We start from the raw sequence: 57409 nt of genomic DNA, 5'->3' as shown, positions 1-57409 counted from the left end.
TGCTGCGCTTCCTGCAGCAGCGGACCATCCAGCGCCTCGGGGGTCGCAAGGAGATCCCGGTGGATGTGCGGGTCGTGTGCGCGACCAACCGGGATCTCGTGGAGCGGATGGGCGAGGGGGTGTTCCGGGACGACCTCTACTACCGCATCGCCGAGGTCCAGCTGCGCTTGCCGCCGTTGCGCGAGCGGCCCGGGGATCCGGCGCTGATTGCCCATGCGCTGCTCAAGGGGATGACGCGGCGGCGCCGCGACCGCGGCCGCAAGTTGAGCAAAGATGCGCTGGCTGTCATCGCTGCCTACCCGTGGCCCGGGAACGTGCGCGAGCTGGAGAACGCCATTCGCCGTGCAGTCATTCTGACGGAAACGGGGCCGATCCGTGCTGAGGATCTGGGGGTGCCCTTGCCCCGCTCGACGAAACCCCAGGAAGAGCTGCCACGCCTGCGTGAGGTGCGCGAAGAGGCCGAGCGCCGGGTGATCGCCGAGGCCATGGGTCGCTGCAACGGAAACATCTCGCGGGCTTCGGTAGGGTTGGGGGTGACCCGGCCGACTCTTTATGAACTCCTCGATAAGCACGGGATGCGCTGACCCGGTGGTGGGTCCAGCGGGCGGTCTCGGGCTGACCTGATATCCTGTAAGCAATGATGGACCGACAATGGGAGTCGGCCGATGCTCAACCGCCGTTTCCTGTTTCCGGCGCTGACGCTGCTCACCGGAGCGCTTCCCGGCGCGGTGCTGGCCCTCACCCCGGAGCGGGTCGATCAATGGCAGGAGGCAACTCGCGCCCTTCAGGCGCAGGCTGTGGAGGAGGAGCTAGCCGATTGGCACCCGACCCGGGAGTTACGCGGTGTCGGCGAGAGCGAGCAGGCCTTCCGCAGCACGGCCGATGAGCTGCAGAAGCCGGTGGCGGCGCTTAAGTCCAACGGTTACGAGGAGGTGGCCGCCTGGGCGGAGGACGGCGCGCGCATCTATCGGGCGCTCATCGCCCTGGAAACCGGTGACCCGCGGGAGCTGCAGGCCCAGCTGGAACAGGCCATCGAGCAGATCGAGGAGAACCCGCACCTCGGCGATGTCGCCAAGGCAGAGATCATCGCGGACATTCAGGCGCAACGGGAGCGTATCACGGAGTTTCTCGGCTCGGTTCCCGATGCCGATCGGCGGGCCGTAGCGGCACGGCAACGGGAGCTGATGGAACTGCTCCGCCCTTGAGCGATCCGGGGGCCGGCAGCTCAGGGCCGCTGCGCTGTGCTATCCCCGCCCGACCATCCAGAGGCAGACATGAGAACGCTGTTAATCGCCTTGTTGCTCCTCATCGCTGTCGGTGCCAGCGCCGTCTACGCTGTGGGCCATATCCCCGCGAGCTCGGCCTGGAGCACCGCCGAACGCCACCTGCCCATGCCCGCTGCATGGAGCAGCGCTGAGGTGGAGGGCAGCGTACGATCCGGACGCATCCAGCAGCTGGAGGTGCCGCGGGTCTGGGGTATGGATGCAGGGACGCTCGATCTGGCCTGGGAGGTCCGCGGTGGATCGCTGGCCACCGGCCGGTTGAGTGTCGATCTGGACGGCAGCCTGGATGATGCGCGCTTCCAGGGTGTCGCCACCCGCTCGGCCCGCGGCTGGCAGGTCTCCGAGGGTACCGGCGAGGTCCCCATGGACCGGCTGCGCCAGATGGCAAGCGAGCGCGGTGTGGAGCTGCCGCCGGTCAGCGGCAACGTGACCTACGAGGTAGATCAACTCTCGTTGGGCAACGACGGCGAAATCCGCTCGGTGGAGGGTCGGATCACCGGTCAGGATCTGAGCGTCACCCAAGACGGCCAGACGCTGGATCTGGGTGGTGCCACGACCACGGTCAGCGGATCGGGCAACCGCGCCCGTGGCGAACTCAGCGACCAGGGCGGGGCCGTTGGGCTGTCGGGCCAGTGGCAGGTGAGCCGGGACGGCAGCTATCAGCTCGACGCCGTGGTGACCCCACGTGAGGGGGCCGATCCAGCGCTCCGCGACTGGCTCAGCCAGCACGCCGAGCCGGCGGATGAGGGGTTCCGCATCCAGGAGGCGGGGCGGCGCTGAGGCCCGGCTAGCCCGCCTGCCGGGCCTCTACCAGGGCCACCAGGGAACCGACGGTTGCGAAAGCCTCCGCGGTGATATCCGTCTCCTCGAACTCGATCTCCAGTTCGCGCTGGAGGGCATCGATGACGAGCACCACCGCCATGGAATCCAGCTCGGGCAGTGCGCCCAGCAGAGGGGTGTCCGCGTCCATGGCGCGCGTTCTTCCACCGAGCTCGAGGGTCTGTTCCAGTACCGCCAATACCCGCTGCTCGGTCGTCATGATGTCTCTCCATCCCTGGGCTGTATGTTGGGTACGCCACCTGCGGCGCCAGCGGCCTGCGCGGCACTCAGGTTGCGAAGGCAGTGCTCGACCTGGCGGAAACATCGCTCGTACGCTGCTCGCGGCTGGCCGTATGGATCGGCGATATCAGTGGGTGTGTTGCCGAACGGATCGAGGCCGCTCAACAGGTACATCTTGGCCCGATGCTCCGGAAAACGCCGGCGCAGCGCACGCAGATGGGCCAGTTCCATGGCCAGGACCAGATCGGCGCGCTCCATCTGCTCGGCGGTGACGGTCCTGGAGCGCCACCCCCCCAGGTCGAGCCCGTGTTCGGCGGCGATTGCCACCATAACCGGATCGGCAGGGCGCTCACCGCGTGCCAGTAGGCCGGCGGACTCCGTGGTCACCTCCAGATGCTCGCCACGATGCTCCATCAGGCGCTGAGCGACAGCGCTGCGGTTGATGTTGCCATGGCAGATGAAGAGCACCCGGCGCGCCTGGCTGGCCAGGCGCAAAACCTGCAGACCCCGCCGAGGGCGTAGTTGCTGATACCGTTGCCAGGCCTCGCCTCCGTGCTCGGCGAGCATGGTGGCGAACCAACCTAGGGTGCGCCCGAGGTCGACCGCCGCCGGGCGGGGGTCGCGCCAGTAAAAGGCGTCGATGTGGTGGTGCGGATGCAGGCACAGTAGTGCGCTCCGGACGATCTCACCGCCGCTGGGCCATCGGATGAGCGGGCTCGGGTCGCGACGGGAAAGCGCCAGCAGATACCAGTAGCAATCGGGCTGGAGCTTGCGCGCAAAGTGCCCGGGGCGGGCGGTGAACGGTGGCGGCCGTCTCCCGTGGACCAAGAGCTGGTAGAGCAACCAGGGGAAGTCGGCGCCCGCCGCCACGGCCAAGGGGAGCGACCCCCAGAAGCGCCCGTTGACCTCCATCAGGTAGGGCGTACCTGTCGCACCCTCGCGCTTGAACTCCACCATCAATACGCCGTGCCAGCCGAGGGCGCGGACGAGCTGTTGGGCGTACCCCACCAACTCCGGTTCTGGTGTCTCCGAGCGGCGCAGCGAGCTGCCGCCCCCGGTCAGGGGGACCTCGTGCAGGCGCTGGTGCTGGAAGGCGTGTACGACCTCACCGCGATCGACCAGGAGCTCGATCCCCACGCCCTGGCCTGCGCAGTGCTCTTGGATCAGTACAGGGGCGCGCTGCAGGAAACGCCCCCCCAGCTCGAGGAGTTCGGATCGGTGGTGGGCGTAGGCGACGCTCATCTTCGCCCGTTGACCGCCTGGGCTCTCCGCAATCGAGCGGATGGGCTTCAGGACGCAGGGCAGACGCATGGCCTCCGCGCAGTCAGCTAGGCCCTGAGCGTCAGCGACGGTAACCGTCTGCGGCGTCGGAATGCCCAACTCCTGAGCGAGCGCGATGGTGCGCTCCTTGTCGGTAGCCATCTCCAGCGCAGACTGTTCCGGGATCGCCAAGCGTGTGTAGGGCGTGAACCGTGACCGGTTGCGTGCGACCGGGTGCGTGGTCAGCTCGGTGACCGGGATGAGCAGTTCATAGCCGTTTTCGGCCACATGGCCGACCAGTCGCTCCAGAAAACCGGCTGGATCGGTAAGCGGGTCTGGGTAGGTGATGAAACCCGCGGCGTAGCGGGAGTAGCGCGAAATCGCAGCAGGATCGGCTGCGCCTACAGTTACCGAGACGCCCTGACGACCCAGGGAACGCACGATGGACAGTGTGGATTGCTCCTCACCATCCAGGACCAGTGCTCGCTCAGGGGGCATTGACATTCGGCTAGGTTACGGGGAAAGCGAGGGCAAGTTAAGAGGGCAAAAGCCACAGGGCCTGCTAGCCTGATGGTAATCATGACCATATCAGTCTGCGTCCTCGCCCATAACGAAGAACGGTTGATCGAGCGCACGCTCGGCGCCCTGGAAGAGGCGTGTGGGGACCGCGCCTTCAGGGCCCACGTGATCGTCAACGGCTCAGCGGACCGTTCCGCCGCCATCGTCCACCGGCTGGCCCGGGAGGACCGGCGAATTGTCGGCCACGAACTCGAAATCGCTGACAAGGCCAACGCGTGGAATTATTACATCCATGAACTCGCGCTGGACGCACCGGCCCACTGCTTCCTGGACGGCGATATCCGCCCGGGCCGGGGCAGCATTCAGCATCTCATCGAAGCACTGGAGAACAACCCGCAGGCCTACGCGGCAGCAGCCCTGCCTGGGTCCGGGCGGAGTAAGGAGCCGTGGTCCGCCGAGCTGGTGAAGAACCACTACCTGAGCGGGAATCTGTACGCCTTGAGCGACCACGCAGTGGCGCTGATGCGCCGGCGTGGCATTCGGCTGCCGGTCGGTGCCAAGGGTGAGGATGGGCTGCTGAGCTATCTCTTCCTCACCGATCTGCAGGGCGGCAAAGACGACACACACACTCAGCGCATCGTCAATCCGGAAGACGCCCGATTCTATTTTGACTCCCTCTCTTTGTCCCCGGCGGATATACGGCTTTACTGGCGTCGGCTTCTACGCTACAGCGAGCGCAGTTTCCAGAACCAGTTGCTGTACGCGCTTCTCAAAGAGTGTGGTGTTGCAGCGCTCCCTTCGTACATCCGTGAGATCTACACCGAAGATCGTATAAGAGATTTGCGCCCGCGGAATCGGTTGCTCTATTTTGTATCCGATCGCTTGGTGCTGAATAAAATCAGAAAAGGCTCGCTCTTCCCGCAGGCAGAAGAGAAAAAAAGGCAGGAAGCATGAAAAGAGCGCTGATACGGGAGCTTCAAAAAAGGCCGCAGCTGGCCGCTAAGACGAAGCGACTCCTGACCGCCGTTGGCTACGACTATCAGCACTGGTCCCGGGCGGCGATGTACCCGCAAGCCTTTGCGTTGATCGAAGAGTTGGGTCCGCAGCAGCTCGATGTTCTTGAGATATCCGCGGGCGAGCGGTTTCGGAAAATTCCTTTTCGCGCTTACACAGAAGCTAATTACCCGGATTACGACGTCTGCGATCGACCTCTGGATCAGAAATTTGACCTCATCATCGCAGACCAGGTATTCGAGCACCTGCTCTGGCCCTATCGGGCGGGCCGGAACGTGTACGAGATGCTGAAACCAGGCGGCTACTTCTTTAACGCCACGCCGTTTCTCGTCCTCGTCCACGAGATCCCCTACGACTGCACGCGGTGGACCGAGACCGGGATGCGCTATTTCCTAGCGGAATGCGGGTTCCCGCTGGAGACGACGCGGACGTACTCCTGGGGAAACCGGGCCTGCGTCAAGGCAAACTTCACACCTTGGGCGCGGCGGGGTTGGTTCGGCAGCTTGAAGAATGAGCGGCGCTACCCGGTAACAGTCTGGGCCTTGGCCCAGAAACCCCAAGAGGTGTCTCAATGAGGCTCAGGAGGCCTCAGCTGAACCGGACTTACGTATCCGGGCATTGGATGCTTGCAGATAGTCCGAAGAACCCAGTAGAACACTACTATAAGTTGATCCCGAAAACCCTGGACATGCTAGCGGAAAGCCGATTGGTTTTTTTTTACGAAGACCCCGCCCTGCTGCGTTTCGTGGAAAAAAATGCACAGGATAAGAATGTTGACCTTGTTCCGGTGAAACGGTCCATCGGAGAGCTCCCTGCGCGTGATCTAAGCGAGGGCTTCGCTGCAAGTTGCGAACGGATGGGGCTGGATGCCTTTCCTGAGCCCGAGCATAAAAATAAAGAAAAAGGTGTGATTCACTACTGGCGGGACTGGAAGCGAGGCGGTCCGGCGTTTTACAAAGACCTTCTTTCGATTTGGCTAAGCAAAGTGTCTCTGGTTTGTGAGGCCATCGATCAATTAGGCGATCGGGGTCAGTGTGGTTATTTTGCATGGGCCGATGTTTCAGTGGCGCGTGTCTCAAAAAAAAGACGCAACTGGGATTTCCCCCGGGTTAGGCTTCCTGATGATAAAGTGTCCTGCTACAAGAGTGATATGCAGTACTTTGGTGGCGCGCTTCCGGTGAGTGCGTCGTTTCTGGGGGGTGGGGAAGCGGTTTGGCAAGAGCTGGAGGAAAGGTTTCTTATGAAAGCTCGTGGTTCTCTTGCCGCGGCCTACGCCCATGATGAGGAGACGATCCTAAGTGCCGTTTATAGAGGAGATCCGGAAATTTTTAACGTTTTTGGCGGCGCGCCAAATAAAAAAGCCTTCAGGATAATTTTTAACCTGTCGAGTGCCGAAAAATGTTTTCCTTAATCTTACAAAAAGGCTCAGGATTAGTGCATGGGGACAGGTTGCACGGAGTTTTCTTTTCCCAGGTGTGATGTTGAATGAGCAAAAATCTTTGTACCAAGGAAGCAAAAACCGTAACAAGTAAACGCAGGACCTAAAAATCATGCCGACAGTCCCGCCCGGCTGGGTTTGTTATTGTTTAGAGCTAACTCAGGGCCCTGGAGAAGCGGGAAGCTCTTCCCGCCTCTGCTCTTTACGAAATGAGTAGTATTCACATTATTAATCCGTTGGCCAATCCAAATGGTGGGGCCGAGAACCGTGTTATGGAGCTATATAATATTCTCCATAAAAAGACGTCAGTCCAAGTATGGGCTCCGCCCGGTGCGGTCCCTAACGCTGAAATAGCGTCTAAGGTGCCAGTGCGACGTATATATCCTAGGCTTTTTCGATTCCCCAAGAATGGTACCGTGGTTTTAGCAGGTAGCGGCCCTTGGTGGATAGGGAAATGGATAAAGTTTTGGAAACCAAAAAGAGTAATACTTATATGTCAGCTTCCAAACATCCGGCAGACACTCAAAAGAATTAACGAGCTCGAAAAGGTGTATGGTCTTGAAAGATATCTTGAAATCGTTTATGCAGCGAGATGGATAAGAGATGCTGTAGGGCGCCCAGGGAGGGTTCTGATTTCTCCGATAGATATAGAGAGGTTTCGCCCCTGTGCAGCCTCGCTCCAGCGGAATAAAGATGATTTTACAGTGGGGCGGATGAGTCGCGATATCTACTATAAACACCACCCGGATGATAAAAAACTTTATTCCCTATTGGCCGAACTCGGTATAAAGGTAAGAATTATGGGCGGGGAATGTCTGGGTCTTGAGAAGCATCCTAATATAGAAGTTATAAGAGAAGGCGAGGAGGCACCAGAGGAGTTTCTTAAGTCGCTCGACGTTTTTTTCTATCGTACGGATACCAGGTTTTGGGTAGAGCCGCACGGCAGGGTTGTTACGGAGGCATTAGCGTCTGGTCTTCCGGTCGTCTGCGGGAATCAAGGTGGGTTTACTGAGTGGGTGGTACCGGATCAAAATGGTTACATTACATCGGGCAACCCGGAGGTAGTGGATGCAATAAAAAAGTTGCGTACAGAAAGCAGCGCCTATAAACGCCTAGCAAAAGGTGCGCGTACAACTGCGGAAGACGCATTCTCAATAGCGCGCATTGATGAAATGGTCTGGTATTTGGCGCGCGGCAAAGTATAGCTATCCCTGTGCGTCTATTGTTGTCCAGCACGCGCGTTTAAATGGTGCCCTAAAAAGGTATATATATTACAAATGAAACAGGCAATGCGTAAGAGGGTGGAGTTTATTGGGCCTATGGGGGCGGGTAAAAGCGTTATATGTTCTGATTTAATAAAAGGAAATAGCTATTCGCTGGAGTGTGCGAAGAGCGCAAAAAGAAAAATTATCCTTGACGAGGTTAAGAAAAAGTCGCGGGCCTATTGTTACCTGACAAAGGGGCTGTTGCGGAGAGGTCATTTTTTTAATGTTTTAATAGATAAAAATATTACCGAAATAGCGCGGAGCGCTATGGAAGAAAATGCCAAGTGGCGTGATTTTATAGAGCTAGTCATGTCTCAGGGGTTCTCTAATGAGGCGCCTTGCTTTGAGAAGGTAAGACGTGCGGAAAGGTTTATACGGGATGTTACCGATCTTGCGCTTCTTAATGAGAAGGCAGGCCCGGGGAGAGTCATCGTACATGACGAGTCTATTGCGCAGCGCGGCGTTGGGCTTAGCCTTGGCTTCGAGGCACCACTTGAGTTCTCTAAGGCGTACTTTGAGAGCGCTCCGTTACCGGATGTCATTGTGCACGTGGATTGTTCGAATGAAGAGCTTATGGAGGCCAGAATTAGGAACCGGGACCGGAGTGATATGGCGCGTCACCTTGGAACGATCAAAAAAGCGTGTGAGATAAGTCGGTTGGGGGTTAAGATAATGCGGGGTCGAGGAGTTATGGTCATTGAGTGTGACGGAGAACGAGAGATAAGCGAAAACGCTGATGATATCGAGATGCAGGTTAAAAGGGTAAAGCAAGGCTAGGGGGCGAGTGGGCTACTGCTGGGCTGTTCGTTCGGATAAAATACGCAGACAGGTGGGTACCCGAGAAGCCGCTTGGTACCAACTAGTACGAATTCGGTCCTGAGAAAATCGCAAGGCGCTGATCTCCCGACTTCCACAGCTGAGTGCCGCTAAACCCCCGGGTTCGTGTTTGTAACGCTCTGATCCGGCTGGAAGGGGGCCAGCTCTTTTGCGCGCTCTACTGGAGTGGCTGCTCTCGCGTCTGGGTGGTCAACGCCCGGCGCTGGGCGCACTGGAACCCGCCGGCGTTCCGGCATAGCCGGTTATTCAGAATCGACTATTCAGGGCCGGATGAAATCACGCACGGAAAATGGGTACGATTATGCGTATACTGGGGGAATGTCGTCCGTGTAGGATAAAACGCATAACTCAGAATGCAGTGAACAGAAAAAAAATTACCTTTTGCAGAAAAACTCATTGCTATAAAATCGCATGGGCGCGCAGTGCGCATATGCAGGATAACGAGACAGAAGCGAGCGTCCGAGAGCAAAAAACGGTTTGGCAGGGGTTGGGTCACTACTACCGCCCGTGGGCGCTTGCTCGTTTGTTTGCATTGAATGTGAGTAGAGCACAAAAGTTGGAGCGGCAAGCAAAACCCGTCGAGTGTCTTGAGATACCGAAAATACTTGATCGAAGAATTCACTCTTCGATATGCAGCGTGGAGTATAAGCCATGGTACGAGACGTTTAAAAAAGACCTTTTTGAGCGTTTTTGGGCAAGATTGTCGCGCGAGGCCCAGCAGCGTCTTTCTGTGTGTCTAGAGGGCGTGGCTCTTCCGGTAACCCGGGCGCACGGCGATCTAAAGGTTGACAACATATATGTGGATGCGAAAGGTCGCTTAAAAATTATCGACTGGGAGTGTTCGAGAAATAGCGGGAGCTGCGTTACGGATATCGTTAACCTATTTAAGTCAATAGACCGTCGTTCAGGAGGGGGGCGCATAACGGGCGGGCCCTTCAACCCAACGTATACGGCATGGGCGAGATCCTTCTGCATGCCTGCTGTGTGTTCAAAGTATTCGGTAAGCCAATTATCCCTTCTTGGATCTATTGACGCCATTTGCCGTGATGACGAGTTTTGCGATACCGGGAAAAGGACCGATCTTTTTGTGAAATCGCTTGATGCTACGGAAAGATAACAAGGGAGGCGTACCCAAAATCACCTGAAAGGTTTTTGGGTAAGAAAAAATACAGGGAGTCGACTTGAGACACGGCTTATCCCGTCCGTGTGATCTTCCATGCGGCATAGGCTAAACATTTGAGGCTTTCCGTAAAAACAACGAGCGCTGGTATGTCGCGGTCCGCCCGAAATAATGGGTAGCGTATAAGTTCAAAGCCTGTTAGGCATGCGCGTGCGCCGGACGTCGCGCGCTTGTAGAATCTTTTTTTTGCATGCGCGACTAGGGTGGCAGGGTTATGGCATCTGGAGCACAGTAGATCATAATGTTCATCCTTCAGCCTTTGGATCCCGTTCAGGCGCGATTCGCCGCTAAAAAGAGTCCCGGCATCGGTTCTCTGCAAGCTGCCCGGGAGAGAGCGTTCGATATAAAGTGGAGCTTTTAGGCGCAAAAAGTTTCGGCCCAGTAAGGACCAATATAGAAATGGAAAAAAATCCTCGCCTTGAGGTGTTTCTGTATAGCGTGCACGCTCAAAAAGAGAGCTTTTTATAGCTGCGCTTGCAGGGTGGAAGGGGAAGTCTTTCGTGCAAAGCGTTGTAAAAAGGTTGTTTATGGCGTGCACAGGCGGTCGAGTTTCTAAATAAAATGGGCTCGGGAAAGAATGGTAATTGGCGCTATCCGTGACAACCACGTCTGCCCAAGGGTGAGTAAGGAACGTATCAATCTGGTATTGGAGCTTTCGTGGATGCCAGCAGTCGTCCGCGTCGATGAAAGCGAATATATCCGGCTGGAAAGCGCAACCCAGGTTGATCGCGGTGTTACGGGCAGCGCCAGGGCCGGAGTTTGATTGGTAGATGTATTTTATTTGAGGGTTTTCTAAATAGGGGGCGATGAGCTCTCGCGTGTGGTCTGTACTACCATCGTCGACCACGGTCAAGATCCAATTCTTGTTCGTCTGTTTGATAACAGATTCGACTGAACAAGATATGGTTGATTCTGCGTTATATACAGGAAGTACGATCTGGGTAAGCACGTTTTTAGCGCCTTTTTGTTTTGGCTTTTTGTTGTTTGTTTAGTTCTTTCAGCAATGCCCGGGAGGTCAGGAGGTAATCGAGGGTCTTATGTCGGTGTGCGCCTATAAAATGTATGACCTTACCGGTTTGGTCAGTTCGTGGCTCCATAAAGTTCTGGTACTCCGGCCAAGGTAAAGCGCTCGCTGCGTCCATTCCACCAAGAAGTAAATTAGACATAACCTGCTCACTTCCCCATTGCCTCCAACGATCCCACCCCACGAGTTCCCGCATCGCCTCGGACAAGGAGTAGGTATGGTAGAAACTCAGGCTGCCTTCTGGATACCCGCAAAAACCAGAGCACGCACGCAAATAACCCTTTGGGGCACAGGGAAGTCGATCCGGTAAATGGTCCAGAAGGCTTTCGCAGTAGGGTTGGATATGGCTGGTTTTCCAGCCTCTCTTCTGGTGCCAGGACCGAGATGTCTCAGCCATGTGATGTAGAGAAACGGGTGCCGGCCACTTTCTGTTCCCGATGGCGAAAGGCTTTTGGTCTCGGAGGAAGGAGAAGACCTCGCCTGGTTGTTGCGCGACGATGATGTCGGAATCCATCTGAATGACATAATGGCTGCCCGTCAATTCAACAACCCGTAGAAGGCGTTCCCAAGTCCCTCCCCGCGGGCACGGGCCAAGTTTAACGGCATCCGGAGACGAGAACCGGATATTCGGGATGTGGGTCTGGAGTAGATCGACATGTTCTCGGTCCAGCGTGCCGTCGCTTATAACCTCCACCGAAAAAGAGGAGGTGAACCGCAAAAAAGATTTAATCGCGATAAGATACTCGAGGAATGAACTGGAGCCGATCATTGAAAGTATTAGCGTGTCGCTAGTCCGAGCACAATGTAATGGTGGGGTATGTAATATTTGTTTCTTATACTGCGTGAATAATGCCCGATTAAATAGTGTTCTCGATTTGTGGGCTGCATGAGTCAAATAATTGGGCAAGGCCATAAATGGTTCCTTCCTTCTGAAAATGGGAAAGTGAAAATGATATTTCGCATCCTAATAAGAGCGGACCGCTGGCGATGCGAGTTGCTAAAGGGTGGGCCGGAATAAGAGTCGACGGGCGGCGCGTTTGCAGACGGAAGGAGTTAAACGGCGCGCCCATTTCCAAGCGATGTTGGTGGGAGTCTTGTCCGGAGGTGTAGAACCGCGCCAAGGGGTTCGTTGTAAGTAATAACTGTAGAGATGTTTCATCGGGGGGTCGGACAGGTAAAGCCACGGTTTGTTGGCTCCGTTGAAATGGTAAACAACTGGTGGTTCCGAGGGGGCGTTTGGTTTTTCGTTGTCGAGAGCTTTTAGGTAGGCGCCGAATGCGTTCCATTTAGCTGACAAGAAAAAGATATGACCTTTGAGTGCGGCGTTCAGGGCGTCCTGATCGGGGTCGCGCAATATCGCCTGATTGTTTTTGATAAAGGATATGCACTTGATCTCACAACCGAGGGATCGCCACGCAGGCAGGTTGAAGAGTAAGACGCCGGAGTTTACGTAGCGGTCGCCAGGAGTAAGATTAGGTAAGTGCGTGCGGTCGTAATAGGGAACGGGTACCCCGGCAACGGGGTAGTCGAGAATGTCGGTATCCCAGAGGGGGCGTAAGGACCCATCGACGACGAGATCGCTATCTAGATAGAGGACTCTTTCGGTTTCTGGGCTGAAGATGTGGTCTAAGAGCAGGCGGGTATAGACGTCGATGCTGTAGGACCCCTTGATGTTGTAATCGCCCTGTGTGGGTAGATCGTGCGCTGAAAGGTGGTCCAGGCAAGCTTCGTGAATGGTGTCGAGGGTAATGAAGGTTAAGGAGGACTTCCTATTTAAAGAAAGGACCTCATGGAGCTTCCTCTGGGTCGCTTCTTTAATATTTCCGGCAATCGTGATCTCCAGGTGGTCGTTAGCATTGTTAATAACGATGGATGCGAGGGTGACCGCCAGATGCTGGGCGTAGTCGTTGTTCGCACACAGAAGTATTTTTATAGGGTTGGCGTTCAGTTCGGGATCGTCACTCATGTTTAACTCAAAGATTTTGGAGGTGGTTTGGCCGTTAACTCGGGTGGGTCGGGTGAAGGTCTGGGTACTTGATGGCTGGGTGAGGCTAATCGATCAGACAGGAGTAGCGTGATCTGCTGATCAGGATATCGCGCGCCTTTGCATAGTGGTTGGTGGCTTCGGATAGCGGCTGTTCGTCGTTGAGCGGTGATTTTGGTGACGGGGCGGTTACGATGTGCCCGCAGCCGATGCGCCCTGATGGGTCGCCACGAGAGGGCTTCGCTGTCATCGGCCCGTTCAGGTATTCGGGCTCCAGTGGGGTTGTCAAATACAGCGTTTCGGTCAGAAAAGAAAGGGCCTCGGATGTGTTTATGGTCAGGCATTCCGCGTCCATGAAGAGATACCGCCCATGCAATCGCCTGGATAAGTCCTTTAGCCCTTCTAGACGGTCCAGGTAGTAAGCGAAGGCGCCCTCTTCGGTGGCCCACTGGTGTTCGGGCGATACTCGCTGATAGAGGTCGATGATGCTGGGGACCGTCTCGCCAGGGGGGCGCAAGCAAAAAATGTAAGTATCGCGCGAACGGGCGAGAATGGACGGGTCGATCCGATGGTCGTTATGCAGAATTTTGTCTAGCAGGTAGTGGGCACGGTGTTTAGGCGTGTGGCCGTGGTAGTAGAAGTAGTGCAGCTTCTGGCGGAGGAGGCTACGCCAGCTGTGGTAGCCCATCTGTAGTTCGTAATACCCCTCGATGTCCGGGTGGGAGCCGAGGATGTGGCCGAAGAGGCTTGTATACGCGCGCATGTGGCTGAGCAGGAAGATGCGCCGATAGGGGCGGAGCAGAGCCGGCAACGCGCGGATAAAGTGATACGGCCTTGTCATGGGCTAGTTGTGGTCTGCGTAGGTAGGATGCGGCACGCCGCGAGGTATGCGGTGTAGGCTGCCCACCGGAGATTTCCATGAAGGGCGAGCCCCTGGCACGCATACCGGTAGGCTTGTTGCCGTTGTCCTGTGGTGTGGAGGAGTTCGGCGGCGCGCTTGTAGACATAGCCGAGCCCCAGGCGGCAGGCCTCCCGGACCGAAGGGCGCTGAGCGGTCATTAGCCCCTTTTGGTACACGATCATCTGGTACTGCGCCTTTTGCAGGGCAGAGATTACGGTTGACATGTTGTCGGCGCGTTTGGGGTCCGGGATATTGTGGCGGGCTATCCAACGCGGGCTGTAGAGCAGATGCTCCGCCTGGTCGAGCGTGCGCAGGTAGAGGTCGCGGTCGCACTCGTAGCGGATGCCCTCATCCATCCCGCCTAGCTTCAGGTAAAAGGGGCGGCGAAGGATCGAGCAGTTTAAATGCGCGAATCCCCCGCTACACAAGAGCTCCTCAGGGGTCAGGAACGCGGGGCGCGCGGGGCCTGGCTCTTCGGGGGACGTGTCGGTGTACCGCGGGATCAGATCTTCCAGCCACACGCGCCCGGGCTTGCGTCGCCCGTCGCTGTAGAAGGCAGCCTGGTTCGTGTAATAGGCGTCAACCTCGTGTTCTGCTTGCTCGAGTTCCGCAGCCGTTTGAGTTAAATGAGAAGGATCGGTCCATTCGTCGTCGTCGTCGAGGAAAGCGAGATAATCGCCTGCTGCTTCAAGGGCGGCCGTGTTCATGGAGTAGCTTTGACCGTGTCCTTGCGGACGGCGTGGCTGTCGAAGCAGATAGGCCCGGGGATGCTTATCGACCAGTGCCCGGATCTGCGCGGCTGCCTCGGGGGTGGATCCATCATCGACCACGAGGATCTCGAAGTCACCAAAATCCTGCCGGCATGCCGACTGGAAAGCTGCGGCAAAAAGCTGAGGTCGGTCTCGGGTTGGGAGGATCACCGAAAAGAACATGCCTGCTCCTGTCTTTGCGGAGGCGGCGGAAGGGCAGCGCCACCAGAGTCTTCGGCCAGCCCCCATAGGATGCTCTTGAGTCGGCGAGTGGACCTTTCCCAAGTGTAAAGCCTGGTCACAGTCTCTCGCGCGTTCTCCGCGATGCGCCGTGCCTGCTCAGGGGCATGGTGGAGCTGCGTAACGGCATCGCTATACCCGTCCTCAGTGTAGGCCAGAATCACGTTTTCGCGATCATGCGCTTCGAGGCCCTCGAGCGCGCGGTCGCTGGCAACCACCGGCACCCCCGCTGCCCAGGCCTGCAGGATCTTGTTTTTGATTCCAGAGCCGGAGTGTAGGGGGGCGACGAAGACCTCGGCTGTTGCCAGATACGGCCGGATATCCTCCACCGCGCCGGTGACATGGACGAAGCCGTTTGCAAGCGCCTGAACCGCTGGCGTCGGGTCGCGGCCGACGAGTGTCAGGTGGGCGTGGGGGATTACGGTCCGCAGGCGCGGCACAACCCGCAGCGCCAGATAGCGTGCGGCGCGCATATTGGGTTCGAAGTCCATCGCCCCTTCGAAGACGATGTGCCCGGACTGTGGTGCGCGGTTATTGGGCGTAAAGAAGTGGGTATCAACGCCATTGGCGAGGGTGTGTGCGGGCACAACCGGGCAGGAGTGCTGAAAGGAGCGGCGATCCGCGTCGGTGACGAAAACAGCGGCGGAGGCCCGCGGTGCGTGGCGGGCCTCAAGCTGCAGTTGCAGGCGGTGCCGGCGGTAGAGCCGCAACCACTCCCGGGGACGTCGCTCCAGGGCGAGCAGGCGTCGCAGGGCCAAGGGGTCGTGATCGCATTCATCCAAAAGGAGGGGAGTGCGTAGCGCGGGAAAGGACGGCAACAAGCGGACGCCGCCGGCCCAGATTAAGTCGTAGTGATTTCGGGTATCGGCCTCGGCCAGGAATTCGTACAACGCCCGGCTTGTCGGCACAAGAGACTCGGCTCGTGTGAGCTCACGCACCCGCTGCCACCAGGGGGAAGGCCGGCAGGGGTCAACGGGCAGTCGATGGATGTGATCGAAGATCGCATCCAGTGCGGGCGGGATGGGGCGGTCATCGCCAAGATGGACCAGGTCGATGGCACAGTCCCGCTGAAGGCCGTTGGCGTAGTGGAAGATCCGCAGGCTCTGGCCATCCACCAGCGGGTAGGGAAGGCTGGTCAGGACGATGAGCAGGCGCAGCTGGCGATTCATGCGCGCGCACCTCGCGAGGCGTGGGCAGTGGTCCCGGTGGGCGTGGCCTGCGGTCCATCACTTTCAGGTTGGCGGGCCGGATGTGCCGCCGGCTGCGCCTCCATGTACTCCCGCCGCAGGACGATGGCCAGTGCGAGCATGCAGAAAAACAGAGTGAAGTAGGCGAGGCTCAGGAAGGCGCCTGACACCAGGAATCCGATCAGCCCGACTGCGACGCCCCAGGACCACTCGCTGATCCATTGGGTCTCCGGTGCCTTTCGGGCCTGCCGGAAGATGCGCCACAGGCTGGCCAGCACGAAACCGATCAGGCTCAGATAGAGAAAGAGCCCGAGGAATCCCAGGTTCCCGAGGACCTGGAAGTAGATGCTGTGCTCCGCTAGCCGCGAGCGGGGGGGGCCTTCCCGGTAGCTGTTCCACAAATCGTAGGGCAACTGCATGGTCCCGAAGCCAGAACCTGTCAGAGGGGCGTCCATGGCGATGTTCCAGGAGACCTCCCAGGCGTCCAGGCGGCCTCCGGCGGAGGCGTCCTCCTCCCAGTGGACCAGGGTCTCCCACTCGTGTTGGATCCGGTCCGGGACAGTAACCCCAACGACGCCGATGGCCAGTACCGCAGCCCCTACGAGCAAGCCCTTATAGCGCAGGCGCAGGAAGATCAGCAGCCCCACGATTGCCATCCCCACCCAGGCGCCACGGGAAAAGGTGCCGATAATCGCGATGCCATGGAGCCAGAACCCCCCGTAGAGGGCACGCCCAAGCCACCGGTGCCAACGGTCGAGCAGGGCCTGGCCAATAGGCACCACGAAGTCACCGCGATAGACCTCCCGCGCCAGCACCAGCATCAGCGGCCAGGTCATGACCAGGGCCAGCCCAATGTCCGTACTCCCGCTGATAAAGCTGCCGGAGGGGCCGAGGACCATGCCGCCAAAACCGGTCCGCACCGTAAAGAGCCCGCCTTTGATCCCCCAATAACCAATGGAGAGTGCGGTGATCGCGAGCAAGGACGAGGTCTTGACCTTGCCGTCGATCAGGATGAGCGTGACGACCGCCAGGATCAGGATTCGGGCGTATCGGTCCCAGTTTTGCTGCGAGACCTCGGGCTGCCAGGCGAAGAGGTAGGTCGCTGCTGCCATGTGCAGGATCAATAGCCCGAGAAAGACCGTCTCTCTGGTCAGCGGTGGCGCACGCCTTTCGCGGGCGAAAAGCATCGCGAAAAGGGTCGTCAGGGCGACTAGTTGAGCGACAGGAGCCTGGGCCAAGGCACCCCAAACCTGTCGGTGAGGGTTCATCAGGCCGACCCAGTACCAGACCGCGACGCCGACCCAAGCCCGGTAGAGGATCAGCGGCAACGATCCGAAGATCATGGTCCCGAAGAGGAGGTCGCGAAGCGGCAGCATGTGAGCAGGCCTTTGGTCCTTGGCAGCGTAGGCGGCTTAGCCTGTATCTGCCATGATCGGTTTAGAGCGTGGCGACGAACTACATTATGGGTGCGTCGGTCCACTCTTTCCTGTCCCAGTCTGGATAGGGATCAAGCTCAGGGAGCACCTTCATGCGCGATTTGCTTGGCAAACTGTCCATCCTCATCCAGGGGCGGGAGCGCTGGATTGCGGCAGGACTCTTGGTGTTGATGATCGGCAACGGGGCCCTGCAGCTGGTGGGGGTGGCATCGGTGATGCCCTTCCTGGCCGTGCTGGGCGATCCGCAGACCATTCAGCAGAGCGAGGCCCTGGCAACCGCCTTTGACGGCCTCGGTTTCGAGTCGACGCAGGCCTTCCTCTACCTGCTCGGTATCCTGGCGTTCCTGGCGATCACCCTTGGCAACGCCTTCGAGGCGGCGACGAAGTGGGTCACCACGCGTTATACCCACATGCTGCAGTACCGGGTTTCGCAGTGGCTGATGAGCGGCTATCTGCGCCGCCCCTACGTCTTCTTCGTGAACCGCAACTCCGGCGATCTGGCCAAGACCGTGCTTGAGGAAAGCCGTCAGACCGTTGAGGGGGCGGTGATGCCGTGCCTGCGGCTGGTCAGCCAGGGGCTGGTCGTCGTCTTGCTCCTTGGTTTCCTGCTTCTGCTCTACCCGGTGCTGACCCTCTTTGTGGCGGTGACTTTCGCAGCGGTTTACGGCGGGATCTACTTTCTCGCGCGCCACTGGCTCAGCCGCATCGGTGGCACCCGGGTTCGGGCCAACCAGCAGCGTTTTGTGGCCGTGAACGAGGCCTTCGCGGGGGCCAAGGAGATCCGGCTGCTCGGCCGCGAGGGGGTGTATCTGGACCGTTACCAGGACGCGGCCCAGCAGTATGCCCGGACCCAGGCCAATGCCAGCATCCTCAGCGCCATGCCCATCTACGCGATCGAGGCCTTCGCCTTCGGCGGCATCGTCCTCCTGGTCCTGTTCCTGATGGGGCAGGGTGGGTTGGGGCAGACGCTACCCATCATTGGGGCCTATGCGCTCGCCGCCAAGCGCCTCGTGCCAGCCTTCCAGGCGATTTTCAATGCGATAGCTCGGTTACGATTCACCAAACCCGCCCTGGACCACCTGGTGCAGGACCTCCGGGACGACGACGACTGGATCGCGTTGCCGGATCCCCAGGAATCCGTCGATCCCCTCACGCCCCGTCGCGAGATCGCCATACAGCACGTGACCTACCGGTACCCGAACGCGGATGAGCCCGCCCTTCAGGACTTGGACCTGCGCATCCCCGCCTACAGCCGGGTGGGGCTGGTCGGGCCTTCGGGAGCGGGGAAGAGTACGCTCGTCGATGTCCTGCTAGGCTTGCTGGAGCCGGAACAGGGGAGGATGAAGGTGGATGGTGAGCCCATCACAGCGGCGAATATGCGCAGCTGGCAGGCCGCTATCGGCTACGTGCCGCAGCACATCTTCCTGGCGGATACCACCGTCCGCGGCAACATCGCCCTCGGGATCCCGGAGTCTCGCATTGATCAGATTGCGGTCGAGCGAGCGGCCCGCATGGCCAATCTCGACGCCTTCGTCCGTGAAGAGCTCCCGAACGGTTACGATACGGTGATCGGGGAGCGCGGCTTGCGCCTCTCCGGCGGGCAGCGCCAGCGGATTGGGATCGCCCGGGCGCTCTATCACGACCCGTCGCTGCTGGTTCTGGATGAGGCGACCAGCGCTCTCGACAACGCCACGGAGCGGGTCGTCATGGATGCCATCTACAACCTCGGGCAGACCAAGACGGTCATCCTGATCGCGCATCGGCTCTCTACCGTCCAGCCGTGTGACCGGATCTTCGTCCTCTCCCGGGGCAGGTTGGTCGAGGAGGGGACCTGGGAAGAGCTCTACGAGGGCGGGGCGGAATTCCGGAAGCTTGCGGCGGGGGCCTGACCGTGACGCAGGGGGGGTGGCGTGTTGGTGCGGTGCCCTTTGAGCAGGCGGCCACGGATTGGGATTGGCTTTTTGGTCGGGCCGGGGGCAATCCCTTCCTCTCACGAGCCTGGCAGGAGTCGTTGTACCGGGCCTTGAACCCGGCTAGTGGCAGGTTTCAGCCCTGGCTGATTACCCGCGATGGCGAGGCACGTGCCGCACTCTGCCTGGGTGGTCCGCGCCGGGCTTGGGATCACGGCGTGCCGCTGCGCCGGTATGCCCTTAATGAGACAGGGTGTGCCGCACTGGATCGCGTCGGCCTTGAGCACAACGGCCTGTTGGCGGAAGGCGGCGACCAGGTGCCGGCGTTCCGCGCTCTGCTCGAGCATCTCCTGCAGCGGCGGGACTGGGACGAATTGCTGGTTGGCTGGGTCCGAGCCGACCGTTGGGAGACCCTGCGTCGGGCCCTGGTGGGGCTCCCGCTCACCCCCCGGGTTGAGGAGTGCAAACCATACTTCTACGTGGAACTCTCCGGCATCGCCGATCTGGCCGACTACTTGAGCGGGCTGAGCGCCAACACGCGCTATCAGATCCGGCGTGCGATGCGGCTATACGGCGGGCCTGAGGCCCTGCATCAGGAAGCGGCGCCGGATGCCGAGCAGGCGATCGAGTGGTTCGAGCAGCTGGTTCGCCTCCACCAGCGGCATTGGCAGACGCGGCGCGGTTTCCAGGGGGCGTTTGCCCATCCCCGGGTGCTCGATTTCCACCGGCGTTTGGTTCGTGCGGCGGTGCCGAGGGGCGTCGTGGAGATGTTTCGGGTGCGCGCCCCGGCGCATGAGGTCGGCTATCTGTATAACCTTCGCGGCGGAGGTTCGGTCTGCAATTACCAGGGCGGCCTGAACTACAGCGACGACCAGCGGTTGAAGCCCGGGCTGGTCTGCCATGCGCTTGCGGTGGCCCATGCCGCCCGGCAGGGGTGGGATCGGTACGATCTGCTGGTCGGCGATAGCCAGTACAAGCGGAGCCTGGCAAGCGCCCGGGGGGAGATGCTTCGGGTCCGCATTCAGCGGCCGCGCTGGCGGTTGGGCGTCGTGCGCGCTGTGGACCGTCTGCTGGAAAGCTCAGAGGAGCGAGCATGAGTGAAGCCGTCGACAAGCGGGGTAGCCTAATCGGACGAGTGGTCCTGCGGCTGGCGCCCAGGAACCGCATCGGGGATCGGGTGGTGGCGCTCCTCCGATTCCTGCGGACCCATCGGCGCTGGCCATCTTCGGCGATGCGTTTGCCGGATTACCTCTTCCGGCTCAAAACCAGCGATACGCTGCTCGACCCCCTGCGCATGCTGGTTACCGACAAGGCGTGGGTCAAACTCTACGTGCGGGCGCAGGTCGGGGAGTCCTACAACGTGCCGACCGTGGCGTTGCTTGATTCGCCAGAAGCAGTGCGGCAGGCGCAGCTGCCCGAGCGTTGCTGCATCAAGCCCACCCACCTCTCCGGCGAGGTGGCCTTCCACACGACGGAGACTCCGGTGGATCGTGAGCGCTTGGTCGATTGGCTCGATCACAACCACTACGACACGATGCGTGAGATCAACCACCGCTACCTGCAGCCGCGGGTGATCGTCGAGCCGATCCTCTTCGAGGATACCAATATCGCTGATTACAAGGTCTTCTGCTATCGGGGCGAGCCCCGCCTGATCCAGGTGGATCTGGATCGGCATGTCCGCCACACGCGGGCGCTCTACACGCCGGAGTGGGAAGACCTGTGCGCCTCCATGCTCTATCCGCCGGCCGATCGGTCGGTGCCGCGGCCCGAAAACCTGCAGGAGATGCTCGATCTGGCCGCTGCCTTGGCTGCGCCGTTTGAGTTCATCCGTGTCGATCTCTACACGGATGGGCAGCACTGCTTCGTCGGTGAGCTGACCAATTGTCCGGAAAGCGCAGATGTGCCATTCATCCCGCCGGAGGCGGAGGGGCCGGTCTCCGACCGGCTGTTCGCATGAGCGTTCCGGTGGCGCCTTCTCGGGTCGAGCAGGCAGCGCTCGCCGCAGCGCGGCTCCCTTTGCGGCTCCTGGCGCCAGGGGGCAGCGGGGCATTGAGCATCCTGATCTACCACCGGGTCCTGCCCGAGCGGGATCCGCTGCGGCCTGGGGAGCCCGACCAGGCCGAGTTCGCCGAGCAGATGGCCTGGGTCCAGGCGCTGTTCCGGGTCCTGCCTTTGTCCGAGGCCGTGGCCGCGTTGCGGCGCGGTCGGTTGCCGCCGCGGGCTGCCTGTATCACCTTTGACGACGGTTACGCCGACAATCTCCACTGCGCCCTCCCGGTTCTCCACGCCCTAGGCCTTCCGGCCACCTGCTTCGTCGCCGCGGAGTACCTGGATGGGGGGGTCATGTTCAATGACCGGATCATCGAGGTCGTGCGAGCCTTGCCGAAAGGGCAAACGGACTTGAGTGCCTGGGGGGTTGGCGTCTGGCGAATCGCTGGCGACGAGGATCGGCACCGGCTGGCTGAGGCGATCATCCGTACTGTCAAGCACCTGGACGGGGCGGAGCGGGAAGAAGGGGTCGCTCGGCTGGTGCGTGAGAGCGGGGTGTCGCTGCCATGCGATCTGATGATGACCACCGGCGGGGTTCGTCGGTTGGCCGCCGGCGGTTTTGAGATCGGGGCGCACACCCGCACCCATCCCATCTTAAGCCGTGTCGATGACGCCACCGCTCGCGCGGAGATCGGGGGCAGCCGCGAGGTCCTCGAGGACGTGATCGGTGAGCCGGTGCGGCTGTTTGCCTATCCAAACGGGCGGCCGGGGCACGATTACACCGCGCGTGATGTGCAGCTCGTGAAGGCTTGCGGCTTTCAGGCCGCGGTATCGACGGCGTGGGGGGCGGCGCGACGGTGCGCCGATCCTTGGCAACTCCCTCGGTTTACGCCGTGGGATCGACATGCCCGCGGCTTTGCGGCGCGGATGTTTCGTAACCTCTGCATCCGTCGGCCGAAAACGGTCACCGCCTGACGAACCGCGGGGGTTACTCCGCCGCCTCCAGGGCGCCCCAGACCGATTGGGAGCGTTGGGCGCCATGGTAATCCCGGTCCAGTCCGGGGAGTTCAATGGGCCAGGATAGGTCTGCCTCTCGTTCCAATGCCCCGGCACGGGGTGTCAGATCCAGCTGCTCTAAGCTGCCGTCCGCATTGACCAGTTTATCCCGGGCTGCGGCCAAGTTGGCTGTGAAGTTGTAGGGGGCCTCGATGCCATCCAAGCTCAAGGGTTCTGCGGAGAAGATCGCATTGCCCTGCACGATCTGCTCGTAGTCCGTATCCGGCTCGGCAATCCGCAGCCCGAATCCCTCGGTGACAAAAGTGTTGTTGAGGACGTAGAGGTCTTTGGGCACGTCATTATGACGCAGGAAGATCGCGCCATCCCCTCCCAGCCCGGAAGCCCTGTGTCGATTGACGAAGAGGTTGTTATAGAGGGCGACGTTGCCCTCTCCCTGGAATAGGCGCTCGTGCGGATTCTCAAAGAAGAGGTTGCCGTGTATCAGGTACTGGTCGTGCTGCCCCGGCCCGGAGGGCGGGAAGTGTCCCACCAGGAGGTTGGGGCGGGCGCCACTGCCGCGCTCGCCGCCCTCGGCCTTGTCGAAGGTGTTGCCGCGGATGATGGTGCGTTGAGGTTCTGTTGGCATACCGGGCACCATGGTGCGTTCTCCCTGGTGCTTGATCTGTGTGCCATAGCCGAGGGTCTCGGCAATCCGGTTGCCCTCGATGACGCCGGCGATAAAGGGCGCGCCCCCGGGTTGGCCCAGGTACATCCCCGTTCCAACGCGGCGGATGTCGTTGTTGCGGATGACCCAGTTCCATGCGGTGGAGCGGGTGGTGATGCCGGAGTTGCCGCGAATCGCGTCATAGCCGTGGATGGAAAGGCCTTCGAGCGTGATGTCATGGGCGTAGTCGCCCGTGGCCTCCGCCACGACGGCGGAGATGTTCCGCCCCCGGCCATCGAGCTCCAGGTTTTTAAGTACGATATGGGCCGAATTCTCGAAGCGGACTGTGTTTCGCCCTGATTCACCGAGCAGCACAGCGGCTTCCTGTCCCTCGCCTTTTTCCGGGCCGCGGATCACGATCGGTCGCTGCTCTGTTCCTCTCAGGCCGCGCAGATCGAGGCCGCCGGAGTAGGTGCCCGGTTCGAGCTCGAGCTCGTCGCCGGGGCGTAGTTCGGCCACCTTCTCGGCGAGGGGCTTCGCATGGGCCATCTGGGCGAGTAGACCCGTGGTCAGAGCGAGCAGCATGAGTGGGTAAAGAGCTAATGTGCGGGCAGTTCGGTTCAGGTCGCTCACGGTTCGGACTCCACCTTCCATCTGGCCCCGGCCCCAATTATGTACGTTCAGGTGTCGCACGGCGCTCGCAGTCGTACAACGGGCTTGCCTCGATCAGGTGTGCTCAGGTGGATCCCGGGGGCAGCGCCACCGAAGACAACGTGCCAGCGTCCAAACTGAAGGAAGGTGAGGCTCCCGGTGACCCGGGCCCCCAGCCGCTGGTGGGCGCGCAGGGAGTGGGTGTTGAATGCCGAGATGCGGCTTTGGCACCAGGATGCGTTCTGCTCGCGGAGATAGGCGTTGGCGGCATCCCAAAGGGCTGCGAAGGTCAGTGTGTGCCTCGCATGAGGCAGGATAACGATATCCAGATCGAGCCACGCTTGCCCGGGGGGAGTCGGTTGCAGCACGCAGGGATGCGTGTGCTCCTCGTGGGGGCCGGGGTGCAGCCAGAGGAAACCGCTAGCCTCGTCGTTCTGGTAAGCGACGAAACAGACTGCACCGGCCTGGGCGCGCGCGCGCACCGCTTCCGCCGAGCGCCCACAATGGGTCAGGATCGTGGCGTCGGCAGGGGTTCGCTCGACACGGATGGTATGGCTAAAGTTGTCCGGCAGGAGCTGATTCCGGCCTACCGGCTGTGCCAGCAGGTAGTACCGATGCGCCTCCATGCGCGGAGAAACCCTTCGTAGGAGACCGTTAAGAAGGATCAGCGCAGCGTTCAGCGGACCCATTTTTTTCACCAAGGACTGATCCGTCCGTGAGCAGCCGGTTATCGTGGTTCTCCATTTGGCAGGTGTCTGGGTTGCTTTTGTCAGTCTCTGCTCTATCATGCCATCGCTCCGACTCCTCGGCGAGAAGGTTGTCACGTGGCTGACCCGCGGTGTCGCGACCCACTAAGCCATCGTGCTTGTCTATTGGGCGCCTGGTTGAGCCTGGCGGTGGTGGCCTACGCCACTTTGCTGCCGTTTGAGTTCGGTGACACCAGTCTGGAACGGGCCTGGGAGATCTACACCGGCATCGGTTTCCGGGGGATCACCGGAGGTAATCAGGGCCAATGGGTGGCCAATGTTCTGCTCTATATCCCGTTGGGGTTCTTCTGGGCGGCTTGGCTTACGCACGCTGTCCGGAACCGGGTGGGGCAGGTTTTCATGGGTCTGCTCGCGGTTTTGGTTGCGTTGGTGACCACCATGACCATCGAGTTCCTGCAGATCTGGCTGCCTGTTCGTTACCCCGCCATTGCCGATATGAGTGGAAATTTCCTCGGTGGCGTCATCGGGGTGGTCAGTTGGTTCGCCCTGCGAACCTGGCTCGGTCGCTGGCTTGAGCAGGTACGTCACGGCGGACCCGCGGCGTTGGTGGTCTTCCTTTCTGCATACGTTGTCGCTTACGTTGGACTGATACTGCTGCCCTTTGATCTGGTGGTCAGTCCTTGGGCGCTTGCCGAGCGCCTGGTATCCAGCGATTTTAGCCTATGGGCGCAGAGTGCGGGCTGCCTCGCGGATCCTTCCTGTATAGGGTTTCGGGGTGCCGAGCTGGTGGCCAGCATCCCGCTGGGCCTGTTGCTGGCCGTGCTGATCCCGCGCACTCGACAGGAGCCTTGGCAGGCCGGCATGGCGTTAGCGCTCGCGGTGGCCATGGGTCTGGAGCTACTCAATCTTTTCGTGGCCTCCGGGGTCGTTGAGGGGCGTTCGGCACTGATGCGCGCCTTCGGCATCACCCTGGGGATCTTCGTCGGGCGGAGCATGTTGACCGACGCCAGCCGCCTTTTGGCCGTGTTGCGGCAATGGGGGCCATTGATCGTGGCGGGTGCCGGACTGCCCTATGTCCTTCTTCTTGTAGTGGGAAGCCACGAGTTCCGCCCCTACCAATGGGATGTGGACCAAGCCTTGGAGACCCTTCAGGGAACCAGGTTGCTCCCTTTCTATTACCACTACAACGTTGCCGAAGTTGCGGCCTTACGCAGCGTGCTCCTCCATCTGCTGCTCTATGCACCATTGGGGGTGTTCGCCTGGCTCCTGGCCTTGCGGGTTCGGGCGACGCGTCACCAGATTGCAGCCTGGGCGGCCGGGGTCGCGGTGAGTCTCGCCGCGTTGGTGGAGTTCGGCAAGCTGTTTACGGAGGGGGGGCGCCCCGACTCCAGTTCGTTAGTGCTCGCCGGCCTTGCTGCGGCGGGGGCCGTGATCCTGCTCGATTGGTTCGCCTTCGCTCTCACGCGCAGGGGCGCGCCGGCCCCGCGCTAATACAGAGGAGCGGGATGGCTTGGAGGTCGCTCGGCGAGGGGCGTCATCACTCCTTCAGCTGTCGGTGGGCAATACAGACGAACTCGTAGAACACCGGCATGCGCTCCGCCGCGGTGTTCAGAAGCTGGCGCGTCTGTCCCTGATACTCACGATCGCCGCAGTGTTCCAAAGCGAAAAGGCGCGGCAGGATGCGGATCTCATCCCTTGAGAGATAAGCCCTTAGCTTTTGGTAGTCGCGGTTGCTGGCGTGGGCCAGGGCCCCGGCCATCGCCGCCGCGTAGGGTAGTGGAAAGGTTCGGCTGTAGATGTGGCGTAACCGCTTCAGGTCGCCGTGTGTGTTTTCGCCCTCATCCTCGCGCAGCTGGAACTCTGGGGTGATGCGGATATCCCGGACCAGGGCTGTGCGTTGTTGCGGTACCAGTTCAACCGAGGCCGAAGTCTGTGGTTCCTGCGATGGGCTCTGCGCCGAGTCCCCTGTGTAGACGACGGAGACCACATCGTGACCCCGTCCGCGGCGCAGCCTGTACCGGAAATAGCGCTGGAAGGTGTCAACGGGTGTGGCCATGGCCTGAACCCTCCTTGTTCAACGGAATCAGTCTCTCCCTCGGCAAGGGATGGCTGAGGAAGTGCACCGGACTGGCCGTCAGCCCGTAGGCCCCCGACTGGAAGACGGCGATCAGATCCCCCGGTTCGGCGGTGGGGAGTTCCACCTGCTCGGCGAGGCGGTCCAGGGGGGTGCACAGTGGGCCAACTACGGTAGCGGTCTCTTGGGCTGGTGCGTCCATCCGGTTGGCCACCGCCACTGGGAAGTTGCGTCGCACGACCTGGCCGAGGTTGCCGGAGGCTGCCAGGTGGTGGTGCATGCCCCCGTCGGTAACCAGATAGACCTGTCCGCGCGAGATCTTGCGGTCGATCACCCGGGTGATATAGACGCCGGCCTCACCCACCAGGTAACGGCCCAGCTCCAGGGCGATCCGGGCTCCCCGAAGGCTCTCCGCGCGCTGGGCCAGGCAGATATCCAGCGCCCGGGCGTAGGCGGGCAGGTCCACCGGCTGATCGCCGGGGAAGTAGGGGATGCCGAGTCCGGCCCCCAGGGTGACTTGTCGGACCGGTTCGGGCGCCTGCGCGGCCAGGTCGCCGAGGAGCCGGAACATCGGATCCAGTGCCTCGATCAGCAGATCGGTGCGCAGATTCTGTGAGCCGGCGAAGAGGTGGAAGCCCTGGAAGGCGACCGGCAGCGCATCCATGCGTTGCAGGAGCTGCGGTGCGCACTCGGCGTCGATCCCAAAGGGCTGCGGGCCGCCGGCCATCCTCATGCCAGAGCGTTTGAGTTCAAAGTTTGGGTTGATGCGCAGGGCGACCCGGGGTCTCGCTTCGGAACGGGTCGCCAGCTCCGCCACCCGCTCCAGTTCGCCGGCGGACTCGATGTGCAGCGTGATCCCGGCCGCAATGGCGGCGGCAAGCTCGTCATCGCGCTTGCCCGGGCCGGCAAAGCTGATCCGGTCCGGGGCAACACCGATGGCAAGCAGCCGCTCCAACTCGCCGGCAGAGGCGATATCGAATCCATCCACGCGGTCGGCAAGGCACTGGAGCAACGCCGGCATGGGGTTCGCCTTGACGGCGTAATGCACGGCCACATCGCCGGGGAGGGCGCCCCGGAGTTCGGCCAGCCGCGTCTGCAGCATGGCTTCGTCGTACAGATACACCGGTGTCCCGCCGGCCTCGGCTACCAGCTCAGGGACCGGTCTGCCGCTCAGGCTCAGGCAACCGTCGCGCACCGTGAAGGTCCGCATGCAGGGCAGTTCTTCAAGGCGCTGCATGGTCGCGGGCCTCGGTATCGAGTAGATGGTGGCGCAGGGCGGTACGGTCGATCTTGCCGTTGGCGGTTCGCGGGAGGCCGTGCCCCTGGATCCGGAAGGTTTCCGGGACCATGAAGGAGGGCAGGCGCGATCGGCAGGCCTGGCGGATCGTCTCCGCGTCGATGCCTGTCCCGGCGGCGGTGGCGATCACCACCGCGATGCGCTGACCCAGCCGCGGGTCCGGCAGGCCAATGGCAACGCACTCCTGCACCCCTGGTATCTCCAGCACCGCCGCCTCGATCTCCTGGGGGCTGACCCGGTAGCCCGAGGTCTTGATCAGCTCGTCGGTACGTCCGACGAAGTAGAGGAAGCCCTGCTCATCGGCGTAGACCGTGTCGCCGGACCAGACAGCGTATTCCGTGGACGGTAGCGCAGCCGGCCGGTTGGGAGCGGGCCGGAAGCGCTCTGCGGTGGCCTCGGGGGCGTTCCAATACCCCAGTGCCACCTGCGGGCCACGGTGGATGAGCTCACCGTGCTCGTACGGGGCGCAAGCACTGCCGTCGGGCCGAACCACCTGGACCTCGGCATTGGGAATGGCTCGGCCGATGGAATCCGGGCGGGCGTCGAGCTCCTCGGGGGGCAGGTAGGTGGAGCGGAATGCCTCGGTCAGTCCATACATCAGGTAGAGCTTCGCCTCCGGGAGCTGGCGGCGCAGTGCCTCCAGCGTCGGGCGAGGCAGGGCCCCACCGGAGTTGGTGACATAGCGCAAGTGGGTGTGCGCGGCCGCCGGCCAAGGCAGTGCGGCCAGGTCGAACCACATGGGTGGGACGCCTGCGAGCCCGGTGATGCCGTGCTCCGCTACCTTTTGGGGGACTTCCCGCGGCAAAAGGTAGTCGTGAAGAACGACTTCAGCGCCTACCATGAAAGCGGTGGTCAGCTGGCTGAAGCCGTAGTCGAAGCTCAGCGGCAGGGCCGCCAGGATGCGATCTTCGGCGTCGTTCTCCAGGTAGGCGACGACACTCGCGGCCCCGGCGGTCAGGTTGCGGTGCGAGAGGGCCACGCCCTTGGGTAGACCGGTACTGCCGGAGGTGTAGAGCAGCATCGCCGCATCGTGCTCGATACGCCGGGGACGTGGTTCGGGGGCGCGCCGCGGCCGCTGATCCCAGCGATGGCCCGCAATGCCTCGAGGCAGAGCGTCCGGCGCCGGTGCATCCTCCACCCACCAGACGTGCCCAAGGGTCGGGCAGTGTGGCAATTCGGCCTGGAGGGGCTGGCAGCGAGCCGCGGAGGTGATCAGAAAGCGCGCGCCAGCATCGCGCAGGATATGGCCGACCTGCGCGGGTTTGAGGACCGGGTTGATGGGTACTGCGATGCCGCCGGCAGCCGCCGCCGCGAAGAGGCTGACCACCGCTTCCGGCCGCTTTTCCAAGTAGACTGCCACCCGATCGTCCGGTTCAAGGCCTTGATCAAGCAGCGCGGCGGCGGTGCGCTCGACCTCCTCGGCGAGTTGCTCGTAGCGAAGGAGCGCCGCCGGGTTGCCCGCCTGGCGCAACGCGATCCGGCCGGCTTGCTCGTGGGCCGGGGCGAGGAGCAGGTCGTGGAGTCGTTCCGCCATATCCCTGACAGGTGCATCCGTGAGCGTGCGACGTACCAACGAGTGTACAGGTCCCGGCAGGTTTTGCTGGAGGTCAACGGTGGGATGGGGGGCATGGATGCCCCAGGTGGGTGGTCTGCTGCTCGCCCTGCTGACCCTCACGCTGGCGCTCCATTGGCCCCAGGGCGGGGCCTGGCTGGCGGTGGGGTTGGTCGCCTACGCGGTTGCCCTGACTCGCTACCCCCTGGCCTGGCTCTGGGTCTTGCCGTCTGCGGTGGCCCTGCTCGACGGGATGCCGTGGACCGGGTGGCTCCACTTCGGGGAGGTGGAGCTGCTGCTGATGATGACGTTCGCGGTGGCACTCGTGCGCTGGCCGGCGCTTCAGCATTCGGATCGTTCGCCGGGGTTGCCCGCCCTGCTGCCAGCGCCGCTGCGCTTCTCGTTTTACGGGCTATTCGCTTCAACGGCGCTCGGCGTTGGGGTGGCCGTCTGGTGGTGGCTGACCCAGGCACCGGGGCCCTGGGTGGACTACGCCGCGCCCTGGAACACCGGCCGCACCGCTTCCGGCGTAGTGCTGGCGTTCGGCGCCTTGTTGCTGGTGCGCTACGCCCCGGATCCGCCCCGCGAGCAGTTCCTGTGCGGGCTGGTGCCGGGGATGGCGCTGGGGTGTCTCGCTGCGGTGGCCGCAGTGGTTCGCGAGCGGGCTGTCTACCCCGGACTCTGGGACACCGAGAGCGGCTTCCGGGTGGCCGGCTGGTTCACCGACATGCACGTCGGTGGGCCCAGCCTGGCGGCATTCCTCGCCCTGACGATCCCCTTCGCGCTGGTCTGGGCCTGGACCCGGCGCCGCTGGGCGCTGCTCTGGACGCTGACGGTCAGCCTGCTGGTCAGCTACGCCACCGTGGTGACGTTTACGCGCTCGGCGTGGTTGGCCGTCGCCGTGGCGTTGTTGGTCCTGGCGCTCTTCGGCGGGCCCTTGTTGACCCGTGCCGGGGGGCGGAGCCGCCGGACAAGCATCCTGTTGGCGTGGATCCCGATTCCCGTGGCGATCGGGATCGCCCTGGCGATGCTCGACGGCTTCGCCAGCGACCGCTGGTCCACCACGACCCGTGACGCGGAGGGGCGCTGGGATCGCTGGGCGACGATCCTGGCGATTTCCGCGGAGACAGCCCGGACGCCGTGGATGGGGCACGGCGTGGGGACCTTCCCGGCGGCCTACCGCACCGCAGCGCAGGTAGACGATCCCGTTGGACAGTACGGTTTCTTGGGGCAGGGCGAGACCGCGATGCTCTGGATGGGCAAGGATCCGACCGGGCGCCTCGCCCAGCGGCTGCCCGCCGCCGACCGACCGGAGTGGGTGGAGGTTGTGCTCCGGGTGCAGGGGCCGCCGGGTGCCCGGCTGCGTGCGGCCCTCTGTGAGGAGTCCCTGGTCTACCCGGTCGAGTGCGTGGAGGGGTTGATCCAGTTTGATGGGCTCGGCGACGGGGGCGGCGCGCAGTGGCGTGAGACAGCACTCCGGTTGGAACCGCCCGCCGGGCGCGGGATGCCTGGGCTAGAGCGCTCGCTGGTCTTCTCGCTAAGTCGCGAGGATGGCTTGCCGGGGCCACTGCTCATGGACGAGATCCGCATTCACCGGGGCGACGGCCCTCAGCTGCTCAAAAACGGGACGTTTGCGGCGGCAGGGCGACACTGGTTCTATACCACGAGCAACTACGACGCCTGGCGCACCGAGAACCAGCTGCTGGAGCTCTACTTCGACCAGGGGGTCGCGGGGGCGGTGCTATGGCTGGTGCTCGTCGCCACCGGACTGTGGGCCCTCGCACCGTACGCCCGCCCGCCGACGCTGGCGGCGCTGGCGGCTGGCGCGGGGATCACCGGGGCGCTGGCAGTGGCGATGTTCGCGACCATCTTCTTCAATCCCCATATCGCGCTGCTTTTCTACCTGGTGCTCTTGCTGGGAGTGGCAGCGGGTCATGCCGGTCCAGGCAGCGGGCGGCTCGACGAGCCGGATCACGAGACAGGGAGGCGCGGTGACCGATCCTGATTTTGCGCGGCGCTGGCAGCGGCGGTTCATGCAGCGCGGCGCCACCTTGGAGGATGATGCCGGGATCGCGGGGTGGACGCCCACCGGGCTGGATGCCCGCTTCCGCCAGTTTCGCCAAATCTGGGAGCAGGTGGATGCCCCGGCGGGCCGGTGGCTGGACCTAGGCTGCGGTGCCGGCACCTACACGCGCTATCTGCGGGCAGGCGGGCGTGAGGTGGTCGGCCTGGATTACTCGCCACCTTCCCTGCACAAGGCGCAGCAGCGCAGCGAGTCGGAGATTCCCTGGGTGGCCGGAGATGCCCAGCGGCTGCCTTTTGGCGATGATCTCTTCGACGGCGTGCTGTGCCTCGGGGTCCTCCAGGCGCTGCCGGGGCCGCGCCCCGCGCTGGCGGAGATGGCCCGGGTGGTGCGCCCCGGCGGCGAAATCTGGGTGGACGCCCTCAACGCCGGGTGTTTGCCCACGGTCCTCGCCGAGTGGCGCCGCAGGCGGGCCGGCCGTTCCCCGCACCTGCGCTATGACGACTATACTGCCGTCGTTGAGGACTTCGAGACGATGGGCGTGGAGGTCCGGGAGGTTGCCTGGTTGCTGTTATTGCCCGGGCGGATAGCCCGACTGCAGCCTTGGGTGGAGCAGAGCGTGGTGCGCGGTGCACTGCGGATCGTGCCGGCACTGGAACGGCGTCTCTGCCACTCCTTCCTCATCCGGGCCCGAGTCGGTTGAGGCTGGTGGGGCGGCCCCGGTTGTGGGACCGATACCGTCAGGAGGTTTTACATCGGGCGGTTCGGGGAGAGGGAAGCGACCTCGAAGGACGCGTCAACACCCTGACGGAACAGAGGGCTGAGTCGTCCCGCCGCTCATCGGTACGAATCTTGCCAGTAGAGTGGAATCGGTGGACAGGAAGCCGAACAACCCAAGCAGCGCGACCTCTGAGGGAGCCCGCGATGACGGAGCACGAGCGCAACCAAGCCCCAGGACCGCACCACGACGCCAACGGGCCGGACCACGCAGCCCCAAGCCGGGGCATGTCGCGCCGGCGCTTCGGACAAGCGGCGCTGGGCAGTGTGCCTGTGCTGATGACCCTGTACTCGAATCCGCTTCGGGCGAGTAGCGGTACGCCGGGGAACTGCCATCCATCAGGTTGGGTGTCGGGGAATACGTCCCAGCACGGAGAAGCCGAAGATTGCGGCGGAGAGAGCCCAGGCCATTGGGGAAACCATTCGCCTCAGGGGCAGGGAGGAGGCGCCGGCGCTGCTAAAAGCGTTGATTTCAATCGGGCCTTCGGTTTTGCCGATTCGGAGTTCACCAACTCAGAAGGCGAAAGTCTTGATCTGAATTACGCCACTTCCGGGCGGGGTAAAGACATCGTCGAGAGGAACTTTGTCGAGGTCACCGATAAAGAGCGTAAGGTGATCCGATTCGGTTCAGCTGCGTATATGAGCAGGATCGATAACAAGTACACCTCGGACAGGCCCACGAGAGAAGAAATCATCGATATGGTGAAAGCCGTGCTGGATGGCGACTATTACCAGATCCCGAGCACAGGCGATGAACTGACCATCGATGGGGTGATTGCCTTTCTCAAGAACACGCAAAGCGGAAAACAGGGATTCAACAAAGACTCCGGCCTAGTGAACTTTTAGTGGGCCCAATGGGGCGCACCGGGTATCGTACGATTTTGAGATCGTATTACGGGGCAGTGCGGGAAAAGGATTTCGAGATCCGAGTCGTCGGCGCCTACGGGCTCGTCTACTGTGTCGGGATGGGCAATACCTACGTCGTCTCCCGCGATGCGGTTCGCATCCTTCGGTACCTGGGGCGCGGGGGGCCGCTCTGCTGGTCGCAGCTGTCTGGGGTGCTTGAGGATGAGCAGGAGGCGTGGGTGGCCGAGCGGCTGTCGCTGGCTCTGGACTCGCTTCTGGAGGCTGGGCTGATTCACGAGACCCGGGATGACGTCGGTAGCTGAGCTGGGTTACGCCCACCTTGCGGAGCGCCTCGCCGCCGGGCGCCTGGTCATTGAAACCGGCCCTTTGCGCGCCCTCCTCAAAAGTCGACTGAGTAGCGTCGCCGAAGGTCTTTGGAACCTTTACGCTTATCACCGGGTGGTTGAGCCTGAGGACGGCGCCGACTTCGTGTGCGAGGTCCGGCGGCCTCTCGGGGTTCGGCGTTTCTATCGGCCACAAGCGCTCTTCTACGCTGATCGGAAGAATATCTTCAAGCCGCTCCCTGGCAATCAGGCGTTTCCGATGCTTGAGTGGGGGTTAAACTGGTGCGTGGGAATGCAGGTCAAACACTTCCTGCTTTTCCACGCCGCCTGCCTGGAGAAGAATGGCCGGGCCGTTATCATGCCGGCGCCACCGGAGTCGGGGAAGAGCACCCTCTGTGCGGCGCTGGCCTGCAGCGGCTGGCGGTTGCTCAGCGATGAGGCCACGCTGGTTGATCTCGCGAGTGGCGAGGCGCGGGTCTTTGGCCTGAGTCGGCCGGTGAGTTTGAAGAACGCCTCCGTCGATGTGATTCGGGCCTTCGCTCCGGATGCTGTTCTGAGTGAGCGCTGCCACGATACCTTGAAAGGGTCGGTAGCTCATATGCGCCCACCGCGAGATAGTGTACAGCGGGCGAACGAGCCGGCGACACCCGCATGGGTGGTCTTCCCCCGTTATCAACCGCGCGGTCCGGCGGTGCTGAGCGAGCGTCCCGAGGGGGAGACCTTCATGGGGTTGGCGCGGAACTCCTTTAACTATGCTGCCCTTGGGGCCCGCGCGTTCCACCGCACCGTGGACATCGTCGAGCAGGCGCAAGGCTACGATTTCCGCTACAGCCGACTGGAAGAGGCGATCCCCATCTTTGAAGACCTGGCAGCCGGATCCCACCCAAGCTCTGTGTGACGGCCTGGCGCGGCCGGTGTCGTTGTTGGAGCGCTCGGGACGGGAGTGGACCGAGATGCTGGCCGTGGGCCGAGAGAATCTGCTGCTCGGGGCCCTCTGGCATCGCGCCGTAGAGGCGGGCGTGGCCGAGCGTCTGCCGGAGTGGGCGGCTGGCCACCTATGGGGGGCGGCGCTGACCGCCGAGACCAACGCCGCCGCCCTGCGCTGGGAGCTTGAGCAACTCGACGGCGGGCTGATCCGTAACCTCACGCCGCCTCTGGTGCTCAAGGGCGGTGCTTACGTCCTGGCGGGGTTGCCGAACGCTGCCGGCCGCATCGCGGCGGACATCGATCTGCTTTTCGGCCGTGACGAGGTCGAGCGGGCGGAGGCGGTGCTCTTCTACGAGGGCTGGTTTGGTACACACCATTCGGCCTATGACCAGCGCTACTACCGGCAATGGATGCATGAGCTGCCGCCGCTGCAGCACGTCAAGCGTGGTACCGCGCTTGACCTGCACCACAACATCCTGCCCGCCACCTTCGCCGTGGCGGTGGATCCGGAACGACTCCTGTCCGCGGCTCGCCCCATCGAGGGCATGGACCGGCTCCAGCTGCCGGCCCCCCGGCACCTGGTTTTGCACGCCATCGTCCACCTTTTCTCGGAGACCGATTGGGACCGGGGGCTGAGGGACCTTTACGACATCCACGCCCTGATCGAGCATTTTCGGGCGCAGCACGGGCCGGTGTTCTGGGAGGAGTTGCTGGATGAGGCAGAGGCGCTCCGAGTGGCCTGGCTGGTGGAGCCGGCGATCCGCTGCTGTCAGAGCCGCTTCGGGACCGCGATTCCGGAGAGCGTGGAGCGACGGCTTCGCGACCATGTGGCGAGCCCACCGGCACGCTGGCTCAGTCGCCGGATGTTCCATCATGCTTTGAACGGTCGGGTCTCTGCGACCCCTTGGATCGATTTATTGGCGCGGGCGTTTGTTTTCCTCCGCGGCCACTGGCTCAAGATGCCGCCGCTTCTCCTGGCACGGCATCTGTTTTACAAGGCCTTTCTGGCCCCGCGGGGCGATGATTCGGAAAATCACCCTGCGGCGGCCAACCCACAACAGCATGGATGAGGTCAGCGATGGCGGATGGCGTGAGCGGCGCAAGCGGCAGGGACGGGGGAGAGTCGGGGGAGGTATCGCGGGCGGATCGGCGTCATGCGGTGATCCTCGCCGGTGGGTCTGGGACGCGCCTGTGGCCGCTCTCCCGGCGGAACATGCCCAAACAGCTGTTGGCCCTTACCGGGGAGGCGACCCTGCTCCAGGAGACCGCTGGGCGGCTTCTGCCTGCCGTGGCAGCGGAGCGGGTGACTACGGTGACCCATGCCGATCACCGCTTCGAGGTCAAAGGGCAGCTGCATGAGGTGGCCGCACCGCTGGCCGAGCGGGTGCTGGCCGAGCCGGCGGCCCGCAACACTCTCCCGGCCATCGCCTGGGCGGTGGCTGGCATCGCCCGGCAGACGCCGGATGCCCTAGTCGGGGTTTTCCCCTCGGACCACCGCATCGGCCAGCCGGAGGCGCTACGGGCGGCCTGGGAACTGGCGGAGCAGGCGGCGGATGCCGGCCATCTGGTGCTCTTTGGTGTTCGCCCTACGGCGCCGGCAACAGGGTTCGGTTACATTCAGGCCGGCGAGGCGTTGGGCGCTGGTGTCGAAAGGGTCCAGAGCTTCGTCGAAAAACCCGGCGTTGAGACTGCGCAGGGTTTCCTGGATCGGGGCGGCTACTACTGGAACAGCGGCATGTTTGTCTTCCGGGCCGATCGTTTCCTGGATCTGCTGCGGGCACACCAACCAGTGATCGCCGAAGCGGTCCAGGGCTGGGCGGAGGGCGATGCTCTGCCCGATACAACCGCTTATGGCCAGTTGCCCGAGACCTCCATTGACCATGGGCTGGTCGAGCAGGCGGAGACGGTTGCCGTGGTGCCCGTGGACCTGGGGTGGAGCGACCTGGGCAGCTGGGAGGCTCTCTACCAGGAGCGGGCCAAGGACGAACGTGGCAATGTCTGTCACGGGCCGGTGCTGCCGGTCGAAAGCCGTGACAGTCTCCTCTGGAGTGCCGACGGCGGTCTGCTCGCCGCCTACGGGGTGGAGAACCTGGCGCTGGTGCAGACCCGGGACGCGACGCTGGTCTGTCCCCGCGAGCGACTCGCCGACCTCAAGCCGCTGGTGGCCCAGGTCGCTGCCGAACGGCCCGAGTTGGCTGACTACCATGTCACCGTGGCGCGACCGTGGGGCAGCTATACGACCCTGGAGAGCGGCCACCGTTATAAGCTCAAGCGGATCGTGGTTAAACCCGGCTGTAAGCTCTCCTTGCAGATGCACCATCACCGTTCGGAACACTGGGTGGTTATCGCTGGGACCGCGCGCGTGGTCAACGGCGACGAGGAGATCTACCTGGAGGAAAACCAGTCCACCTATGTCCCTGCGACCCGCCCTCACCGGCTCGAGAATCCGGGCCGCATCCCGTTGCAGATCATTGAGATCCAGACCGGCCCCTATCTGGAGGAAGACGACCTAGTCCGCTTTGAGGATCTGTACGGGCGGGTAGAGGACCAGTTCAGCAACGAGAGATGCCGTAGCGTTTCCCACACCAACCCTTCTCAGTCATCTGTCTAGCTGACCTGGGTGGCGTCATTACTGGCGCCGACTACACTCACCGTTAGTGCCCGGTCAGGAGAACCTGACCGGCTTCGCTTTGGATATTTGGGCTGTCCTCGGAAGGGTTTCTGGGGTAGGGGGGGGGGCGTGGCAGGTGAGATATTTTGGCTTCACATTAAAAAGTCGGCGGGAACGTCGCTGCGGCAGGCATTAGGGGGGCTCTATACCTGTACGGAGCGATTCAAGATGCCGTCTTGCTTTATACAGCGCCCCTGTGAGGAATGGAATGATATACTGAACACCTATACAACCCCGCTAGGTCCCTATCAGTTCCGGCGCAGCGAGTTTGCGCGTCTCTACCTCTACCCGGAAACATGGGACCATATGTTTCGAATCGCCTTCTCCAGAAACCCCTACGACCGTGTGGTGTCAATGTATCACCACTTGATCTGGCCCAAGGGAATGACGGCCAGGGGCAGGGTGATGGCAAACCTTCGCCTGCTCTCCAGGGATCCGCGGTGTTTGGTGTCGAGGAAAAAGTGTTTCGATGTCTTTCTTGATATGCTTGAGAAGCAGGAATCGTGTCGTGAGCGATCGATCTTCGAGCCTTACGGTCTCCTCTTTTCGACACACACAAATCCGATGGTAAATGATGTTCAAGGGGGCAATGGCGTTCTCAATATACCGAATATCTACCGCATGGAGAACATGGAAAAAGGGGTGTCCGCATGTTACGAAGCGGCGGGCGCCTCTGCGTACCCGCCTACGGAAATACCGCATGCGAACAAGTCCAATAAGAAGTCCGGCTTTTCATTAACGAAGCAGCAAAAGAGAAAAGTCGAGCGCCTGTATGGTGATGACTTCGATATCTACGAGAATGCACATTAGTCTTTTGGTCGCTTCGAGGGCAGTTTCGTGGAGGAGCAGGCCCGCCACGGGAAAAATACGCATTCGTTTCCAGAGTACTGTCGCCATCCGCGATGGGCGCTGCGCATTTTCCGGGAAGATGTCAAGAATGTATTGCGCTTCGGTAAAGATGCCCCAAGGAAATATCAGTTGGTTTATGTGCCGCCCCACTTCATCGAGTGGACATTAAGTGTCCTCCCCCGGCCACCGGTTCTCAGTAAAGTCTATCCGCGAAATGCGGTGCAGATCGGCCCGCGCCCTCTGCATGAGCCGAATGTGATCGTTCCGGGGGATTGGGATAAGGCGGTTTTGCCGATCATGGAAAATCGCATCGTGGCTCGGACCGTCCGTAAGCTGGAGACGGGGGCTTCCTGGGAAGCGGTGGGGGAGATTGATCTCATGAACAGACTGATCGAGATATGCGGTGAGGAGGATGGCTGTCGCTCGCGACGGGATTTGGTGCAGCGTTATCGTAAGCTGGATGAACTGTTCGCCGTCATTGGATCGAGACGCCGTCTTCTGCCGCAAAGTGCCGTGACAAAGGGTCGGCTCAGAGAGCGGGGGGGGATCGGTTTGGCGATTTCGCGGACTGGGCGTCTTATCCTTGGGGACAACGGAAACCACCGGCTGGCTGCTGCGCGTTACTACGGCATACCGATGGTTCCGGTCTGTTTACAGGTTGTTCACGTGGATTTCGTGCGGACGGGGGGATGGCGACTAATGCTGGACGAATCAAGACGATACATGAGAAAGCTAGCGCGTGGGGCAGAGCGATCCCCGGAGGGTCAGGCGACGTGCTGATTACACTGCCAGCGCCAAGTGTCGCGCATCATTGTGGCCAGATCTCTGTCTGCCCGCCAGCCCAGCTCTCGCTGGGCCTTGGCTGGATCGGCCCAGCACTCCGCGATATCGCCGGGTCGGCGGTCGGCGATGCGATAAGGGACTGGCTGGCCACTGACCTGCTCGAACGCCCGGACCATCTCCAGGACGCTGTAGCCCTCGCCGCGGCCCAGGTTCCAGACGTGACTGCCCCTCTGTGCCTCAAGGAACTCGAGCGCTCGCAGGTGGCCCTCCACCAGATCCACCACGTGGATGTAGTCGCGCACCCCAGTCCCGTCCCGGGTCGGGTAATCATTACCGAAGACGCTCAGCTGCTCGCGCTCGCCGCTGGCCACCTGGGCGATGTATGGCACGAGGTTGTTGGGGATACCCCGTGGCGACTCGCCGATCAGCGCACTCTCATGTGCCCCGACGGGGTTGAAGTAGCGCAGGAGACCGATGGACCAACGCGGGTCTGCGCGCCCCAAGTCGAAGAGGATCCGCTCCACCATGTGCTTGCTGCGGCCATACGGGTTGGTCACGTTCCCGGTGGCAGCGTCCTCGTCGATTGGTACCCGGACCGGGTCCCCATAGACAGTGGCCGAGGAGCTAAAGATCAGCCGTCGCACGCCGGCGCGCTCCATCGCCTGGCAGAGGCGCACGGTACCGCCTACATTGGTTTCATAGTAGGCGAGGGGCCGGGTCGTGCTCTCACCGACGGCCTTGAGGCCGGCAAAGTGCATGACGGCATCGAAGGGCTCGTTGGAGAAGACCGTTTCGAGGGTGGGCGCATCGCGGAGGTCGCCCTCGATGAACGCGGGGGCCTGTCCCGTGATCTGTTCGATTCGGGAGGCGACCGTGGCTGTACTGTTCTCCAAGTTGTCCAGGATGACGACCTGATGGCCGGCCTGGAGCAAGGCCACCGCCGCGTGACTGCCGATGTAACCGCTACCACCCGTGACGAGGACGCGCATTGGACCGATTTCCTTATCAAGACTGGTTGAGTCGCAGTGTAGCACCTCGGCGCCAAGTGGCGATTGATGGCCATGGCCCGGGACTGGTCCTGGAACTCGTGGGGCGTGCTGGGATTATTTCAAAGGTACGGCGTAAGACCCGCCAACAGGAAGGGGGTGTCCATGGAGCTTGACCGTTCGGCCCGAATTGCTCGGATGGTTGCCGCCGCTGGGCTTCTAACGTTCCTTGCCGGCTGCGCCTCGCTCCCGCCTGCCCCCCCCACAGTTGATGAAGCGGAAATTGAGCAGTACATCATTGGGCCTGGCGACACGCTTAGCGTACAGGTTTGGCGCAACCCCGAACTCTCCATCAGCGTCCCGGTCCGGCCTGACGGACAGATATCCACGCCGCTGGTGGAGGATGTCCAGGCCAGCGGGGTCACCCCCACCGAGTTGGCGCGGGTCATGGAGGAGGAGATCAGCCTCTACCTGCGGGATCCGGTGGTGACCGTGATCGTGACCGGCTTCGCTGGCCCCTACGATCGCCAGGTCCGCGTCATCGGGCAGGCGGCAGAGCCGCGCGCGCTGCAGTATCGCGAGGACATGTCGGTGATGGACGTGATGATCGAGGTCGGCGGGATCACCGATATCGCAGCGGGTAACCGGACGGTGCTGATCCGGGACGAGGACGGCGAGCGCAGGCAGTACCGGGTTCGCCTCCATGATCTGCTCAACCGGGGCGAGATCGAGGCGAATATCGACATCAAGCCCGGCGACGTTCTGATCATCCCGGAACGGTTCTTCTAAGCGGCTGCCACGGAATGGGGGCGCGGTGAGGCGCTCCCTTGGAGGCGTCAACGTGCGTTTTTTGGGTCACTTTGTGCCGCGCAACGTGATGGTGCTGGTGGGTCTGGAGGGTCTGCTGGTCCTGGCGGGGCTGGCGATCATCCTGCCGCTGCAATTCGGGGCCCCAGGGGCCTTGGGCTGGGAGGAGATCCAGCTTAAGGCTGAGATCGCGGTCGCCGCCGGGGTGGTGGTGCTCAGCATGGCTGGCATGGGGCTCTACGATGCCGGCCAGATCACCATGCGAGATGGTCCGCTGATGCTGGGCGTGCGCCTCTTCCTTGCCATGCTTGCGGCGGTTGTTGGCATCCTCGTCGTCTTGGCTGCCATGCCGGCCCTGGCCTTGGCGTCCGGGCCGCTGCTCGTTGCCGTCGCCGCGGTCTTCATCCTGATCCTGTTCAAGCGAGTGCTCTACCAGCGGGTGGTCGCCTCGGACCGTTTCAAGCGGCGGATCCTTACGCTGGGCGTTGGTAGTCGTGCCGCGGCTGTCGCCGAAATGCAGGGGGAGAATAACCGCTGCGAGATGCCGTACGTATTCCTCGGTTACGTCGCCACGCCAGGGGTCGATCATGTCAATGTGCCCGCAGACGAGGTGATCCACCAGCAGGAGGGCGAACGGCTACTGGATATCTGCCGCAGGTACGGTGCCGATGAGTTGGTGGTGGCGGTGCGGGATCGGCGCTGTCAGTTGCCTGTCGAAGAACTGCTCGATTGCAAGCTCCGCAAGGTCTCGGTGATCGACCTCACCAGTTTCCTTGAACGGGAGCGGCGGCAATTGAGGCTGGATTCACTGAACACCAGCTCGCTGATCTTCGGTGAAGGGTTCCGTCAGAACGGGCTGCGCACCACGGTCAAGCGGGTGTTCGATATCCTCGTCAGCCTGGTCCTGTTGCTGATCACGCTTCCGATCATGATCGTCACCGCTCTGGCCATCAAGCTGGAGAGCCAGGGGCCGATCTTCTTCCGCCAACAGCGGGTGGGCTCTGGCAATGAGCCCTACTGGCTCTACAAGTTCCGCAGCATGCGGCAGGATGCGGAAAAGGACGGGGTGCCGGTCTGGGCGCAGAAGGATGATGACCGAGTGACCCGCGTCGGGCGCGTTATCCGTAAGCTGCGCATCGACGAACTACCGCAGATCCTCAATGTGCTCAAAGGCGAGATGTCGTTCGTTGGTCCTCGCCCGGAGCGGCCCCTGTTCGTCGATCGGCTGAGCGAGGAGGTGCCGTTCTATCGGGCCCGCCATACGGTGCCCCCGGGGATCACCGGGTGGGCGCAGATCTGCTATCCGTACGGGGCGTCTGTCGAAGACGCCCGACAGAAGCTGCAATACGATCTCTACTACGTGAAGAACCACACGTTCTTCCTAGATTTGGTCATCCTAATCCGCACGGTCGCCGTCGTCCTCTTCGGTCAGGGCGCCCGGTAGCGCCCGGAGGCGCATCATGCTCTCTGCTGCAAGCTACGCCGTGGCACTGGCCGCGTTCTTGGCGCTTGCCGGGGCCACCCTGGTGCTTTGGCGGGACCGCTCCGGCGCTGAAGCGTTGGTGGCGGCGGCGCTGCTGACCGCTGGGTGGGCGGGCGAACACGTCTGGCTGTCGCTCCAGTTCGATGACGGCGCGGTGGTGATGGGCAGCGGCTTCTCCGAGGTGGTTCGAGCGGGCGGCTGGTTCGTCCTGCTGCTGGTCCTGATGGCGCGTATGCATAGCCATAACCTACGGGGCCAGCGGGTGTTGCGCCGTTGGGGGGCTGTCCTGGGCGGCTTACTGTTGCTGGCCCTGGTCCCGCTGATGGGGCCCGGGTCGGGCCTGGAGCCGCTCTACGGGTTGGTCCTGCTGCTACTCGCCATTACTGGTCTGGTCCTGGTCGAGCAGACCTACCGCAACACCCCGGAGCAGGAGCGCTGGTCGATCAAGTTCCTGTGCCTTGGGGTGGGCGGGCTCTTCGCCTTCGATCTCTTCCTGCTCGCCGATCGGGTGCTGTTCCAGGCGGTGGAGACGCCGACCATCCAGGCACGTGGGCTGGCCAACGCCCTGGTAGTGCCGCTGTTTGCCATCTCCATGCAGCGGCAGCTGCCCCGGGACAAGGCCCCGGTGATCTCCCGGCACCTGGTCTTCCATACGGCGGCGCTCACCGGCGCCGGCCTCTACCTGCTGGCGGTGGGGGGCGCAGGCTACTTGCTCCGGGAGCTTGGCGGCGACTGGGGGGCGCTCCTCCAGGCAGCGCTGCTGTTTGGCGCTGTGCTCCTGCTGATCCTGGTCCTCTTCTCGGGTAGCTTTCGCGCCCGCCTGCGCGTGCTGATCAATAAGCACTTCTTCAACTACAAGTACGACTACCGGCAGGAGTGGCTGCGCTTTACCGAGATCCTCTCCCGGGAGCATGGCGAGTTGCCGCTGCGCCAGCGGGGCGTGGGGGCCATCGCCGAGCTGGTGGACAGCCCGGGTGGGTTGCTTTGGGTTCAGGATCGCCAGGGTGACTACCGGCTGGAAGGGGTGCTGAACCTCGGCGAGCCGGATCACGCGCCGGAGTCGGGTGAAGGGGGGGTGGTGCCGTTTCTGTGCCAGACCGGTTGGGTGGTGGACCTCGACGATCTGCGCCGTGCCCCGGAGTTGTACCCAGGACTGCAGCCGCCTGCCTGGTTGCTAGAGAATCGCCGTTACTGGCTTCTCGTGCCGCTGTTCCAGGGCGATGAGTTAACGGGGTTCGTGGTGCTGGCTCAACCCCGAGCTTCCCGGGTGATCGATTGGGAAGAGCGGGATCTGCTCAAGACGGCAGGGCGTCAGCTTGCCGTCTATGTGGCGCTGATGCAGACCGACGAGGCCCTGTTGGAGGCGCGGCAATTCGAGGCCTTCCACCGTCTGGCGGCCTTCTTGGTCCACGATCTGAAGAATGTCTCGGGCCAGCTTGCACTGGTGCTGGCTAATGCGGAGCGGCATCGGGACAACCCGGTATTCGTGGCTAATGCCTTCGAGACCGTCGGTCATGCCCGAGAGCGCCTGGACCGAACGCTGGCGCAATTGCGCCATGCCCAGCCGGGTCCGACGGCGCCGGCGCAGCGGGTGGAGCTCGCCGAGGTCCTGCGCCAGGTGGTGAACGGGGCGCGGGGTGAGCCGCGGCCCGAGCTACAACTGGATCAGGAGGTTCAGGTGGTGGCCGACCATGATCGGCTGTTCAATGTCTTGGCCCACCTGGTCCGCAACGCCCAGGAGGCCACGCCAGCGGATGGTCGGGTGACGGTGCAACTGAGTCAGCGCCAAGAGTGGGGCTATATTGTAATCGAGGACAGCGGGCACGGCATGGACCCGAGCTTCATGCGGGATCGGCTGTTCCGGCCGTTCCAGACCACCAAGGGGAATGCGGGGATGGGCATTGGCGTCTATGAGGCGCGGGAGTACATCGCTGCCCTCGGCGGGCGGATCGACGTCGATAGCGAACCGGGTAGTGGCACGCGCTTCACGGTGCGGTTGTTGGCGCGGACGGCCGCGGCGGCGCCGGCCCCCGCGGTGGCTGTGCCCTGAGATTGGACAAGGAGCGAGGGACGGTGGCCAATACCTATAAACTGCTGATCATTGAGGATGACGAGGGCCTGCAGGAGCAGCTGCGCTGGTGTTTTGATGGCTACGAAATCGTAAAGGCCTATGACCGCGCGCAGGCGGTGAAGGAGGCGCGCCGCCATCAGCCGGAGCTGATGCTGGTCGACCTGGGGTTGCCTCCGGATCCGGCCAACGCCAGCGAGGGGCTCGCCGCGCTGCGAGAGGTCCTCGGCGAGGCGCCGCAGAGCAAGGCGATCGTCGTCACCGGCAACGACGACCGGGAGAATGCCCTGCGTGCCGTGGCGCTTGGCGCCTACGACTTCTACAGCAAGCCTGTGGACGCCGATACGCTTCGGCTGCTGGTGGACCGGGCGGCGCAGCTCTATAGCCTTGAGGCGGAGAATCGGCGCTTGGCCCAGCGCTCCGCCTCGCCGTTGGACGGCTTCCTCACGGGGGATCCGGAGATGCTCCGCGTCTGTCGGATGGTCGAGCGGGTGGCCCCGGCGGATGCCACCGTTCTGCTCCGCGGCGAGAGCGGGACCGGTAAGGAGATCCTAGCCCACGCGGTACATCGGCTCAGCGGGCGCAGCGGGCAGCGCTTCGTGGCCATCAACTGTGCGGCCATCCCCGAGAACCTGCTCGAGAGCGAGCTCTTCGGCTACGAGAAGGGGGCGTTCACCGGTGCCCATCGCCAGACCATCGGCAAGATCGAGTACGCCAACGGCGGCACGCTGTTCCTCGATGAGATTGGCGATCTGCCGCTGAGCCTGCAGGCCAAGCTGCTGCGTTTTCTCCAGGAGCGGACCATCGAGCGAGTCGGCGGGCGCCAGTCAATCCCGGTGGATGTGCGCGTGGTCTGTGCCACCCACCGCGATCTGGGGCAGATGATCCGCGAAGGGAAATTCCGTGAGGATCTCTTCTATCGAGTAGCTGAGATCGAGCTCACCATCCCCGCGCTGCGCGAGCGCCAAGGCGATGCCGCCCTCGTTGCGCACTCCCTTTTGGAGCGCTTCGCGCGCGAGCAGCGGCATCCGCGGCGTGAGTTCACTCCGGAAGCCATCGATGCGATCGAAGCCCACACTTGGCCCGGGAATGTCCGCGAGATGGAAAACGTCATCCGTCGAGCGGTCATCATGGCCGACGGCAAGAGGATTGCGCCGGAGGAACTCGGCCTGGAATTGCCCAGCGACGGCCAGGAAGGGGATAGCAGTCTGCGGCTCAGGAAAGTCCGCGACCAGGCCGAGCAGCAGGCGCTGCTCCGGGCGTTGAGCCGCTGCAACGGGAACATCGCCCAAGCAGCGGCCTTGTTGGGGGTGTCCCGGCCGACGTTGTATACGCTGCTCGATAAATTCGCTCTGAGGAAATGACGATGCGCACAGATAACACCTTGCGGCAGAGTGACGACGCCCCCGAACGTTGCGGGCGGCAGGCTATGGCCCCCCTCGGTCGGGTGATGAGAGCGGTGGGCTTGGCCGCGTTCCTAACAGCCGGACTCGTCGGCTGCGGTGAGTTGACCCGGGAGGAGCTGCTCGAGCGTGCTGAGCGCTCCATGGAGCAGGGGGATTACGGTAGTGCGGTGATCGACTACCGCAACGCCCTGCAAAGTGAAGAGGATGTGGAAGTGCGCGGCCTGCTCGGGCTGGCCATGAAGGGCGAAGGGCGCACGGACGGGGCGATCCGGCACTTGGGCAGGGCCCTGGACGAGGGCGCCGACGCCGATCGGTATGCCCTGCCGCTGGCCCGGTTGCTGGTGGAGACGCGCCAGGGCGCTGCGGTTCTGGAATTGCCGGAGCCCGGCTTGGAAGGGGCAGAGCGCGCGGAGTTCCTCGCCTATCGTGCCATCGGCGGCTTCGGGGCTGGAGGAGATGCCCGCGAGCAGGCCCGAGCGGATCTCGATGCGGCCCGTGAGCTGGCGCCGGAACATGCCGTGGTCCACCTGGCCGGTGCCTATGAGGCCCTAAGTCGCGGGGATCAGCCCGAGGCCAGCGTGGCGGTGGATCGGGCGGTGCGCACGGACGGTGACCTGGCCCTCGGCTGGTCCCTCAAGGGCGACCTGGCGAGGCTACGCGACGACCTTGGGGACGCACTCGCCGCCTACGACCGCGCTGTGGAACTGCAGCCCCAGGGTATCAACGAACGCCTTAGCCGTGGCTCCCTGCGCCTGGAACAGGGCGAGATCGATGGTGCCGAGGAGGACGCACTCTTTGTGCGCGAAGGGGCGTCGGACCATCCGGGCGGCTATTTCCTCGCCGGCCTCGTGGCGGTGGAGCGGGAGGATCGGGATGAGGCGCGCCGCCAGTTTGAGTCCGCCCTGGCTCAGCACGACCGCTACCGCCCGCCCATGCCGTATCTGGCGCAGATCCATCTGGAGGCCGGAAACGTGCGCCAGGCGGAGCATTACCTGGAGCGATTCCATGCGCTGGGTCCGGGCAATGCCCGCAGCTACACCCTGCTAGCCAACCTGCGGGTGGAGCAGGGGGATCCGGAGCGGGCGCGGGACATCCTGGCCGAGGTGGTGAAGGACCGCCCGGACCTGCGCGATGCGCTCGGCCCCCGGCTGGCTGCGCTTTACCTGGATACCGGCGAGCGTGAGCGCGGCGTGGAGGCCCTGCGCGGAATAGTGGATGCGGGGCAGGATACCGCGGCGATTCGCGAGATGCTGGGGGTCGCTCTGGTGCAGGATGGCGATCGCGAAGGGGGGCTGGCGATGCTGGAGTCAGCCGCCGAGGCCGATCATCAGGCCCGCGGCGCGGATATGGCCATCCTGGTGGCGTATTTGCAGGATCAGCGTTTTGAAGACGTGCACCAGGCTGCCAAGCGGTTGGAGGAAAAGGCGCCGGATAATCCGAGTGCGTATGCCTTTCAGGCTGCTGCGTTGATGGGGCAGCAGGATGTGCAAGGGGCAAAACAGGCCATTCGCACCGGTCTAGAGCAGTTGCCCGGACACGTTGGTCTGTCTCTCAATCTAAGTGAACTGTCCTGGCTACAGGGGAACGCCGATGTCGCTCTGGATGTGCTGGAGACGGTGCAAAGGCATTACCCTGGTGAGCCGACGACGGCGTTCCGGCTGGTCGCGGCCAATGTTCAGCTGGGTGACGAAGACAAAGCTCGTGATTGGCTGGGAATCGTTCTGGAGCATCATCCCGTTGAAGTCGGCGTTTTGGTCACAGCGGCGGAGGCCTACGCCAACCTCGGGGATCTTGATCGCAGCACTACTCTTCTTGAGCGTGCCCTGGATGCGGGGGCGGAATCTGGGCAAATCTATTTCCTTCTCGCTAGGAATTATGGATCACAGGGGCAGAGTCAAGCTGCTATCGAGGCCTTACGGAGCGCCTTGGCAGCGGATTCGGAGCATGTCGGGGCTCGCTTGGCTTTAACTCGTGAATTAGGTGCTGGCGGTCAGATGGGCGAGGCGCGTGAGGTGTTGGCGCCCTTGCTCGAGGCATATGGTGAAGAGCCGGGGGTGAAGGCCCACCAGGCTTGGCTCTATCTCCGGGAAGGGCAGTTCGGCAGAGCGGCTGATCTCTATGCTGAAGTCCTCGATCGGGAGCAGAGGCGCTCCTGGGTCGTTGAGGGCTATCAAGCCATGATCGGGGCGGGGCGAGAGGATGCCGCGTTCGAGCGCCTGGAGGCCTGGCTTGAAGAAGAGCCTACGGACGGTGGAGTACGGCACGAGTTGGCGAGGGCGTTGATGGAGCGCGACCTTGATGCCGCAGCGCGTGAGGTGTACCAGGATCACCTCGACCATCACCCGGAGGATGTCGTCGCATTGAACAACCTGGCCTGGCTGTATCGTGGCGAGGATCCGGCACGAGCTTTGGAGTATGCGGAGCGGGCCCATGAACTCGCCTCCGACCATGCAGAGGTGCTCGATACCTACGGCGTGGTCCTGCTAGAGGCGGGTCATACGGAGCGGGCGGTGGAGATTCTTGAGGGTGCATGGAGGCGCGGAAGTGAGCGGCCTGATATCGGCGTTAACCTGGCCCGCGCACTCCTCGCGGCCGATGACGTCGGTCGGGCGCGTGGGCTGCTGGATACACTGCTGTCCGAGTATCCATCCTTTGATGGCCGTGCGGAGGCCGAGGAACTGCTCGGTCGAGCACGGCGAGGGCAGTAAACGGGCGGCTCGTCGTTATTCCCGCTGCCAGCTTGTAGGGGGGTGATGCGTCTCGGCCTCCGGGAGCATTTCAGCACATTCGATCAACAGGCAGGCTTGCGCAGGACGAGATTGTAGCAGTTGCCCGAGATTTGGGAGGAGATCTCCTCGAAGCCTGCCGAGGTGAAGCGCTGATGAATGTCCGATACCGTGTAAGGGGTGTGCAGGATGCCCTTGCGCATGCCCCAGCGGTTGATGCGCTCCGCGATTGCCCGCAGCGGTTGTACCGTACGTGGATGGATCAGCACATTGGCCGCCAGGGTGCCACCGGCCTTGAGCACCCGGTAGCAATCCTGGATGGCCCCATCGACGTCTGGAAAGCAGTGCACGGAGTTGGCGATGTTTACAGTGTCGAAGGAGTCGTCATCAAAGGGTAGCGCTGCGGCGTCGGCATGTTGCAAGGTCACCGCTGGCTCGTTCACAAAGCGTTGTCTTGCCCCTTGGAGCATCGCCTCGGCGTAATCGACCCCTACCACCGTGCCGACCGGTAGAGCACGACGACGTCGCCACTTGAGCATCATCTCCAGCAGCGTGCCCGAGCCGCAGGCGATGTCGAGGTGGCGATCACCGATGTTCGTCCCAAACAGGCGAAGCTGCGAGCCGAGCGTACTGTTGTATGCGAACGTCAGGATGAGGAAGCCCCGCAAATCGTACCACCAAGGCGGGGCATCGTAGGCTGCCGCGATCTCGTCTCGCGTTTTGGTTGACGGCCTCGTCATGCTGGACGCCTCCTCCCTTCTCCGCATCATCCCTTGGAGCATACCACTCCCCTGCTCATCCGACAGGCTTGGGCTCTTTGCAGCGATATGTGCTCAGACGGGGGGCCTGCGAGGCGACGGCGTCCAGCCAGCCACGGTCTTCAGGCGTTAGTAGACTTTACAAGTTGCGATGGGGTGCTTCCATAGCCTTCGTAACCTTATGAAAAAAAAGAATAAAAATGGTTGGCACGGTGTGTGCTTATCTATAGGTCGGGGGCGCGTAAACACGAGCGTTACAGATCGACGAAGCTACATCAGTGGCCATCTGGTGGGAGAATGAAATGGAAAAAATTAATCCGGCAAAAACCCTTGGGAGTGTGTTGGTGGTGGCTTCAATTGGGGTCACTGGGAGTGTGGATGCGGGTGCATTTACCTCTGAGTCGTGGACGATAGACGATTCGAGGCTTGGCCTCACCAACGACCCCGTTGGAGAGCAGCAGGTGGATCGACTTTCGGGCAGTTACAATGAGTTGTTGACTCTGCGCGGTGATGGTAGCTTTGAGGCGACAGCATGGTGGAACGCAGCGCAATTTAGACTCGCTGGTTCTGGTGTGCCCGACAACCTCGCTGAATCGCCCGACCCACGCTCAGATAGCCGTTATGGGCTGTATGGAACGCTTGAATCGACAGGACAGTTCGATCCGGGTAATGGTGCTTTTTTAGGAGAAACCGGGCGGATTACTCTTTGGTTGGATCCTAATCTGGATACGGAGTTCAGCTTTGCTAACTGGGATCCTTCTAGCGAGACAGGAGATGCAGCAAACGGTCTCGATCTAAGTGGGACTGGCGAAGATATCAAAATTGGGAGTGCAGATGTACTTAAGCGGGGCTCAGGAAGTTTTGACCCAGATGCGGGGGAGGATGATATCGGGAGTTTTGCGTTACTCTTTGGAGATTGGGAGCTGACCGAAGATGGCCAGGAATATTTTGTTGGGCCCGATCCGTTCTGGATGGACTTTCGGGTTTCAGGGCAGTTTGATTTCATACAGAGCTTCATTGGGGGGTTGGACGAGTTAGACCCTGAGCAAAGCGCAACTTTTGAAGTCACTGGTTCGGCTGACGGGCGCTTTGGGCAAACCACCGCGATTCCTGAACCAGGTGTCCTCGGTCTGTTCGGGCTCGGCCTCCTGGCTCTTGGCTTCGTGACTCGGGTACGCCAGCAGCGATCTGGTGCTGCGGACGCGTAGTAGGTATTATGCAAGTCTATCCGCTGCAGGGGCCCCGGTGTGCCGGGGCTCCTTTCATTAGTTTTGGTGTGTTGGTGTAAGGCTAACCCCTCAGCCGCTGCGTTCGCTGTGTGGCTGCAAGTAGGGCAGGGAGCACCAACAGATCGACCAACAGCGCCACCACTAATCCGAAGGCAGTGAGCAGGCCGAAGGCCTGGGTCGGTTGAAAGTCCGAAGCGCCCACCAGAAGGAATTGGCCCACCAGGATAATCGTCGTGGCGGTAATGGCCCGTCCCGCCTGCCGGGAGGCGCGGGCGATGGCCCATACGGTGGAGGCGCCCCGCGCTCGCCGGGACCGGTAGGCGTGGAGGAAGTGGATCGTGTCATCGATGGCGATGCCGACGGCCACGCTGGCAATCATCGCAGTAGCGGTATCCAGCCAGATCCCAAGCAGCCCCATGAGTCCGAAGATCAGCAGGATCGGGGCCAGATTGGGGACCATGCTGGCGGCCGCCACAGTAGCCGAGCGCCACATCATCAGCATCAGTACAAAGATGGCGATCACGACCACCACCAGGCTGTGCAGTTGCCCCTGGATCAGCAGCCGCTCCTGATCGGCGAAGAGTCGGCCCATGCCGGTTAGGTCCCACTCCAGGTCGGCCGGCGGTTCGGCAGCCAAGTGGTCGCGTAGGTCGTCGATCAGGGTATTGAGCTCCCGCGCCCCGGTGGCGTTCAGGTTGAGCATCAGCCGCGCCTGGCTGTAGTCCCGGTCTACCACGTCGAACAGGTCCCGGCCGTCGTGGATGAACAGGTACTGGGCGATCAGGGCCTCGTTATCGGGGATGCGCCGGTAGTCCGGATCCTCTTCATGGAAGGCCCAGTGCATCTCGGCTACCAGATCGGGCAGCGAGAGGCTGTAGTCCACCTCCGGGCGCTCGTCGAGCCACTCCTGTACCTGTGCCATGGCCTCCAGGCGCCCCGGGTCCAGGAGGCTGTCCATGTCCGGCCCCTTGAAGATGACCTCCAGGGGCATGACCCCAGAGAGCTTTCCCTCGATGCGTTGGGTAGCCTGGGTCAGCGGATGGTCGTCGGCGAAGAATTCGTAGAGGTCGGTCTCCACCTCCACCTGGCGGATCATGGGGATGGAGACGATGACGATTAGGGCACTGACGGCCAGGATGGTCCCGGGCCGGCGCACCGCCCAGCGGGCGGTGGTGGCGGTGAAGCGGTCCAGTCCCGCCATCGCCCCGCGACGCCGGACCCACGGGCCGCGGTCGAAGCGCAGGACCAGGGCCGGGATCAGGAAGAGCACGCACAGGGCCCCGAAGACCACGCCGAAGGCGGCGATCAAGCCGAAGCTTTCAATCGGGCGAATCGGACTCACGGTTAGAGACGCCAGGCCCACCGCCGTGGTCAGGGCCATGAACAGAGTGGGGCGGGCCACGTCCCGGAGGGCGGCGCGCACCCGATCCGGCCCCACCGCCCCCCGTCGGGCATGGTGGAGCACGGCGTTGAAGAAGTGCATCAGCATCGCCACCGTGAGCGCCGTGAGCAGCGGCGGTACGATGGCCGTGATCAGGGTGAACGGTTTGCCAAGGAGGACCAGCAGGCCCATGGTGGCCCCGGTGACCGCGCTGATGGTGGCCGCTGCCAGGATCAGGACCAGGATGCGGCGGAAGAGGAACCACAGCAGCAGGAGGCCGATGCCCAGGGTGCCGGGTACCAGTAGCATCAGGTCGTTGATCATGGACTGGAGCTGCGCCACGTCCAGGGCTATGTGACCGCCGATGGCGGTCAGTTGCGGCTCGAGCCCGTGCTCGGAGATGCCTGCCCGCATGCGCTGCTCGAGCTCCACGCGCTGCAGGCTGTCCTCCAGGGCGTGGGGGCGGGCAAGGATGGCCAGCGCCGAGCCGTCCTCAGCCACCAGAAAGCCGGGTGCGAACGTATCGCCGGTCACCCGCTCCCGCCAGTGCTCGGCGGTCCGTTCGTCGAGTTCGTTGACACGGATCAGCCGCTCGACGGCGAAACCGTCCACCGTGGCCCGGATGTGGTCGTTGGTGGTGGGGGCGAGGACTCGCTCGACGGTGGGTGCGGCCTCCAGGTCCTCCACCAGGGCGTGCAGGCGGCTGAGGAAGTCCGCTTCGAAGAGGTCATCGCCCTCGAAGAGTGCCACCAGCAGCTGCTCCTGGGGGAAGATATCGCGGACCTGTTGATCCGTGACAACGGCCGGTGCCTCTTCCGGGAAATAACTCTCCGGGGCGTTGTCGATCTGCAGCTGCAGCAGCAGCGGGCTTGGCAGCAGGACCAGTAGGGCCAGGAGGATCAGTGCCAGCCGCGGGCGTTGGAGCATCCATTGCATGCCGTCAGTGTCCCTTAAAACTGGCCGCGCCACCCGGCGACAAGGAGTCGTCGATCTCGGTAGAAGCCGCCCAGGCTGTCGTCCTCGCCGCCCATCCAGTGCCCGCCGAGGAACAGCTCGTTCGGCTCGGCGGCGATCCAGGCCAGCTCGGGGTTGAGGTAGTTGTCACGCCGGTTGAGCGCTGCCGAGAAGCGCAGGCGGGCCCGCCACTCGTTGCGCAGGAAGAAGTCCTCGATCTCGCCATTGATGTAGTAGATCTCGTCGGGATCCAGCGCATCATCGGCATCCAGCAGGTGCTCGCCGAGCAGCTGGACGGTCAGGCGCAGATCGTCCCGTGGGGTGGGGAAGCCTTCGGTGCCGATGACCCAGTCGAAGCCCCCGGTCTTGTCGTAGGCGAAATCTTCCTCCCGGGTGATGGGCACATCGCTGAGCCAGGCCGCCTCCATGCGCCAGGTCCAGCCACCGGTGGCAAAGTCGAGATCGCCGCCGACCACCCAGGTCATGGGGTGCTCGGCATCAAAAGTGACCGGGAGTGCGTCTTCAGCGGGGAGTGTCTCCAGGTCCGCCTGACTCTCTGCACTTAGCCGGTAGTACGGCTGCGAGTGCCGCACTCGCTGCAGCGTGGCGGCGAAGTCCACGGCCTGTCCGCTGCGGCTGAGGCGCATCCCGCCGCCCCCGCGGCCGGAGGGTGCGTCGCCGAAGTCCGCGTCCTGGATCAGTGTGCTCAATGGCGTTCCGTTCGGGAGTTCCGCCTCCGGGTCGAGCCCGAGCAGGCGTCCAGCCTCACGATCGACCGGGTGCCAGATGCTGTCGTCCTCGGGTAGTTCCGCGGCGCGGAAGCCGACCAGACCGACGAGGTCGAGCTTCCAGGGGCCCTGGAAATACTCCAGCCGGGCCGCTGGGCTGGCACGCCGACGGTCGGCGAGCTCATCCAGGGCGAAGCGGGTGAGGTCCTTGGTGCTGAGGCGGTCCGTGGGCGGGGTCTCATCCACCCGGCCCCAGAGGAGCTTCTGCGTCCCCAGGGTCATCTGCCAGTCCATGGCCCGGTAGCGCAGGAAGTTCTCTCCGTAGTCCAATTCGGCCGTGGAGACGGCGGGGTAGTCGCCCCCTTGCTGTGCATAGGCGTCGATGCGGGCGCCCAGGCGAACCTCCCACTGCGTGCCGATGGAGCGGTCGGCGCGCAGGACACTGCGACCGTGGGTGGTCCAGTCCTGGGGGCGGTCGCTGGCGGTCAGCGCGCCGAACTCGAGCAGCCCGCTCTCCAAGCGAAAGCGCCAGTCGTCAAGCAGCCCTTGCGCCGGCCGCGTGCCGCTTTCCGTGTCTTCGGCGTCGGCGTCACTGGCCTCTGCGTTCTCTTCCGGCGCATCGAAGCGCAGCGTCTGCCCCTGGACCGCGCTTGTGGGCCCCAGGAGTGCAACGAAGAGCAATCCGATCAGCCATCGGCCCGGGTTAGGGCCGGAAAGGGCGCTCGCGGCTCGGGTTCGACAGGACACGACTGGTGAACAGATCCTGCGGGAGGCCTTGGTCATAACGGGTGTCATCCACTTCGAGGACGGTCTGGGTGCCCTGCTCCAGGTGGCTCATGGTGCTGCGGGTGACGGTCCAGTAGCCGTCGATCTTCTCCAGTTCCTGGACCTCAAGCCGCTTGATCGGATCCTCGCCGCCGCGGTAGAAGTCGATGCGCAGCTCGACCAGGGTGTCAGGATCGATCCAGCGCAGGCGTCTGGAGTAGGTGGAGTTGTCGGCCTCCACCGGCTTGCTCTCCAGGAGCCAGACCTCCCGGCCGCCGTAGGTGTCCGTGCCGATCAGCCGGTGTTCATCTTCCTCCGGGCGGCGGTCTTCCAGGTCTTCGAAGTACAGATCCGACTGGACGAAGCTCGAGCCACGGTTGTCGCCACTGACACGCCGAACCCGATCGGCCGCTGGGAGGTGCAGCCACTGGTCACTCTCGCCGTCGGGGTGATTGTGGACGAGCAGGGCCGTGTCCTCGATGTTAGCCGGCGAGGTGAAGCGGATCAGGCTCCAGCTCTCGCCGTCCTCTCCGTCGAGTCGGTATTCGAAGCTCTCCCGCACCCGGTCCCGGCTACGTTCGCCCGTGAGGGTCATGGTGCCGCGGGTGACCAGATCATCACCGTCGGGCCGGTCGAAGACGGCTTGGGCGAGTTCCTCGCCACTCGGGGCTTCGTCCGCCAGCGCGACTGCAGGGGTAAGCAGAGAGGCACTCAGCAGGGCCACCAGAATACGATGCGAAGGCCAGCAGGCTTTCGATAGGGGCATGGGATCCTCCGTTCAGCGACCAGCTTCAGCGGCTTGGTGGGCGTTCCGCATGGTGGCCAGACGCCGGAGGGCGATCCGAACCATCAGCCGCTGCAGGGGGTTGCGGTTGCCGCCCGGACGCCAGGTGCGGGCCATGCGCTGCGTGTAAGCGTCGAAATGAAGACCGTGCGGGGCCCAGCGAATCGGGCCGCGGTTGAGAACCGCTTTGAGTACCTCGGTACCGATAACCCCTGCACACAGCTCGCAGGCCATGGGTGTCGACGGCCCGCGCTGCGCGGCGAGGTCCACCGCCGATGGGTCCGCCAGATAGTGCATGTGCAGCCGGGCCGGGGCAAGTCCGACCATGAAGCGCACGGCAAGCTCCTCTTCGCTGAGTCCGCTGCGCAGGTCGAAGTAGTCATCGAACGATAGCCCCTCGGGATCGAAACTCAGCAGGGCAACCCCCATCCCCAACGGAGCTGCGGTCACCGCCGGGATGCCGAGCGCGGCGGCGCGGGCAAAAACGTGGCGTCGCGTCTCGAACGCGAAGAAGTCGAGACCATCGACATAGATGTCGGCGCCGTCGAGGAAGGCGTCGACGTTATCGGTGTCAATGCCGCGCGAGAAGGTGGCGACGGACAACTCGGGGTTGATGGCCAGGGCCTGTTCCTCGAGGACATCAAGCTTTGAGCGGCCAAGGCTGTCCATGGTGGCGCCGGCCTGTCGATTAAGGTTGTGCAGCTCAAATTGATCGTAGTCCGACAGACTGAAAGCACCGATGCCGAGTCGCGCCAGGGTCAGGAGATGGCTGCCTCCGACGCCTCCCAGCCCGGCAATAGCAATTCGGGCCCGGCGCAACCGGTCGAGTTCCGCGGGGGTGACCCAGCCGATGGTACGTTTGAACGCGGTGGCGTAATCGAATTCCATCAATGCAATCCCCCTAGGGCGCGCTCGGCTACTGCTTGGGTTCGGGTGCCGACGCCTGTTTAAAGCTGCGCAGCGTCTGGATCTGGCTGGTCGCCATGCGAAACAGCGGCGAGAGCAGTTGTTCGGACTGCTGGATGTTCTCGAGGGCCTCGGAGAAGCGTATGTGAAACGGGGCACGCTTGCGCTCGTGGTAGTAGACTGTTTTTCCGATTTGCCGAAAGTGCAGCCCTTGCCGGACGCAGTGGCGGGCGAGCTGCGGTTCCATCATGGCGTAAGCGTGCTCCTTGCCGGCTAGCTGGACGATCCGCGCGGAGGCCATGAAAAGGCTCACTGCGGCCAGGGGGAAGGTCCGGGGGTGGTTCTCGACCGCAGCCAGCGAATCCACTTCACCGTACGCGGACTTACCTTCGCCCCGGCGCCGTCGGAAGTCGCTATGCACCGCCAGGCGCGAGATCTCGCAGATCAAGGCTGGATCGTGGGTTGCGGGATGATCGGGATCCTCCGGGTCGAGGGACTCGCCGCAGTTCTGGACCATGGGCAGTCTCAGGGGCGTAGCGTTGGCATGGACGATACGAACATGGCCTGCGAGTCGGTGCAGAGCCGGGCGGTCTCGTGGTTCGTAGCGGAGCACGCAGTGCCAAGACTGCTCTTCGAACTCGTCTGTCTCCCGTTGATCCGGGTAATTCTCGGGGGGGTCGAACTGTAGTTCGGTACAGTAAACGTCATAGCGCAGGCGTTGTGCCTCGGCGAGTTCCTGCGGGCTGCTGACCAAAGCGAGCCGGAAGAGCTCCGTGAACGCAGTGGTTATGGCTGGGTGAATCGGCACGTCACGCATGGCTGGCTCCTTGATCCTCTGGTCGCCGCCAGAGTGTTGGTGGTCCAAGCGCCATGGCTCGACAACCACGGGGGCCTATGTTCGCCTGAATCGATGCTTGCCCGGGGCGTGGTGAACCGGTTCAGCCAGCGTTGGTTGTATTTGCGGCGAGGGCCGGGGTTGGCGATACGGCCGTCCGGATGGGCTGCTCCAACGGCGGGAGGTGGCCGCTGGGCCTAAGCAGCGCAGATGCCCGCCGATACGCAGGACCAACCTGCCAGTGTCTCGGATACTTCTCCTTGCGTTGCCAGTCCTCAAGTCCTTTCTTTAGGACATCCAAGCCGTTGCCGCACGGGTAACGCAGGCCACGGTGACAGCAAGGTTTGCCAAGGTGCTTCAGGGGGATGCCTCGATGGTTGAGTATTCGCCTCAGTCCCGGGCGGATCAGAAACACCAACTTATCCAGATTATTTTCGGCGCTTGCCTGGTGCGCTGCCTGGCAGAGGTGGAAGAGGGCGGTGTGGGAGTGCCTTGGGGTTTCGTGGCGCAAGATCAGACGAGAGAGTTCGCCCGTCCGATCTGGGGTAACGTCCTCGGCCAGCGAGCACATGGCCTCGATGGGTCGAGGTTGGGCGGAAGGGAGAAGGAGGCGAAAAGCTCCGACCCACTGGGCATGACGGCGGCGTTGGCGGACCAGGAAGTGCAGAGCGTGCCGATCGTGTTCATCGGTCTCCAGCCCATCCGGGAACGCCTCCGGGGGCTCGAATTTTTTTTCTTGACAAAACACAAGATAACGGAGCCGAAAGTGCTGCCGCCGGGTCTCCGGGGTATCAGCCAAGATAACGTCATGAGTGGATGAGCATCGCACTAGCATGTTCCTCAGAGGCCGTTGAGACAGACAGCTAGGGCGCAGAGTCAGCCGCAGAATCCGTCCCGCTATAACCTCTTAATTTTAGAGGAAATGCGCCACCGTGTCCCGCTAACATTATCAGATCTTCTCGCCATGTAAAATCCTTTGGCCCCCTCCATTCTTCTCTCGGTCAGGGTCGTAGCTGGTAGGCAATAGCCTCCATTTCTTGGGTCTTTTCTCGGTGCAACCAGTCGGGTAGATCGGGGGGGGGGGGGGGGGGGGTTTTTTTCGCCCCACCCCCGGCGGGGGGGGGCCCCCCCCCGGCGCTGCGGATGGCCAGCAGACC

General features: G+C 62.6%; 50 protein-coding genes and 1 pseudogene (1 of these 51 cut by a window edge). 29 read left to right on the top strand and 22 right to left on the bottom strand.

Translation table 11 applies throughout. From position 1 onward, the window contains the following. The 3 genes from LRG10_RS00250 to LRG10_RS00240 form a co-directional block, all read left to right on the top strand. Positions 1 to 584, top strand: partial view of a sigma-54-dependent Fis family transcriptional regulator gene (locus LRG10_RS00250; RefSeq protein ID WP_238634382.1) — the 3' end only. Its footprint begins 622 nt before the window's first position; the window shows 584 of its 1206 coding nt (coding positions 623–1206); its start codon lies off the left edge, out of view; it ends in the stop codon at positions 582 to 584. A gap of 81 nt (positions 585 to 665) precedes the next feature. After that, positions 666 to 1205, top strand: a complete 540-nt coding sequence (locus LRG10_RS00245) for a hypothetical protein (protein ID WP_238634380.1) — start codon at positions 666 to 668, stop codon at positions 1203 to 1205. 69 nt (positions 1206 to 1274) lie between these two features. Continuing rightward, on the top strand, positions 1275 to 2063 hold the full coding sequence (locus LRG10_RS00240; RefSeq protein ID WP_238634378.1) for a type II secretion system protein N: 789 nt from the start codon (positions 1275 to 1277) through the stop codon (positions 2061 to 2063). A 7-nt stretch (positions 2064 to 2070) separates the two neighbouring features. On the opposite strand, the gene LRG10_RS00235 is transcribed toward LRG10_RS00240, so the two are convergent. Together LRG10_RS00235 and LRG10_RS00230 are read right to left on the bottom strand one after the other, a co-directional pair. Continuing rightward, positions 2071 to 2322 carry an acyl carrier protein gene (locus tag LRG10_RS00235; protein WP_238634377.1) on the bottom strand — a complete coding sequence of 84 codons (252 nt, stop codon included), beginning with the start codon at positions 2320 to 2322 and terminating at the stop codon, positions 2071 to 2073. After that, on the bottom strand, positions 2319 to 4100 hold the full coding sequence (locus tag LRG10_RS00230; RefSeq protein ID WP_238634375.1) for an ATP-grasp domain-containing protein: 1782 nt from the start codon (positions 4098 to 4100) through the stop codon (positions 2319 to 2321). The genes LRG10_RS00235 and LRG10_RS00230 overlap by 4 nt, the downstream gene beginning before the upstream one ends. A gap of 72 nt (positions 4101 to 4172) precedes the next feature. Between LRG10_RS00230 and LRG10_RS00225 the strand changes: the two genes are divergently transcribed. The 6 genes from LRG10_RS00225 to LRG10_RS13190 all read left to right on the top strand — a co-directional run bounded on the left by LRG10_RS00225 (position 4173) and on the right by LRG10_RS13190 (position 9792). Beyond that, positions 4173 to 5075: a glycosyltransferase family A protein gene (locus LRG10_RS00225; protein WP_238634373.1), complete on the top strand. Its 903-nt coding sequence runs from the start codon at positions 4173 to 4175 to the stop codon at positions 5073 to 5075. After that, positions 5072 to 5710, top strand: a complete 639-nt coding sequence (locus LRG10_RS00220; RefSeq protein ID WP_238634372.1) for a class I SAM-dependent methyltransferase — start codon at positions 5072 to 5074, stop codon at positions 5708 to 5710. Before LRG10_RS00225 ends, LRG10_RS00220 begins: the two co-directional genes overlap by 4 nt. A gap of 47 nt (positions 5711 to 5757) precedes the next feature. After that, a complete protein-coding gene (locus LRG10_RS00215; RefSeq protein ID WP_238634370.1) occupies positions 5758 to 6546 on the top strand; it encodes a hypothetical protein in 789 nt (262 codons plus the stop codon). Positions 6547 to 6989: 443 nt separating this feature from the next. Further along, entirely contained in the window at positions 6990 to 7778 is a 789-nt protein-coding gene (locus tag LRG10_RS00210; protein WP_238634368.1) for a glycosyltransferase, read from the top strand. A gap of 72 nt (positions 7779 to 7850) precedes the next feature. Beyond that, positions 7851 to 8615, top strand: coding sequence for a hypothetical protein (locus LRG10_RS00205; RefSeq protein WP_238634366.1), 765 nt, complete (start codon positions 7851 to 7853; stop codon positions 8613 to 8615). Between the two features lie 349 nt (positions 8616 to 8964). Then, on the top strand, positions 8965 to 9792 hold the full coding sequence (locus tag LRG10_RS13190) for a phosphotransferase family protein (RefSeq protein WP_370645208.1): 828 nt from the start codon (positions 8965 to 8967) through the stop codon (positions 9790 to 9792). A 76-nt stretch (positions 9793 to 9868) separates the two neighbouring features. On the opposite strand, the gene LRG10_RS00200 is transcribed toward LRG10_RS13190, so the two are convergent. The 7 genes from LRG10_RS00200 to LRG10_RS00170 form a co-directional block, all read right to left on the bottom strand. Next, positions 9869 to 10804 carry a glycosyltransferase family A protein gene (locus LRG10_RS00200; protein ID WP_238634364.1) on the bottom strand — a complete coding sequence of 312 codons (936 nt, stop codon included), beginning with the start codon at positions 10802 to 10804 and terminating at the stop codon, positions 9869 to 9871. A 4-nt stretch (positions 10805 to 10808) separates the two neighbouring features. Then, positions 10809 to 11792 carry a hypothetical protein gene (locus LRG10_RS00195; RefSeq protein WP_238634363.1) on the bottom strand — a complete coding sequence of 328 codons (984 nt, stop codon included), beginning with the start codon at positions 11790 to 11792 and terminating at the stop codon, positions 10809 to 10811. A gap of 84 nt (positions 11793 to 11876) precedes the next feature. After that, positions 11877 to 12845, bottom strand: a complete 969-nt coding sequence (locus LRG10_RS00190) for a glycosyltransferase family 8 protein (RefSeq protein WP_238634362.1) — start codon at positions 12843 to 12845, stop codon at positions 11877 to 11879. 85 nt (positions 12846 to 12930) lie between these two features. Then, positions 12931 to 13704: a hypothetical protein gene (locus tag LRG10_RS00185; protein ID WP_238634360.1), complete on the bottom strand. Its 774-nt coding sequence runs from the start codon at positions 13702 to 13704 to the stop codon at positions 12931 to 12933. Beyond that, positions 13701 to 14696, bottom strand: a complete 996-nt coding sequence (locus LRG10_RS00180) for a glycosyltransferase family 2 protein (RefSeq protein WP_238634358.1) — start codon at positions 14694 to 14696, stop codon at positions 13701 to 13703. Before LRG10_RS00180 ends, LRG10_RS00185 begins: the two co-directional genes overlap by 4 nt. Continuing rightward, positions 14681 to 15922, bottom strand: coding sequence for a glycosyltransferase (locus LRG10_RS00175; protein ID WP_238634357.1), 1242 nt, complete (start codon positions 15920 to 15922; stop codon positions 14681 to 14683). Before LRG10_RS00175 ends, LRG10_RS00180 begins: the two co-directional genes overlap by 16 nt. Then, positions 15919 to 17316 carry a putative O-glycosylation ligase, exosortase A system-associated gene (locus LRG10_RS00170; protein WP_238634355.1) on the bottom strand — a complete coding sequence of 466 codons (1398 nt, stop codon included), beginning with the start codon at positions 17314 to 17316 and terminating at the stop codon, positions 15919 to 15921. Before LRG10_RS00170 ends, LRG10_RS00175 begins: the two co-directional genes overlap by 4 nt. A 152-nt stretch (positions 17317 to 17468) precedes the next feature. Between LRG10_RS00170 and LRG10_RS00165 the strand changes: the two genes are divergently transcribed. From LRG10_RS00165 to LRG10_RS00150, 4 genes are all read left to right on the top strand, one after another. Next, the gene (locus LRG10_RS00165; RefSeq protein WP_238634353.1) at positions 17469 to 19265 is read left to right on the top strand and encodes an ABC transporter ATP-binding protein; all 1797 of its coding nucleotides are present in this window, start codon (positions 17469 to 17471) and stop codon (positions 19263 to 19265) included. Positions 19266 to 19387: 122 nt separating this feature from the next. After that, the gene (locus LRG10_RS00160) at positions 19388 to 20383 is read left to right on the top strand and encodes a GNAT family N-acetyltransferase (RefSeq protein WP_238634351.1); all 996 of its coding nucleotides are present in this window, start codon (positions 19388 to 19390) and stop codon (positions 20381 to 20383) included. Then, complete coding sequence (locus LRG10_RS00155; protein ID WP_238634349.1) at positions 20380 to 21243, top strand: ATP-grasp fold amidoligase family protein; 864 nt, start codon at positions 20380 to 20382, stop codon at positions 21241 to 21243. Before LRG10_RS00160 ends, LRG10_RS00155 begins: the two co-directional genes overlap by 4 nt. A 92-nt stretch (positions 21244 to 21335) precedes the next feature. Next, positions 21336 to 22250, top strand: coding sequence for a polysaccharide deacetylase family protein (locus tag LRG10_RS00150; protein WP_238634347.1), 915 nt, complete (start codon positions 21336 to 21338; stop codon positions 22248 to 22250). Positions 22251 to 22263: 13 nt separating this feature from the next. Here LRG10_RS00150 and LRG10_RS00145 read toward each other — a convergent pair whose 3' ends face one another. Continuing rightward, positions 22264 to 23568, bottom strand: a complete 1305-nt coding sequence (locus tag LRG10_RS00145) for a hypothetical protein (protein WP_238634346.1) — start codon at positions 23566 to 23568, stop codon at positions 22264 to 22266. A gap of 47 nt (positions 23569 to 23615) precedes the next feature. Further along, complete coding sequence (locus LRG10_RS00140; RefSeq protein ID WP_238634344.1) at positions 23616 to 24212, bottom strand: GNAT family N-acetyltransferase; 597 nt, start codon at positions 24210 to 24212, stop codon at positions 23616 to 23618. 258 nt (positions 24213 to 24470) lie between these two features. Here LRG10_RS00140 and LRG10_RS00135 point away from each other — a divergent pair, with 258 nt between their 5' ends. Then, on the top strand, positions 24471 to 25784 hold the full coding sequence (locus LRG10_RS00135; protein ID WP_238634342.1) for a VanZ family protein: 1314 nt from the start codon (positions 24471 to 24473) through the stop codon (positions 25782 to 25784). A 46-nt stretch (positions 25785 to 25830) separates the two neighbouring features. Here the strand turns inward: LRG10_RS00135 and LRG10_RS00130 are convergent, their stop codons facing one another. The 3 genes from LRG10_RS00130 to LRG10_RS00120 are packed head-to-tail and all read right to left on the bottom strand — an operon-like array spanning position 25831 to position 29198. After that, complete coding sequence (locus tag LRG10_RS00130) at positions 25831 to 26349, bottom strand: hypothetical protein (protein ID WP_238634341.1); 519 nt, start codon at positions 26347 to 26349, stop codon at positions 25831 to 25833. Then, positions 26333 to 27604: a pyridoxal-dependent decarboxylase, exosortase A system-associated gene (locus LRG10_RS00125; RefSeq protein ID WP_238634339.1), complete on the bottom strand. Its 1272-nt coding sequence runs from the start codon at positions 27602 to 27604 to the stop codon at positions 26333 to 26335. The genes LRG10_RS00130 and LRG10_RS00125 overlap by 17 nt, the downstream gene beginning before the upstream one ends. Continuing rightward, on the bottom strand, positions 27591 to 29198 hold the full coding sequence (locus LRG10_RS00120) for an acyl-CoA ligase (AMP-forming), exosortase A system-associated (RefSeq protein WP_238634338.1): 1608 nt from the start codon (positions 29196 to 29198) through the stop codon (positions 27591 to 27593). The genes LRG10_RS00125 and LRG10_RS00120 overlap by 14 nt, the downstream gene beginning before the upstream one ends. 97 nt (positions 29199 to 29295) lie before the next feature. Here LRG10_RS00120 and LRG10_RS00115 point away from each other — a divergent pair, with 97 nt between their 5' ends. From LRG10_RS00115 to LRG10_RS00075, 9 genes are all read left to right on the top strand, one after another. Continuing rightward, on the top strand, positions 29296 to 31221 hold the full coding sequence (locus LRG10_RS00115) for a hypothetical protein (protein WP_238634336.1): 1926 nt from the start codon (positions 29296 to 29298) through the stop codon (positions 31219 to 31221). Next, complete coding sequence (locus tag LRG10_RS00110; RefSeq protein WP_238634334.1) at positions 31208 to 31942, top strand: class I SAM-dependent methyltransferase; 735 nt, start codon at positions 31208 to 31210, stop codon at positions 31940 to 31942. Before LRG10_RS00115 ends, LRG10_RS00110 begins: the two co-directional genes overlap by 14 nt. 221 nt (positions 31943 to 32163) lie before the next feature. Next, positions 32164 to 32862, top strand: coding sequence for a hypothetical protein (locus tag LRG10_RS00105; protein WP_238634332.1), 699 nt, complete (start codon positions 32164 to 32166; stop codon positions 32860 to 32862). 56 nt (positions 32863 to 32918) lie between these two features. Continuing rightward, on the top strand, positions 32919 to 33185 hold the full coding sequence (locus LRG10_RS00100) for a hypothetical protein (RefSeq protein WP_238634330.1): 267 nt from the start codon (positions 32919 to 32921) through the stop codon (positions 33183 to 33185). Beyond that, positions 33169 to 34104, top strand: a complete 936-nt coding sequence (locus tag LRG10_RS00095) for an HprK-related kinase A (protein ID WP_238634329.1) — start codon at positions 33169 to 33171, stop codon at positions 34102 to 34104. Before LRG10_RS00100 ends, LRG10_RS00095 begins: the two co-directional genes overlap by 17 nt. Further along, entirely contained in the window at positions 34064 to 35203 is a 1140-nt protein-coding gene (locus LRG10_RS00090) for a nucleotidyltransferase family protein (RefSeq protein ID WP_255771998.1), read from the top strand. The genes LRG10_RS00095 and LRG10_RS00090 overlap by 41 nt, the downstream gene beginning before the upstream one ends. A gap of 8 nt (positions 35204 to 35211) precedes the next feature. Further along, entirely contained in the window at positions 35212 to 36744 is a 1533-nt protein-coding gene (locus LRG10_RS00085; RefSeq protein WP_255771997.1) for a mannose-1-phosphate guanylyltransferase/mannose-6-phosphate isomerase, read from the top strand. Between the two features lie 129 nt (positions 36745 to 36873). After that, positions 36874 to 37614 carry a sulfotransferase family 2 domain-containing protein gene (locus LRG10_RS00080; protein ID WP_238634325.1) on the top strand — a complete coding sequence of 247 codons (741 nt, stop codon included), beginning with the start codon at positions 36874 to 36876 and terminating at the stop codon, positions 37612 to 37614. 27 nt (positions 37615 to 37641) lie between these two features. Beyond that, a complete protein-coding gene (locus LRG10_RS00075) occupies positions 37642 to 38433 on the top strand; it encodes a hypothetical protein (RefSeq protein WP_238634323.1) in 792 nt (263 codons plus the stop codon). On the opposite strand, the gene galE is transcribed toward LRG10_RS00075, so the two are convergent. Next, a complete protein-coding gene (galE, locus tag LRG10_RS00070; protein ID WP_238634321.1) occupies positions 38418 to 39425 on the bottom strand; it encodes a UDP-glucose 4-epimerase GalE in 1008 nt (335 codons plus the stop codon). The genes LRG10_RS00075 and galE overlap by 16 nt on opposite strands. A gap of 195 nt (positions 39426 to 39620) precedes the next feature. Here galE and LRG10_RS00065 point away from each other — a divergent pair, with 195 nt between their 5' ends. From LRG10_RS00065 to prsT, 5 genes are all read left to right on the top strand, one after another. Next, positions 39621 to 40211 carry an XrtA/PEP-CTERM system exopolysaccharide export protein gene (locus LRG10_RS00065; protein ID WP_238634649.1) on the top strand — a complete coding sequence of 197 codons (591 nt, stop codon included), beginning with the start codon at positions 39621 to 39623 and terminating at the stop codon, positions 40209 to 40211. Between the two features lie 52 nt (positions 40212 to 40263). Next, positions 40264 to 41673, top strand: a complete 1410-nt coding sequence (locus LRG10_RS00060; RefSeq protein WP_238634320.1) for a TIGR03013 family XrtA/PEP-CTERM system glycosyltransferase — start codon at positions 40264 to 40266, stop codon at positions 41671 to 41673. Between the two features lie 16 nt (positions 41674 to 41689). Then, the gene (gene prsK / locus LRG10_RS00055) at positions 41690 to 43762 is read left to right on the top strand and encodes an XrtA/PEP-CTERM system histidine kinase PrsK (RefSeq protein ID WP_238634317.1); all 2073 of its coding nucleotides are present in this window, start codon (positions 41690 to 41692) and stop codon (positions 43760 to 43762) included. Between the two features lie 23 nt (positions 43763 to 43785). After that, positions 43786 to 45144: a PEP-CTERM-box response regulator transcription factor gene (prsR, locus tag LRG10_RS00050; RefSeq protein WP_238634315.1), complete on the top strand. Its 1359-nt coding sequence runs from the start codon at positions 43786 to 43788 to the stop codon at positions 45142 to 45144. A gap of 101 nt (positions 45145 to 45245) precedes the next feature. Further along, the gene (gene prsT, locus LRG10_RS00045; RefSeq protein ID WP_238634313.1) at positions 45246 to 47894 is read left to right on the top strand and encodes an XrtA/PEP-CTERM system TPR-repeat protein PrsT; all 2649 of its coding nucleotides are present in this window, start codon (positions 45246 to 45248) and stop codon (positions 47892 to 47894) included. An 83-nt stretch (positions 47895 to 47977) separates the two neighbouring features. Here prsT and LRG10_RS00040 read toward each other — a convergent pair whose 3' ends face one another. After that, positions 47978 to 48652, bottom strand: coding sequence for a class I SAM-dependent methyltransferase (locus LRG10_RS00040; protein ID WP_238634310.1), 675 nt, complete (start codon positions 48650 to 48652; stop codon positions 47978 to 47980). A gap of 296 nt (positions 48653 to 48948) precedes the next feature. Between LRG10_RS00040 and pepA the strand changes: the two genes are divergently transcribed. Further along, positions 48949 to 49878 carry a flocculation-associated PEP-CTERM protein PepA gene (pepA, locus tag LRG10_RS00035; protein WP_238634308.1) on the top strand — a complete coding sequence of 310 codons (930 nt, stop codon included), beginning with the start codon at positions 48949 to 48951 and terminating at the stop codon, positions 49876 to 49878. Between the two features lie 82 nt (positions 49879 to 49960). Here the strand turns inward: pepA and LRG10_RS00030 are convergent, their stop codons facing one another. The 6 genes and pseudogenes from LRG10_RS00030 to LRG10_RS13185 form a co-directional block, all read right to left on the bottom strand. Beyond that, positions 49961 to 52216: an RND family transporter gene (locus LRG10_RS00030; protein WP_238634307.1), complete on the bottom strand. Its 2256-nt coding sequence runs from the start codon at positions 52214 to 52216 to the stop codon at positions 49961 to 49963. Between the two features lie 14 nt (positions 52217 to 52230). Beyond that, positions 52231 to 53643, bottom strand: a complete 1413-nt coding sequence (locus LRG10_RS00025; RefSeq protein WP_238634305.1) for a hypothetical protein — start codon at positions 53641 to 53643, stop codon at positions 52231 to 52233. A 22-nt stretch (positions 53644 to 53665) separates the two neighbouring features. After that, positions 53666 to 54493 carry an outer membrane lipoprotein-sorting protein gene (locus LRG10_RS00020; protein ID WP_238634303.1) on the bottom strand — a complete coding sequence of 276 codons (828 nt, stop codon included), beginning with the start codon at positions 54491 to 54493 and terminating at the stop codon, positions 53666 to 53668. 12 nt (positions 54494 to 54505) lie between these two features. Then, on the bottom strand, positions 54506 to 55402 hold the full coding sequence (locus LRG10_RS00015; protein ID WP_370645206.1) for a ThiF family adenylyltransferase: 897 nt from the start codon (positions 55400 to 55402) through the stop codon (positions 54506 to 54508). Positions 55403 to 55427: 25 nt separating this feature from the next. After that, entirely contained in the window at positions 55428 to 56234 is an 807-nt protein-coding gene (locus LRG10_RS00010; protein WP_238634300.1) for a PEP-CTERM/exosortase system-associated acyltransferase, read from the bottom strand. Positions 56235 to 56811: 577 nt separating this feature from the next. Continuing rightward, positions 56812 to 57087: pseudogene (locus LRG10_RS13185) on the bottom strand (GNAT family N-acyltransferase); the annotation flags it as partial. Between the last annotated feature and the right edge of the window lie 322 nt (positions 57088 to 57409).

The sequence above is a fragment of the Halorhodospira sp. 9628 genome, from assembly GCF_022228075.1.
Classification (GTDB): Bacteria; Pseudomonadota; Gammaproteobacteria; order Nitrococcales; family Halorhodospiraceae; genus Halorhodospira; species Halorhodospira halophila_A.
This window is presented reverse-complemented; position numbering and strand designations above follow the sequence as displayed.

What these genes read in the sequence shown, in the direction of transcription:
- LRG10_RS13190 (WP_370645208.1), top strand. Translation starts at nt 8,965, where the DNA reads ATGGGTACGATTATGCGTATACTGGGGGAATGTCGTCCGTGTAGGATA.
- LRG10_RS00085 (WP_255771997.1), top strand. Translation starts at nt 35,212, where the DNA reads ATGGCGGATGGCGTGAGCGGCGCAAGCGGCAGGGACGGGGGAGAGTCG.
- LRG10_RS00235 (WP_238634377.1), bottom strand. Translation starts at nt 2,322, where the DNA reads ATGACGACCGAGCAGCGGGTATTGGCGGTACTGGAACAGACCCTCGAG.
- LRG10_RS00030 (WP_238634307.1), bottom strand. Translation starts at nt 52,216, where the DNA reads ATGCAATGGATGCTCCAACGCCCGCGGCTGGCACTGATCCTCCTGGCC.
- LRG10_RS00175 (WP_238634357.1), bottom strand. Translation starts at nt 15,922, where the DNA reads ATGAATCGCCAGCTGCGCCTGCTCATCGTCCTGACCAGCCTTCCCTAC.
- LRG10_RS00115 (WP_238634336.1), top strand. Translation starts at nt 29,296, where the DNA reads ATGCCCCAGGTGGGTGGTCTGCTGCTCGCCCTGCTGACCCTCACGCTG.
- LRG10_RS00140 (WP_238634344.1), bottom strand. Translation starts at nt 24,212, where the DNA reads ATGGAGGCGCATCGGTACTACCTGCTGGCACAGCCGGTAGGCCGGAAT.
- LRG10_RS00125 (WP_238634339.1), bottom strand. Translation starts at nt 27,604, where the DNA reads ATGCAGCGCCTTGAAGAACTGCCCTGCATGCGGACCTTCACGGTGCGC.
- LRG10_RS00095 (WP_238634329.1), top strand. Translation starts at nt 33,169, where the DNA reads ATGACGTCGGTAGCTGAGCTGGGTTACGCCCACCTTGCGGAGCGCCTC.
- LRG10_RS00065 (WP_238634649.1), top strand. Translation starts at nt 39,621, where the DNA reads ATGGTTGCCGCCGCTGGGCTTCTAACGTTCCTTGCCGGCTGCGCCTCG.
- LRG10_RS00010 (WP_238634300.1), bottom strand. Translation starts at nt 56,234, where the DNA reads ATGCGTGACGTGCCGATTCACCCAGCCATAACCACTGCGTTCACGGAG.
- LRG10_RS00230 (WP_238634375.1), bottom strand. Translation starts at nt 4,100, where the DNA reads ATGCCCCCTGAGCGAGCACTGGTCCTGGATGGTGAGGAGCAATCCACA.
- prsK (WP_238634317.1), top strand. Translation starts at nt 41,690, where the DNA reads ATGCTCTCTGCTGCAAGCTACGCCGTGGCACTGGCCGCGTTCTTGGCG.
- LRG10_RS00105 (WP_238634332.1), top strand. Translation starts at nt 32,164, where the DNA reads ATGACGGAGCACGAGCGCAACCAAGCCCCAGGACCGCACCACGACGCC.
- galE (WP_238634321.1), bottom strand. Translation starts at nt 39,425, where the DNA reads ATGCGCGTCCTCGTCACGGGTGGTAGCGGTTACATCGGCAGTCACGCG.
- LRG10_RS00240 (WP_238634378.1), top strand. Translation starts at nt 1,275, where the DNA reads ATGAGAACGCTGTTAATCGCCTTGTTGCTCCTCATCGCTGTCGGTGCC.
- LRG10_RS00130 (WP_238634341.1), bottom strand. Translation starts at nt 26,349, where the DNA reads ATGGCCACACCCGTTGACACCTTCCAGCGCTATTTCCGGTACAGGCTG.
- LRG10_RS00040 (WP_238634310.1), bottom strand. Translation starts at nt 48,652, where the DNA reads ATGACGAGGCCGTCAACCAAAACGCGAGACGAGATCGCGGCAGCCTAC.
- LRG10_RS00185 (WP_238634360.1), bottom strand. Translation starts at nt 13,704, where the DNA reads ATGACAAGGCCGTATCACTTTATCCGCGCGTTGCCGGCTCTGCTCCGC.
- LRG10_RS00220 (WP_238634372.1), top strand. Translation starts at nt 5,072, where the DNA reads ATGAAAAGAGCGCTGATACGGGAGCTTCAAAAAAGGCCGCAGCTGGCC.
- LRG10_RS00165 (WP_238634353.1), top strand. Translation starts at nt 17,469, where the DNA reads ATGCGCGATTTGCTTGGCAAACTGTCCATCCTCATCCAGGGGCGGGAG.
- LRG10_RS00170 (WP_238634355.1), bottom strand. Translation starts at nt 17,316, where the DNA reads ATGCTGCCGCTTCGCGACCTCCTCTTCGGGACCATGATCTTCGGATCG.
- LRG10_RS00245 (WP_238634380.1), top strand. Translation starts at nt 666, where the DNA reads ATGCTCAACCGCCGTTTCCTGTTTCCGGCGCTGACGCTGCTCACCGGA.
- LRG10_RS00205 (WP_238634366.1), top strand. Translation starts at nt 7,851, where the DNA reads ATGAAACAGGCAATGCGTAAGAGGGTGGAGTTTATTGGGCCTATGGGG.
- LRG10_RS00120 (WP_238634338.1), bottom strand. Translation starts at nt 29,198, where the DNA reads ATGGCGGAACGACTCCACGACCTGCTCCTCGCCCCGGCCCACGAGCAA.
- LRG10_RS00180 (WP_238634358.1), bottom strand. Translation starts at nt 14,696, where the DNA reads ATGTTCTTTTCGGTGATCCTCCCAACCCGAGACCGACCTCAGCTTTTT.
- LRG10_RS00195 (WP_238634363.1), bottom strand. Translation starts at nt 11,792, where the DNA reads ATGGCCTTGCCCAATTATTTGACTCATGCAGCCCACAAATCGAGAACA.
- LRG10_RS00225 (WP_238634373.1), top strand. Translation starts at nt 4,173, where the DNA reads ATGGTAATCATGACCATATCAGTCTGCGTCCTCGCCCATAACGAAGAA.
- LRG10_RS00020 (WP_238634303.1), bottom strand. Translation starts at nt 54,493, where the DNA reads ATGCCCCTATCGAAAGCCTGCTGGCCTTCGCATCGTATTCTGGTGGCC.
- LRG10_RS00215 (WP_238634370.1), top strand. Translation starts at nt 5,758, where the DNA reads ATGCTTGCAGATAGTCCGAAGAACCCAGTAGAACACTACTATAAGTTG.
- LRG10_RS00190 (WP_238634362.1), bottom strand. Translation starts at nt 12,845, where the DNA reads ATGAGTGACGATCCCGAACTGAACGCCAACCCTATAAAAATACTTCTG.
- LRG10_RS00155 (WP_238634349.1), top strand. Translation starts at nt 20,380, where the DNA reads ATGAGTGAAGCCGTCGACAAGCGGGGTAGCCTAATCGGACGAGTGGTC.